At 54.2% G+C, this 57,671-nt stretch carries 55 protein-coding genes, 1 other RNA gene and 1 other annotated feature (1 of these 57 running past the window's edge); of the genes, 20 read left to right on the forward strand and 36 right to left on the reverse strand.

The annotated features are described in order from the left end of the window. The 3 genes from F3J40_RS17265 to cueR all read right to left on the reverse strand — a co-directional run. Window positions 1-2,062 (reverse strand): DUF6531 domain-containing protein (locus F3J40_RS17265; RefSeq protein ID WP_205297414.1); only part of this gene is annotated, 2,062 nt, incomplete at its 3' end. Between the two features lie 17 nt (window positions 2,063-2,079). Then, the gene (locus F3J40_RS17270) at window positions 2,080-2,520 is read right to left on the reverse strand and encodes a DcrB-related protein (protein ID WP_167016543.1); all 441 of its coding nucleotides are present in this window, start codon (window positions 2,518-2,520) and stop codon (window positions 2,080-2,082) included. A gap of 478 nt (window positions 2,521-2,998) precedes the next feature. Then, window positions 2,999-3,421 carry a Cu(I)-responsive transcriptional regulator gene (gene cueR, locus F3J40_RS17275; RefSeq protein WP_167016545.1) on the reverse strand — a complete coding sequence of 141 codons (423 nt, stop codon included), beginning with the start codon at window positions 3,419-3,421 and terminating at the stop codon, window positions 2,999-3,001. 97 nt (window positions 3,422-3,518) lie between these two features. Between cueR and copA the strand changes: the two genes are divergently transcribed. The 3 genes from copA (at window position 3,519) to ybaK (ending at window position 7,552) form a co-directional block, all read left to right on the forward strand. Continuing rightward, entirely contained in the window at window positions 3,519-6,029 is a 2,511-nt protein-coding gene (copA, locus tag F3J40_RS17280; RefSeq protein WP_167016547.1) for a copper-exporting P-type ATPase CopA, read from the forward strand. 68 nt (window positions 6,030-6,097) lie between these two features. Continuing rightward, complete coding sequence (locus F3J40_RS17285; protein WP_167016549.1) at window positions 6,098-6,901, forward strand: TraB/GumN family protein; 804 nt, start codon at window positions 6,098-6,100, stop codon at window positions 6,899-6,901. 171 nt (window positions 6,902-7,072) lie between these two features. Continuing rightward, entirely contained in the window at window positions 7,073-7,552 is a 480-nt protein-coding gene (gene ybaK, locus F3J40_RS17290; protein ID WP_017347830.1) for a Cys-tRNA(Pro)/Cys-tRNA(Cys) deacylase YbaK, read from the forward strand. Here ybaK and F3J40_RS17295 read toward each other — a convergent pair. Beyond that, entirely contained in the window at window positions 7,549-8,418 is an 870-nt protein-coding gene (locus F3J40_RS17295) for a LysR family transcriptional regulator (RefSeq protein ID WP_167016551.1), read from the reverse strand. The two genes, ybaK and F3J40_RS17295, sit on opposite strands and share 4 nt — an antisense overlap. 87 nt (window positions 8,419-8,505) lie before the next feature. Here F3J40_RS17295 and F3J40_RS17300 point away from each other — a divergent pair, with 87 nt between their 5' ends. Then, entirely contained in the window at window positions 8,506-8,943 is a 438-nt protein-coding gene (locus F3J40_RS17300) for a multidrug/biocide efflux PACE transporter (RefSeq protein ID WP_167016553.1), read from the forward strand. Here F3J40_RS17300 and ushA read toward each other — a convergent pair whose 3' ends face one another. Next, window positions 8,944-10,692 (reverse strand): bifunctional UDP-sugar hydrolase/5'-nucleotidase UshA, encoded by a 1,749-nt coding sequence (ushA, locus tag F3J40_RS17305; protein ID WP_167016878.1) that lies wholly within the window; start codon window positions 10,690-10,692, stop codon window positions 8,944-8,946. Between the two features lie 405 nt (window positions 10,693-11,097). On the opposite strand from ushA, the gene ybaL reads away from it, so the two are divergent. Next, on the forward strand, window positions 11,098-12,798 hold the full coding sequence (ybaL, locus tag F3J40_RS17310; RefSeq protein ID WP_167016555.1) for a YbaL family putative K(+) efflux transporter: 1,701 nt from the start codon (window positions 11,098-11,100) through the stop codon (window positions 12,796-12,798). A 91-nt stretch (window positions 12,799-12,889) separates the two neighbouring features. On the opposite strand, the gene F3J40_RS17315 is transcribed toward ybaL, so the two are convergent. The 4 genes from F3J40_RS17315 to F3J40_RS17330 all read right to left on the reverse strand — a co-directional run bounded on the left by F3J40_RS17315 (window position 12,890) and on the right by F3J40_RS17330 (window position 16,951). After that, on the reverse strand, window positions 12,890-14,191 hold the full coding sequence (locus F3J40_RS17315) for an inosine/guanosine kinase (protein ID WP_167016557.1): 1,302 nt from the start codon (window positions 14,189-14,191) through the stop codon (window positions 12,890-12,892). A gap of 57 nt (window positions 14,192-14,248) precedes the next feature. Then, window positions 14,249-15,208 carry a ferrochelatase gene (gene hemH, locus F3J40_RS17320; RefSeq protein WP_167016559.1) on the reverse strand — a complete coding sequence of 320 codons (960 nt, stop codon included), beginning with the start codon at window positions 15,206-15,208 and terminating at the stop codon, window positions 14,249-14,251. Between the two features lie 114 nt (window positions 15,209-15,322). After that, window positions 15,323-15,967, reverse strand: a complete 645-nt coding sequence (gene adk, locus F3J40_RS17325; protein WP_167016561.1) for an adenylate kinase — start codon at window positions 15,965-15,967, stop codon at window positions 15,323-15,325. A gap of 165 nt (window positions 15,968-16,132) precedes the next feature. Continuing rightward, window positions 16,133-16,951 (reverse strand): DUF6024 family protein, encoded by an 819-nt coding sequence (locus tag F3J40_RS17330; RefSeq protein WP_240155511.1) that lies wholly within the window; start codon window positions 16,949-16,951, stop codon window positions 16,133-16,135. 173 nt (window positions 16,952-17,124) lie between these two features. On the opposite strand from F3J40_RS17330, the gene F3J40_RS17335 reads away from it, so the two are divergent. Continuing rightward, window positions 17,125-17,997, forward strand: coding sequence for a LysR substrate-binding domain-containing protein (locus F3J40_RS17335; RefSeq protein WP_167016563.1), 873 nt, complete (start codon window positions 17,125-17,127; stop codon window positions 17,995-17,997). A 51-nt stretch (window positions 17,998-18,048) separates the two neighbouring features. On the opposite strand, the gene htpG is transcribed toward F3J40_RS17335, so the two are convergent. From htpG to apt, 5 genes are all read right to left on the reverse strand, one after another. Continuing rightward, complete coding sequence (gene htpG, locus F3J40_RS17340) at window positions 18,049-19,920, reverse strand: molecular chaperone HtpG (RefSeq protein WP_017347840.1); 1,872 nt, start codon at window positions 19,918-19,920, stop codon at window positions 18,049-18,051. A 98-nt stretch (window positions 19,921-20,018) separates the two neighbouring features. Next, window positions 20,019-20,624, reverse strand: coding sequence for a recombination mediator RecR (gene recR, locus F3J40_RS17345; RefSeq protein WP_017347841.1), 606 nt, complete (start codon window positions 20,622-20,624; stop codon window positions 20,019-20,021). Next, window positions 20,624-20,956 (reverse strand): YbaB/EbfC family nucleoid-associated protein, encoded by a 333-nt coding sequence (locus F3J40_RS17350; RefSeq protein WP_017347842.1) that lies wholly within the window; start codon window positions 20,954-20,956, stop codon window positions 20,624-20,626. The genes recR and F3J40_RS17350 overlap by 1 nt, the downstream gene beginning before the upstream one ends. Before the next feature lie 53 nt (window positions 20,957-21,009). Next, on the reverse strand, window positions 21,010-22,950 hold the full coding sequence (gene dnaX / locus F3J40_RS17355; protein ID WP_167016565.1) for a DNA polymerase III subunit gamma/tau: 1,941 nt from the start codon (window positions 22,948-22,950) through the stop codon (window positions 21,010-21,012). Then, window positions 21,604-21,665, reverse strand: a sequence feature (DnaX frameshifting element). Its footprint overlaps the gene before it by 62 nt. 140 nt (window positions 22,951-23,090) lie before the next feature. After that, window positions 23,091-23,642, reverse strand: coding sequence for an adenine phosphoribosyltransferase (apt, locus tag F3J40_RS17360; protein WP_167016567.1), 552 nt, complete (start codon window positions 23,640-23,642; stop codon window positions 23,091-23,093). Between the two features lie 212 nt (window positions 23,643-23,854). Here apt and priC point away from each other — a divergent pair, with 212 nt between their 5' ends. Both priC and rsmS read left to right on the forward strand, forming a co-directional pair. Then, entirely contained in the window at window positions 23,855-24,376 is a 522-nt protein-coding gene (gene priC / locus F3J40_RS17365; RefSeq protein ID WP_167016569.1) for a primosomal replication protein PriC, read from the forward strand. A 59-nt stretch (window positions 24,377-24,435) separates the two neighbouring features. Then, complete coding sequence (gene rsmS, locus F3J40_RS17370; RefSeq protein ID WP_017347846.1) at window positions 24,436-24,600, forward strand: pleiotropic regulatory protein RsmS; 165 nt, start codon at window positions 24,436-24,438, stop codon at window positions 24,598-24,600. On the opposite strand, the gene acrR is transcribed toward rsmS, so the two are convergent. Further along, a complete protein-coding gene (gene acrR, locus F3J40_RS17375) occupies window positions 24,588-25,226 on the reverse strand; it encodes a multidrug efflux transporter transcriptional repressor AcrR (RefSeq protein WP_167016571.1) in 639 nt (212 codons plus the stop codon). The two genes, rsmS and acrR, sit on opposite strands and share 13 nt — an antisense overlap. A 143-nt stretch (window positions 25,227-25,369) precedes the next feature. On the opposite strand from acrR, the gene F3J40_RS17380 reads away from it, so the two are divergent. From F3J40_RS17380 to ykgO, 5 genes are all read left to right on the forward strand, one after another. Beyond that, window positions 25,370-26,557 carry an efflux RND transporter periplasmic adaptor subunit gene (locus tag F3J40_RS17380; RefSeq protein WP_017347848.1) on the forward strand — a complete coding sequence of 396 codons (1,188 nt, stop codon included), beginning with the start codon at window positions 25,370-25,372 and terminating at the stop codon, window positions 26,555-26,557. A gap of 16 nt (window positions 26,558-26,573) precedes the next feature. Continuing rightward, entirely contained in the window at window positions 26,574-29,720 is a 3,147-nt protein-coding gene (locus F3J40_RS17385) for an efflux RND transporter permease subunit (protein ID WP_167016573.1), read from the forward strand. A 64-nt stretch (window positions 29,721-29,784) separates the two neighbouring features. Continuing rightward, window positions 29,785-29,967, forward strand: a complete 183-nt coding sequence (locus F3J40_RS17390; protein ID WP_167016575.1) for a hypothetical protein — start codon at window positions 29,785-29,787, stop codon at window positions 29,965-29,967. A 393-nt stretch (window positions 29,968-30,360) separates the two neighbouring features. After that, window positions 30,361-30,615: a type B 50S ribosomal protein L31 gene (locus F3J40_RS17395; protein ID WP_167016577.1), complete on the forward strand. Its 255-nt coding sequence runs from the start codon at window positions 30,361-30,363 to the stop codon at window positions 30,613-30,615. A gap of 14 nt (window positions 30,616-30,629) precedes the next feature. Beyond that, a complete protein-coding gene (gene ykgO / locus F3J40_RS17400; protein ID WP_071524402.1) occupies window positions 30,630-30,770 on the forward strand; it encodes a type B 50S ribosomal protein L36 in 141 nt (46 codons plus the stop codon). Between the two features lie 130 nt (window positions 30,771-30,900). Here ykgO and F3J40_RS17405 read toward each other — a convergent pair whose 3' ends face one another. The 3 genes from F3J40_RS17405 to F3J40_RS17415 are packed head-to-tail and all read right to left on the reverse strand — an operon-like array spanning window position 30,901 to window position 33,304. Next, complete coding sequence (locus F3J40_RS17405) at window positions 30,901-31,779, reverse strand: metal ABC transporter substrate-binding protein (protein ID WP_167016579.1); 879 nt, start codon at window positions 31,777-31,779, stop codon at window positions 30,901-30,903. Window positions 31,780-31,799: 20 nt separating this feature from the next. After that, entirely contained in the window at window positions 31,800-32,639 is an 840-nt protein-coding gene (locus F3J40_RS17410; RefSeq protein WP_017347852.1) for a metal ABC transporter permease, read from the reverse strand. Next, a complete protein-coding gene (locus F3J40_RS17415) occupies window positions 32,636-33,304 on the reverse strand; it encodes a metal ABC transporter ATP-binding protein (protein WP_017347853.1) in 669 nt (222 codons plus the stop codon). Before F3J40_RS17415 ends, F3J40_RS17410 begins: the two co-directional genes overlap by 4 nt. A 328-nt stretch (window positions 33,305-33,632) precedes the next feature. On the opposite strand from F3J40_RS17415, the gene F3J40_RS17420 reads away from it, so the two are divergent. The 3 genes from F3J40_RS17420 to hha all read left to right on the forward strand — a co-directional run bounded on the left by F3J40_RS17420 (window position 33,633) and on the right by hha (window position 34,761). Then, a complete protein-coding gene (locus tag F3J40_RS17420) occupies window positions 33,633-33,986 on the forward strand; it encodes a hypothetical protein (protein ID WP_167016581.1) in 354 nt (117 codons plus the stop codon). A gap of 145 nt (window positions 33,987-34,131) precedes the next feature. Next, window positions 34,132-34,509, forward strand: coding sequence for an Hha toxicity modulator TomB (gene tomB / locus F3J40_RS17425; protein ID WP_017347855.1), 378 nt, complete (start codon window positions 34,132-34,134; stop codon window positions 34,507-34,509). Window positions 34,510-34,542: 33 nt separating this feature from the next. After that, complete coding sequence (gene hha, locus F3J40_RS17430; RefSeq protein WP_017347856.1) at window positions 34,543-34,761, forward strand: hemolysin expression-modulating protein Hha; 219 nt, start codon at window positions 34,543-34,545, stop codon at window positions 34,759-34,761. Between the two features lie 132 nt (window positions 34,762-34,893). Here the strand turns inward: hha and F3J40_RS17435 are convergent, their stop codons facing one another. The 3 genes from F3J40_RS17435 to ffs form a co-directional block, all read right to left on the reverse strand. Beyond that, window positions 34,894-36,054 (reverse strand): NAD-dependent formate dehydrogenase, encoded by a 1,161-nt coding sequence (locus tag F3J40_RS17435; RefSeq protein WP_167016583.1) that lies wholly within the window; start codon window positions 36,052-36,054, stop codon window positions 34,894-34,896. An 87-nt stretch (window positions 36,055-36,141) separates the two neighbouring features. Next, a complete protein-coding gene (locus tag F3J40_RS17440) occupies window positions 36,142-37,104 on the reverse strand; it encodes a LysR family transcriptional regulator (protein ID WP_167016585.1) in 963 nt (320 codons plus the stop codon). A 119-nt stretch (window positions 37,105-37,223) separates the two neighbouring features. Further along, window positions 37,224-37,320, reverse strand: an RNA gene (gene ffs / locus F3J40_RS17445) — signal recognition particle sRNA small type. A gap of 161 nt (window positions 37,321-37,481) precedes the next feature. On the opposite strand from ffs, the gene F3J40_RS17450 reads away from it, so the two are divergent. Then, window positions 37,482-37,790: an MGMT family protein gene (locus F3J40_RS17450; protein ID WP_017347859.1), complete on the forward strand. Its 309-nt coding sequence runs from the start codon at window positions 37,482-37,484 to the stop codon at window positions 37,788-37,790. 37 nt (window positions 37,791-37,827) lie between these two features. Here F3J40_RS17450 and F3J40_RS17455 read toward each other — a convergent pair whose 3' ends face one another. Continuing rightward, a complete protein-coding gene (locus F3J40_RS17455) occupies window positions 37,828-38,388 on the reverse strand; it encodes a YbaY family lipoprotein (protein WP_167016587.1) in 561 nt (186 codons plus the stop codon). 202 nt (window positions 38,389-38,590) lie between these two features. On the opposite strand from F3J40_RS17455, the gene tesB reads away from it, so the two are divergent. Continuing rightward, on the forward strand, window positions 38,591-39,454 hold the full coding sequence (tesB, locus tag F3J40_RS17460; RefSeq protein ID WP_167016589.1) for an acyl-CoA thioesterase II: 864 nt from the start codon (window positions 38,591-38,593) through the stop codon (window positions 39,452-39,454). A 68-nt stretch (window positions 39,455-39,522) separates the two neighbouring features. Here tesB and amtB read toward each other — a convergent pair whose 3' ends face one another. The 5 genes from amtB to F3J40_RS17485 form a co-directional block, all read right to left on the reverse strand. Continuing rightward, the gene (amtB, locus tag F3J40_RS17465) at window positions 39,523-40,812 is read right to left on the reverse strand and encodes an ammonium transporter AmtB (RefSeq protein ID WP_017347862.1); all 1,290 of its coding nucleotides are present in this window, start codon (window positions 40,810-40,812) and stop codon (window positions 39,523-39,525) included. A 34-nt stretch (window positions 40,813-40,846) separates the two neighbouring features. Beyond that, entirely contained in the window at window positions 40,847-41,185 is a 339-nt protein-coding gene (gene glnK / locus F3J40_RS17470; protein ID WP_017347863.1) for a P-II family nitrogen regulator, read from the reverse strand. 258 nt (window positions 41,186-41,443) lie between these two features. Next, window positions 41,444-43,219 carry a SmdB family multidrug efflux ABC transporter permease/ATP-binding protein gene (locus tag F3J40_RS17475; protein ID WP_167016591.1) on the reverse strand — a complete coding sequence of 592 codons (1,776 nt, stop codon included), beginning with the start codon at window positions 43,217-43,219 and terminating at the stop codon, window positions 41,444-41,446. Continuing rightward, on the reverse strand, window positions 43,203-44,981 hold the full coding sequence (locus F3J40_RS17480) for a SmdA family multidrug ABC transporter permease/ATP-binding protein (protein ID WP_167016593.1): 1,779 nt from the start codon (window positions 44,979-44,981) through the stop codon (window positions 43,203-43,205). The genes F3J40_RS17475 and F3J40_RS17480 overlap by 17 nt, the downstream gene beginning before the upstream one ends. A gap of 23 nt (window positions 44,982-45,004) precedes the next feature. Next, window positions 45,005-45,466: an Lrp/AsnC family transcriptional regulator gene (locus F3J40_RS17485; RefSeq protein ID WP_017347866.1), complete on the reverse strand. Its 462-nt coding sequence runs from the start codon at window positions 45,464-45,466 to the stop codon at window positions 45,005-45,007. 117 nt (window positions 45,467-45,583) lie between these two features. On the opposite strand from F3J40_RS17485, the gene F3J40_RS17490 reads away from it, so the two are divergent. After that, window positions 45,584-46,618: a PLP-dependent cysteine synthase family protein gene (locus F3J40_RS17490; RefSeq protein ID WP_167016595.1), complete on the forward strand. Its 1,035-nt coding sequence runs from the start codon at window positions 45,584-45,586 to the stop codon at window positions 46,616-46,618. A 103-nt stretch (window positions 46,619-46,721) separates the two neighbouring features. Further along, complete coding sequence (queC, locus tag F3J40_RS17495) at window positions 46,722-47,417, forward strand: 7-cyano-7-deazaguanine synthase QueC (RefSeq protein WP_017347869.1); 696 nt, start codon at window positions 46,722-46,724, stop codon at window positions 47,415-47,417. Between the two features lie 36 nt (window positions 47,418-47,453). On the opposite strand, the gene F3J40_RS17500 is transcribed toward queC, so the two are convergent. From F3J40_RS17500 to bolA, 9 genes are all read right to left on the reverse strand, one after another. Continuing rightward, entirely contained in the window at window positions 47,454-47,852 is a 399-nt protein-coding gene (locus tag F3J40_RS17500; protein WP_167016597.1) for an acyl-CoA thioesterase, read from the reverse strand. 93 nt (window positions 47,853-47,945) lie between these two features. Then, window positions 47,946-48,272: a ComEA family DNA-binding protein gene (locus F3J40_RS17505; protein ID WP_167016599.1), complete on the reverse strand. Its 327-nt coding sequence runs from the start codon at window positions 48,270-48,272 to the stop codon at window positions 47,946-47,948. A 140-nt stretch (window positions 48,273-48,412) separates the two neighbouring features. Continuing rightward, a complete protein-coding gene (ppiD, locus tag F3J40_RS17510; RefSeq protein ID WP_167016601.1) occupies window positions 48,413-50,281 on the reverse strand; it encodes a peptidylprolyl isomerase in 1,869 nt (622 codons plus the stop codon). A 238-nt stretch (window positions 50,282-50,519) separates the two neighbouring features. Next, on the reverse strand, window positions 50,520-50,795 hold the full coding sequence (gene hupB / locus F3J40_RS17515) for a nucleoid-associated protein HU-beta (protein ID WP_026042626.1): 276 nt from the start codon (window positions 50,793-50,795) through the stop codon (window positions 50,520-50,522). 211 nt (window positions 50,796-51,006) lie between these two features. Then, on the reverse strand, window positions 51,007-53,361 hold the full coding sequence (lon, locus tag F3J40_RS17520; RefSeq protein ID WP_017347874.1) for an endopeptidase La: 2,355 nt from the start codon (window positions 53,359-53,361) through the stop codon (window positions 51,007-51,009). Between the two features lie 188 nt (window positions 53,362-53,549). Continuing rightward, a complete protein-coding gene (gene clpX / locus F3J40_RS17525) occupies window positions 53,550-54,821 on the reverse strand; it encodes an ATP-dependent protease ATP-binding subunit ClpX (protein WP_017347875.1) in 1,272 nt (423 codons plus the stop codon). 135 nt (window positions 54,822-54,956) lie between these two features. Then, complete coding sequence (gene clpP, locus F3J40_RS17530; RefSeq protein ID WP_017347876.1) at window positions 54,957-55,580, reverse strand: ATP-dependent Clp endopeptidase proteolytic subunit ClpP; 624 nt, start codon at window positions 55,578-55,580, stop codon at window positions 54,957-54,959. A gap of 320 nt (window positions 55,581-55,900) precedes the next feature. After that, entirely contained in the window at window positions 55,901-57,205 is a 1,305-nt protein-coding gene (gene tig / locus F3J40_RS17535) for a trigger factor (RefSeq protein ID WP_017347877.1), read from the reverse strand. Window positions 57,206-57,503: 298 nt separating this feature from the next. Then, window positions 57,504-57,671, reverse strand: partial view of a transcriptional regulator BolA gene (bolA, locus tag F3J40_RS17540; RefSeq protein ID WP_017347878.1) — the 3' portion only. It continues 147 nt past the right edge of the window; the window shows 168 of its 315 coding nt (coding positions 148-315); its start codon lies off the right edge, out of view; it ends in the stop codon at window positions 57,504-57,506.

Below are 57,671 nucleotides of genomic sequence, written 5' to 3' on the forward strand. Positions count from 1 at the left end.
GCCGGGTGCTGCCCTCCGCGTCCGTGACCGCCGTCAGCTGCCCCAGCGCGTCATAGTCGTAGCGCGTGATGCTGCCGGAGCAGTCGGTGTACTGCGTCAGCTGGCCCTGGCGGTTCCAGGTCAGCAGTGCCTCGCCGCCGAGGGCATCGGTGATGCGCGCCGGCAGGCTCTCTTCCTCGTCGTCGTAGTGGTAGTCGGTGTGGTTGCCGCGCGCGTCGGTACGGCGGGTGAGACGCCCGAGGGTGTCCCAGTGCTGCAGGTGCTGGCTGCCGTCGGGGCGCTTCACCCCGAACAGCTGGCCGCTGTTGCGCGAGTACTGGTATTCGGTGGCGTGGCCGTCCGGGTCAGTCTCTTTCAGCAGGCGGCCGTAGCGGTCCCACTCGCTGTGCCAGGCCGCGCCGGAAGGCAAACGTACAGATACCGGCTCGCCGCGCGCCCACGTCAGGGTGTAGCGGCGGCCGTCATAGTCCCACAGCTGCGCCACCTGCTCGTCGTCGTCCAGCACCCACCGGGCGTTCTGGCCGCCGTCGCGCTGGACGCTGCGGCGTCCGCCCTCAAAGTCATAGCCCAGCGTGGCCCACTCGCCGTCGCTGCCGCGGTAGCCGGTGACGCGCGGCAGGCCGTCGATGTCCTGCCAGGCGTAGTCGCTGCGCAGGCCGGAGGCGTCCTCGTGCCAGGCCATCAGCCCGTCGTCGTCCCAGCCGAAGCGGCGCACCGTCTCCCCGGCGCGGTTCTGCACGCGGATAAGCCGGTCCTGCGGGTCGTAGTCGTAGCGTACCAGCGGGAGGTCCGGCTCGCCGGGGCGCAGCAGCACCACGCGGCTCAGGCGGGTGGCCCCGCTGTCTCCGGTGTGATAGTGGCAGCGGATAAACTGTCCCGCGCCGTCCACGGCCTCGCTCAGCAGGCCGCGGGCGTCGTAGTAAAACAGGGTGGCGTTCCCGGCGATGTCGCTGATGCGCGTCAGGCGGGCCACGCCGTGCTCAGGCAGCGGCGCGTAGTGGTAGCGGGTTTCGCCGGTGTCGAAGATTTCGAGGCTGCCGTCGGCGTGCTGCATCAGCCAGCACTTCTCCGCCTCCGACCAGGTTTTGCAGCCCACCGGGGGCAGCGGAAAGGCCACGTACTCGCCGGTGGGGGTGTACCACGCCACGCCGTTCTCATAGCGCGCGATGTGGCTTTCACTCTCCAGGCTCCAGCCGTGGCCGAGCACGCCTTCGGTGGGGTTGGCGCTGTGCCAGGTGCGCTGCCAGGTCAGCGGCAGGCGCGCGGGCAGCACGAAGTCCAGCTCGTCGTCGCCGCTGAGAAACTTCTGGCCGGTAATGATATCCACCGGGCGCAGGATAATCCCGGCGGCGGCGTTGGCGGTCATCAGCACGCCGAGGCGGCAGAGCACCCGGCCAATCCTGCGCACGCCGCGCAGCTTGCTGAGCTTTTCCGCCAGCTTCATCACGGCACCGGGCGCGCGCAGGCCGCCGGAGAAGTTGAGCAGCCCGGCAAACAGCAGCGTCAGGTCCGACACCTGGCCGACCCACTCGGGCACCTCGGGCTTGATGGGCAGGGTGGTGACGGTGCCGCCGCCGATAATCACGTTGGGCGAGCCGGAGAGGATGGTGGCCCCGCAGTTGGTTTTGTCGCCGCTGCGCGCCAGCGGAAAGCCGTTGACGAAGACGTTCGAGGCGCCCTGGGCCACCTGCATGCAGGGGCCGTCCTGGCTGCAGGCGGCGCGACTGAAGGTGGCGAGGGCGGCGGGCTTGCCGTTGATAAAGACGTTGTGGGAGCCGGTGAGCAGGGTGCCGCACTGCGAGAAGCTTCTCTCCCCGACCCCGGCGAGGGCATCGCGGGCGGTGGTCGCCAGCCAGCCGCTGAGGAAGCCCACGGCCACGCTGATGCCAATTACCACCAGGCCCACGCCGAGGCAGGAGGTGGCGAGGCCGGCGGCAAACAGGGCCCCGGCGGCATACGAGCCGGCGGCGGCCAGCAGGCCGCCCACCACGGTGCCGGCTATCATGCCGGCAAGGGCGTGAGAATGTCCGATCGGGTCGCCAACGCGCGCCGCTTCTCCCATGTGAATATCCTTGTTTTTTAAGCCTGTGGTTCCTTTCCAGGCGTGTAGCTGAGCAGGACCTGCGCCAGCAAGTTTTCATCTTCTGTGGTGAGTTTACGCGTCACGGCCAGGGTAAATACCAGCACCGTATCACCCTCAACCACAAAGACTGCCTGCCGCTGCCAGACGCGCTGGCCACTGCGCAAGTAAGTGGCCAGTACCTGTTCGCCTTGTAAAACGTTGTCACCCAGCACGGCTGGTGCACGCTCTTTCTCGGCCCAGCCTTTGAGGCCATCCGCCAGGCTTGCTAACTGACGGGTGACATAAGCCGCGAGATCTTCGCCCTGATTCAGTGAATCACGGGAAATATTTAATGCGGGCGAGGTTTCATCGGTAGCGATTAGTACATTAACGGTACGATCACGGTAGCCATCTGGCAGGGTTACGCTGCCTTCAGTGAAAATACAACGGGGCGTCATGGGCTGTCCTTAATTGATGCCGGGGATGGAGAGACGAACCACGCTAAGGTGGTCGCAAAACGCGGGGAACCTTCACAAAATTAGCCCGTAGTGTCAACCCGAAGCCGGTCTGGATTTCACGGGAAAAAGGAATTGAAGCGGGTATAAAGGCCGCAGATTACGTGCGATATAACGCTGCGCCAAAAATAGCGACATGATATGTCGCAAACAGAATGCTAATGCCACTGCGCAATGCGGAAGTCGTGTTCGTGAGAGATCACGATTTCTTGCTGCTAATGCGAAGAACATCACAACCTTAACGACACCGTAAAATGTCGGCGGCTATATCCGGCAATCTGGCCCCATGAAGTAAAGCAACACCCTCGCCTGCCGATTGCAGACTTTATTTCCTGTCCCTTAGCTGAAGGCTATTTCTCGCCCGTAGTAGCATGGCAACGACCTTCCAGCCAATGTCCCCTGCCCCTACAACAAAACGTTATTACTCCTCGGACGGCTTATCCGTAACCCCATGGCAACAGCCCGCCAGGTGCTCAATGATGGGGCACGCGGCACTTTCATCGCCTGGGCAATCCGCCGCCAGCGCCAGTAATCTGGCTCGCATAGCGTGGAGATCTTCAATATGTGCGGCGATCTCTTCCGCCTTTTGCAGGGTACGGGCTTTCACCTCTGCGCTATGGCGGGCCGGGTTGTTCATCAGCTGCACCAGCTCCCCGCACTCCTCCAGCGTGAAGCCGACCTGGCGTGACTGACGCAGTAGGTTTAACTCATCCAGATGATGTTGCGTATAGCTGCGGTAGCCATTGGCGCTGCGAACAGGCGGCGTGACGACGCCCTTCTCTTCATAAAAGCGAATCGCTTTACGGGTTAAGCCGGTTTTTTTTGCCACATCGCTGATATTCATCTGCCCCTCGCTTGACCTTCCCCTTGATGGAAGGTTTAACCTTTATCTCAATGCAAATTACCGGGCAGGTCAACTGCCGTCACACAAGGAGTTAAAAATGAGCAATACCTTGACTCTGGCGTTGGAGGGTCTCTCTTGCGGCCACTGCGTCAAACGCGTTAAAGAGGCGCTGGAACAGCGCGATGATGTTGAACAAGCAGAAGTGACACAACAGGAAGCGCGCATCTCTGGCTCTGCACAGGCCAGCGATCTGATTGCTACTGTCGAACAGGCGGGTTATCACGCGGCGTTAAAGGCCGATCACCCAAAGTCTGAGCCGTTGACAGCAGCAGAGCCGCCGCCGGAGGCGCTGGCAACGGCCGAGTCCGACTCCCCGGCAAAAAACCCAGCAGCACCGGCTCAGGTGTTGCTGATTGAAGGAATGAGCTGCGCCAGCTGCGTCAGCCGGGTGGAAAAAGCCCTGCAAGGCGTGGAAGGCGTCAGTGAAGCGCGGGTCAATCTGGGGGAACGTAGTGCATTGGTGATGGGCGAGGTCACCAGCGATGCGCTGGTTGCTGCCGTGCAGGCCGCAGGCTATGGCGCAGAAGCGATCGCAGACGAGCAACAGCGACGGGAAAAACAGCAGCACAATGCACGCAGTGCCATGCGCCGCTTTAGCTGGCAGGCAATGCTGGCACTGGCATTTGGCATCCCCCTGATGATTTGGGGCATGCTGGGTGACAACATGATGCTCAGCCCACAGAACCACTCTACCTGGCTAACGTTGGGTATTGTTACTTTACTGGTGATGGGCGTGACTGGCGGCCATTTTTATCGCAGTGCGGCTCGTAGCCTGCGTAACGGCAGTGCAACCATGGACACGCTGGTGGCACTCGGGACTGCCGCCGCCTGGATTTACTCCTTCAGCGTCGTGATCTGGCCCGATTTCTTCCCCCATCAGGCACGACATCTCTATTTTGAAGCCAGCGTGATGATCATTGGCCTGATCAACCTCGGTCATGCACTGGAACAACGGGCGCGCCAACGATCTTCTCAGGCCCTGCTGCGCCTGCTGGATCTGACTCCTCAACAGGCACGTGTGATTGAAAACGACAATGAGCAGCTCCTGCCGCTGGCTGCGGTGCAGTCAGGCATGACGTTGCGCGTCACTACCGGCGATCGCGTTCCGGTGGATGGCGAAGTGAGTCAGGGCGAAGTGTGGGTTGATGAGGCGATGTTGACCGGGGAAGCCCAGCCACGGCATAAAACGCCGGGGGAAAAACTGTATGCCGGTACGTTGATCCATGACGGTAGCGCCCGGTTTATCGCCCAGGCCACCGGCAATAACACCGCGCTGGCGCGGATTATTCATCTGGTGCGTCAGGCACAAAGCAGTAAACCGGCGGTTGGCCGCCTCGCGGATCGCATTTCTGCGGTATTTGTCCCGGTCGTGGTGGCCTTAGCGCTGATCAGTGGTGCCATCTGGTACTTCTTCGGGCCACAGCCCAACACCGCTTATGCCCTGGTGGTGATGACAACGGTCTTGATCATCGCCTGCCCTTGCGCGCTGGGTCTCGCCACGCCAATGTCAATTATTGCCGGTGTTGGCCGCGCAGCGGAACTGGGCATTCTGGTGCGTGATGCCGATGCACTGCAACAGGCTTCACAGCTCGACACCCTGGTGTTCGACAAAACCGGTACGCTCACCAACGGCAAGCCGGTTGTGAGTGAGGTCATCAGCTTAACGGGCGATAACGATACGCTGCTCAGTGCCGCAGCGGCGCTGGAGTCACTCTCCGCCCACCCGCTCGCCGGAGCCATTGTGGCGGCAGCACAACACCTGCCACGCGTCGAGATCGACCAATTCCGAACCCTGCCGGGCAAAGGGGTTACCGGTCAGCTCAAGGGGCAGATGCTGCTGGTGGGCAACCCGGCCTTGATGACGGAACAACAGATTGACTGGCGGCCGCTGGAAGCAAAACTGGATCAGGCGGCTCAGCAAGGAGCGACGCCGGTGTTGGTTGCACTGGCGGGTCAGTTACTGGGTGCCATTATGATCCGTGACACGCTACGCAGCGAGAGCAAAAATGCCCTGCAGCGCCTGCACCGTTTGGGCTATCGCCTGGTGATGTTAACCGGCGATCGGGAACAAACCGCACGGGCAATTGCGGCAGAAGCCGGGATTGATGAAGTGATTGCCGGTGTGTTACCGGCTGGCAAGGCAGAGGCCATCGTGAAGTTGCAGCAGGCCGGGCATAAAGTGGCGATGATTGGCGATGGTATCAATGACGCGCCCGCACTGGCGCAGGCGGACGTTGGCATTGCCATTGGCGGCGGAAGTGACGTCGCGCTGGAAAGTGCCGGTTTTGCACTGATGCGAAACGATCTCCACAGCGTTGCCGATGCCCTCGCACTGTCGGCGGCCACTCTGCGTAATATCCGCCAAAACCTGTTTGGGGCCTTTATCTATAACAGTCTGGGGATTCCGCTGGCTGCGGGCGTACTGTTCCCGCTGACCGGTTCGCTGCTCAGCCCGATTGTTGCCGGTGCGGCCATGGCACTCTCATCAATCACCGTGGTCGGGAACGCCAATCGCCTGCTGCGCTATCAACCACCGGGACAGGAATAGCCCTTTCAGCGCTGTTTTTGCCACGCTGAAACCGCTAGCATGACGTTTTGATTAACCAAGGAACGTGCATGACTGTCAGCCTGTGGCAACGCCTGAGCGCCTTGAAAATGCGCCTGTTCCCGACTCAGTACCGCTGGCCTGCGCTGGATATGCTGCTGGGTGATCGCTGGCTGCATCTGGTCGGCAGCATTCACATGGGCACCCAAAATATGCAACCGCTGCCTCCGCAACTCCTGCGGCGGTTGCGCCAGGCGGATGCCCTGATTGTCGAAGCGGATATCACACGTGGTGGATCGCCGTTCACGCAAGATGAACAGCGCCCACCGCTGGCTGAGCGGTTCCCGGCTTCCACCCTCGCCGGGTTAGAAAAATTGCTGCTGTCCCTGCCATTTTCGCTGTCCCAGTTGGATAACCTGCCCGCGTGGCAGATAGCGCTGATGTTGCAAGCGCAGCAGGCGCAACAGCTTGGCTTACGCCCGGAATACGGGATTGATTATCAGCTCCTGCAGGCCGCACGTGACTGGCATAAACCGGTCATCGAACTGGAAGGGGCTGATGCCCAAATTACTTTGTTAAAGACGCTGCCGGATGATGGTAAAGCACTGCTGCTGGATACGCTGGAGCACTGGCATACCAATGCGCGCCTGCTACAGATGATGATGGGCTGGTGGCTTGAGCATCCGCCAAAGCAGCGGCAGCTCGCGTTGCCAACGACATTTAGCCAGACGTTGAATGATACGTTGATTACCCAACGAAATTTACAGTGGAAAGAGAGTTTAACGGCGCTCCCTGGCGGACGCTATGTGGTGGCAGTAGGGGCATTGCACCTGTACGGTGACGATAATTTGCCTGAGTTATTACGCCAGGCATAAAAAAAAGGCCAGTAGCGTTACTGGCCCGTCAAAGAGGAATTTGTTTATGATTTTGGTTATCGCCCGGCACTCCAGTGCCGAACGCGGGCTAATTTTCGCGCAAAGCTCAGATTTTCGCCACTAAAATTCATCAATCGACGTAATTAGTTTTTTTCCTCGCAAGGACCGGTTATGACTCCAGCGGTAAAGCTGCTTGAAAAACAAAAGGTAAGCTTCAAACTTCATCCCTATGAGCATGACAGCAACGAGACCAATTTTGGTGATGAAGCGGTGCGAAAGCTCAATCTCGATGCACGTCAGGTGTTTAAAACCTTGTTGGTTGCGTTAAATGGGGATGCCAAACAGTTGGCCGTCGCGGTGACACCGGTTTCCTCGCAGTTGGATCTGAAGAAAGTCGCTAAGGCTTTCGCGGCGAAAAAAGCCGATATGGCTGATCCACAGCTCGCACAGCGCGTTACCGGCTATCTGCTGGGCGGCATCAGTCCTTTGGGGCAGAAAAAGCGCCTGCCCACGGTCATTGATATACAAGCCACAGAATTCAGTACTCTGTTTATCTCCGGCGGGAAGCGCGGGCTCGATCTGGAACTGGCACCCAACGATCTGGCGCGGTTGCTGAATGCCCCGCTGGCGGACATTGCTCGCCGCGATTAATCACGCGGCTGTGCGCAGAGTTGATCGATCATCCAGCGTCCGGCCGGGCCTGGCGGGTGGCGATGCGACCACAGTACATCCACGGCGATATGCTGCGGCCAGCCACACACCGGCAGCTCAACCAGTACCTGATGCCCAAACTGGGCCACCAGCCAACGCGGCAATACGCTCCAGCCAAACCCCTGCTCTGCCATTTCCAGTAGTAACAAATAGGAAGGCGCAGACCACACCTGTCCACTTTGCGGTAACGGACGTTGCTGGCTCCAGGTATTCAGGCGCAGTTGACGCACTTCGCCCAACTGCCCTTCGCTGACTTCGGACAGCGCGCTTAAAGGGTGCTGCTGGTGCAGATAGATCGCCATTTGCGCTTCAACCTGTAAACGCGCCACCGCAATGTCCGGCGGTAAGGTGGGTTGCGTCCGCACCACCCCAAGATGCACTCTTCCCCCCTGGAGCAGATCCACCACATCCTCATCTTCAGCAATCATGCATTCGAACTCAATATCCGGGTAACGCGCAGCAAAGCGGTTGAGCATATTTTCATGATGATCGGCCTGCCAGAAATCTGAAATGGCGATGCTAAGGCGCGGCTCAACACCCTGCGCTAACTGCAATGCGAGGTCGTCTAACCGTTGGCTGGCCGCAATGATTTGCTGAACGCGCGTCAATGCACGCGCTCCTTGTGGCGTCAGTACCGGCTGACGTCCCTGACGATCGAACAGCACTATCCCAAGATCGTCTTCCAGATTGGCGATCGCCGCGCTGATCGTGGACTGGCTTTTTCCGAGGGCGCGGGCGGCAGCCGAAAACGATCCGCTGGCCACGGTCTGCACAAAGGCTTCCAGTGATTCAGGAGAGTATTTCATCAAATCCATCGCTTTTTTCGATAGGTGTTAATTTCAGCTTAGCATGACCGCGTGAGAAAATACGCCCCATTCACTAATGGAGGATATATGAGTCAGTCTCGCTCAATGAAAGAACGCTTTTTCCATGCCGTCGGATTTGAGGTGTTAGCTATTTTGACGGTTTCACCACTGGCCGCCTGGGCGATGGGCAAACCGCTGTTTCAGATGGGCGCACTTGCCATCATGCTCTCCAGCGTGGCGCTGGTCTGGAACATGATCTACAACGCGGTGTTTGATCGTCTGTTACCGCGCGATAAAGTTAAACGGGGTTTGCTGATCCGTGTGTTACATGCGTTAGGTTTCGAGGGTGGATTTATACTGATCGGCCTGCCAATTGCCGCGATGATGTTGGGTATTGGCCTGTGGCAAGCCCTGCTGCTGGAAGTAGCATTTTTCCTGTTCTTCCTGCCCTATACCATGGCGTACAACTGGATATGGGATAACCTGCGCGCACGTTGGGTCGCGCGCAGGTCGTGTGAAGCCTGATTATTCGTGTTTCTCACGCAACGGCTCGAACCACGCCAGAATCGCCTGTGGGAAGGTCAGGGCTTTCTTCTTCTCAGACTGCTGGCGTGCTTTTTCCTGTTGCTCTAGCTCTTCGGGCGTCAGTTGGCGAATTTCACCGTCTGGAGCGTAGTCAGCACGTTTCAGCGGTGAGTGATGCTGCACCCAGTCGCGTAATACGCTGATGTCCGTTACCCCCTTGTTGGAATAAGCGGGCTGCTGGTCGATACGCGGATAACCGTCACCGCCGCTGGCGTTAAAGCTGTTGGTCGCCAGCCGATAGACTTTATCGGCCTGCAACGGTTGGCCTTTGACCGTAATCTCCGTCAGCACATCCCCCGCACGCACAAAGCCCACCCCGGAGAACTGTGCATATCCCCCACTGCCAGCCGGAATTTTCGCTACCGCAGTGAGGTATTGTGCCAGTTCAGTGCCGGTCAACGTGACGGAAACCACCTGATTAGCAAACGGCTGCACCTGCAACAAATCGCGCAGCGTTAGTTTTCCAGCTGGCAGCGAACTGCGTACTCCGCCGCCGCTCATCACCGCGAGGTCGGCCTGCGTGCTGGCCGTTTGTGCCGCCAGAATCAACTGGGCCAGGTCACTGCGTCGATAGCGCACCACATCACGATCGCCATTAAACACCTCGTTACTGCTGCCCACAGCGACCTGCATTTTTTCTTCTGCCCGCTTTTTGAACGGTAGCAGCAGCTTCATCATCGCGCTGTTAGGCACGATCTCCTGCTTCCACGGCAGCCAGAGGGTCGATCCATCCTCATTTTTGATTTGATGGCGCAGGTTCACCGGCAGTAACTGGTAATTTGCCAGGCTGAGTTTGCCATCCTGGAAACGGAAATCAGCGCGCCCGACATATTTACCCCACTCACCCGCCTGCATAATCCAGATGCCGTTTTCTACATCCGGCAGACAAGGATCGCCCGGTTTATACTCTTTCACCGGCTGATTCTGTTTGTCCATGCAGATCAAGTCGTGACTGTGACCGCCCACAATTGCGCCGACACTGCCTTGTGGTAACGCCTGCGCCAGGGTGACATCATTTATTCCCTCGCTGTGCCAGCCGAGGTGAGAAAGCAGAATCACCACATCAGGCTTTTCCTGCTGACGGAGCTCAGCCAGTGCTTTCAGGGTTTCACTGACCGGGTCACGAAATTCCAGATTTTGCACATTCAGCGGGCTGGCCAGTTTTAGCGTATCCGGCGTGCTGAGACCAATCACGGCAATTTTCAGCCCCATGCGGTTAAACACAGCCCAGGGCTTAAACAGCCGCTTTCCGTCTTGTTTTTGATACACATTGGCCGCAATAAAGGGAAATCTCGCCCACTTTTGCTGCTGTTGCAGCACGCTGAGCGATTTATCAAACTCATGATTGCCCAGTGCCATGGCATCGTAACCAATCAGGTTCATGCCGCGAATATCGGGTTCAGCATGGGTGATATCTGATTCTGGCACGCCGGTATTAACGTCTCCTGCGGAGAGGATCAGCGCACCACCGCCTTTAGCTTGCGCATCATAGCGCTGCTGGTCCATTAAGGTTTTTTGTGCAGCGAGGCCATACTCGTTCTGCTCATTGGGCCAGAAGTGGCCGTGCTCATCATTGGTATGCAACAACGTAAAATTGTAACTATGGCCTGGCAGCCATGCCTGCGCCAGTCCTGGCGTCAGCGCGATGGCCAGAGCCAGAACTATGCCTTTCTTGCGAGTCAACACCACTGCCACTCTCCTTATCGCCGCTTCCGGCTGGCCTTTTTTGCTTTCTGCATTCTCTTCTTTTGTGTCGCACATTCCAGACTTTAACTCAAGGTGAAACACGCATACAGCTGTCAGGAAAACTGTGAGTAAACGAATCATTCGTAACGGCAGGATTTTACGGCCGCCACCAGATGCTCTCGTTCCAGATCGGACTTACAGCAGTATGGTTTCTGGGTTGAGTTGGCCGCGCACGCTGATGAAATGGCAATTTAATGGACATGATTGCTAAAAATGCGCCTTTTGTGCCTGATTTCACTTTATCGCCGGATTTTTTTCATTTATCACCAAAATAACTAAACTATAAATAATAAACTCGCGTACACTCGATTGTTACAAGCGGACACATTTGTACACAAGGAGACAGATATGCACCACACCACACCGTTGATTACCACTATAGTTGGGGCGCTGGTTCTGGCTTTTCTCCTTGGTATGCTGGCAAATCGCCTGCGTATTTCTCCTTTGGTCGGTTACTTGCTTGCTGGCGTGTTAGCGGGCCCTTTTACCCCCGGCTTTGTGGCCGATACCAACCTCGCCCCTGAACTGGCTGAACTTGGCGTTATTTTGCTGATGTTTGGCGTAGGTCTGCACTTTTCATTAAAAGATTTGATGTCGGTGAAAGCGATTGCCATTCCAGGCGCCGTGGCACAGATTGCTGTGGCAACGCTGCTAGGGATGGGGCTGTCGTGGGCATTAGGCTGGTCGTGGATGACCGGTCTGGTGTTTGGTCTGTGCCTTTCCACTGCCAGTACGGTCGTGCTGCTACGCGCCCTGGAAGAGAGGCAGTTGATCGACAGCCAGCGCGGTCAGATCGCGATTGGCTGGCTGATCGTGGAAGATCTGGTGATGGTGCTGACGCTGGTCCTGTTGCCCGCCATCGCTGGCATGCTGGAACAGGGCAACGCCAGCCCAGCGCTGCTGGCCTGGGATCTGCTGTTTACCATCGGTAAAGTCGCCGCGTTTATGGTACTCATGATGGTGGTGGGCAAACGCGTTGTCCCCTGGATTCTGGCCAAAAGTGCGGCGACCGGCTCACGTGAACTGTTCACCCTCGCCGTTTTGGCACTGGCATTAGGGATCGCCTTCGGGGCAGTAGAATTTTTCGACGTGTCATTTGCCCTTGGCGCGTTCTTCGCCGGGATGGTACTGAATGAGTCTGAACTGAGCCACCGTGCCGCTCACGATACCCTACCGCTGCGGGATGCCTTTGCCGTGCTGTTTTTTGTTTCGGTGGGGATGCTGTTCGATCCGATGATTTTACTGTCGCAGCCGCTGGCGGTGCTGGGCGCACTCACCATCATCGTGGTGGGGAAATCCCTGGCGGCCTGGTTGCTGGTGACGGTGCTGGGCCATTCACGGCGAACCGCATTAACCATTTCGGTCAGCCTCGCGCAGATTGGTGAGTTTGCGTTTATTCTCGCCGGGTTAGGCATTTCACTGGGTATGCTGACCGAAGAGGGCCGTAATCTGGTGCTCGCGGCCGCCATTCTGTCGATCATGATCAACCCGGTGCTGTTTACTCTGCTGGAGCGCTATCTCACCCGCACCGAAACCGTTGCCGAACAGACTCAGGAAGAGGCCAGTGAAGAGGAAAACCAGATCCCGGTGGATATCTGTAACCATGCCATTTTAGTTGGCTATGGGCGCGTTGGCAGCCTGCTGGGGCAAAAGCTACAGGAAGCCGAAGTCCCGCTGGTGGTGGTTGAGAATTCACGCACTCGCGTTCAGGCACTGCGTGAGCAAGGCATCCGAGCGGTACTGGGCAATGCTGCGCGCGCTGAAACCATGGAACTGGCGCGCTTAGAGTGCGCGCGTTGGCTGCTGCTCACTATTCCTAATGGCTATGAATCCGGTGAAATTGTCACTGCCGCCCGCGAGCAGCGTGAAGACATTGAGATTTTCGCCCGGGCACACCATGACGAAGAGGTGGATTACATTCTGGCACGCGGCGCAAATCAGGTGGTGATGGGCGAGCGTGAAATCGCCAACAGCATGCTGGGGCTGTTGCAGGTGGCTCCTGCTGTTGCTCCCCCTGAATCCCCAACGTCGGTCACCGCCGCTTCATAACCTTCCTGCCTGCGGCCGCTGTTCTCGTCGCAGGCAAGACCGGAAACTGCCAGCCATGCGCACCGTTTGGCGGCAGGGCTGGCAGTGAGACTTAACGCTCCCAGTACGCCTCTTCCAGACTATCTTCCCGTTCAGGCAGGCCTCGCATCAAACGCGGAGAGTGCTGATTGAGCACCTGATACGAGACGCGGTTGGCATATTTGCACACCTGAGAAAGCGAAGAATAAGTCAGGTAAGCCCGCGAGTGTTTACTGGAGTTCGGCACATTCTGGCGGTGGAAATTATTCGCGCTGATATCGTGTAACAACGCGGCCAGTGCGCCATCTCCCGCGCCATTGGTATTCATGATCTTCTCAGGCCCGCCCATATAAGGCGCGATGTGTGAGTAGATGGCTAATGGCTGCTCACAGTCGCTACGACGCATTGCACGGCTGAACTCATACTGATTGAATTCGGCGATAGCACCCGGCAACAGCGGGCGATTGGTGCTGCGCTTAAACGCCTCTTCGGTATAACCCGCCATGTAGAGTCCATTCGGACCGGCCGTACACAACACTAAATCTACCCACTCCAGCGCCTTTTGTGCCGCCAGCAGCGGATCGCTTTCGCCGGTCAGCGCCTCACCCTCTTCTTCGTTCATCGCCACAATAGTGACGTGATCGCGCAGGAAGTCGCGCCAGAACTGCGGATCATCATGGATGATGTGCTGGGTCCCAAGGGTTAAGACCACCGGGACATCATGGCGTTTCGCATACTCAATCGCCTGGAGCGTGGCCGCGGGCATCGGATCGCCTGGTTGTCCACGTAACAGATAGGAGGTCAGCACCAGTGCAGAGGATTCGGCAATCACCGCTTCGGGAATGCTGCTCGCACTGAGTTGGTTCATCTGCGCTGGGCTAATGGCGAATGTCCGCTCACCGTGTTCGCCAATCAAGGTGAAGCAGCGCCCAATGGCACCGTCAACGCCTTGCAGGTAGTTAAGGTCCATACGGCTGGAGGTGTTGCACAGGTAGCGATAGGCATAACCGCCAATCTGGATGTTATTACACATCACGCCGAGCAGGACGGAGCGATCGTCCGCCAGCACCGAGTAGTTGTGTAAGGTATTACCAATGGTGCCACCGGCAAACTGATGGCTAATCAGCTGATGCTGCATCAGCTCCTGATACAGCGCTTCGGCACGTGCATCGTCAATAACCAGCGAATGGCCAGCGCTGAGCTGATAACGCTGTAAAAAGCTGTCGTCTACGCGGGCTTCAATATCCACCATGATCTGGTCGATGCCGACAATAGTGCTGCCTTCACCCTGCTCCTGCTGAGTGGTTTGTATCAGCGGATCGCGTGCGCTAACGGGGAAGTAGTGTTTAGATTTACGTTTGCCGGGAAATTTCATGAAGATGCCGTACTGGAAAAACAGGCAGAGAATGATATCACACTCTCTGCCAGGGTTTTAACGACGACTGTTCACCAACTGCACCATCATTTCGATGTGCTCTGCGTCGGCATTCAGGGCAGGAATGTATTCGAATTTCTCACCACCGGCGTGCATGAAGAATTCACAGTTCTGCTCGCTGATCTCTTCCAGCGTTTCCAGGCAGTCCGCTGAGAAGCCCGGGCTCATTACCTGAACGTGCTTCACGCCTTTCTGCGGCAGATTTTGCATGGTTTCATCGGTATACGGCTGAAGCCATGGCTCACGACCAAAGCGTGACTGGAAAGTCATCTTGATTTGGTCGTCACGCAGCCCCAGAGCCTGTTGCAGCGCAGCGGTAGTGTCTTTGCAACGTTGCGCGTAGTCATCCCCTTCATCCACAAAGCGCTGCGGAATACCGTGGTAGGACAGCACCAGCAAATCGGGTTGGCCATGTTGGGCAAATGAACGCTCAACCGAGGCTTTCAGCGCGGCAATATAAGCAGGGTGATCGGCATAGTCGCGAATGAACTGGACGTCCGGCAGAGAACGATAGCCTTTGAAAATATCCGCAATCCCATCCCATACCGCAGCCACCGTCGAACAGGAGAACTGTGGGTAGAGTGGCAGCACGATCAGTCGGGTGACGCCCTGCGCCATCAGGCTATCTAGCGCGCTTTTCAGGCTCGGATTGCCGTAGCTCATGCCCAGCGCAACGGGCATATCCACGCGTTGTGCCAGCGCATCGCGTTGGCGCTTGCTGAACACCAGCAGCGGCGAGCCCTCTTCCATCCATACCGATGCATAGAGTTTGGCTACACGCGGCGATCGGAACGGCAGCACGATGCCATGCAGAATCGGCAACCAAATTGGGCGTGGCGTATCCACTACGCGCGGATCGCTCAGGAACTGCTGCAGGTAGCGTTTTACGGCGGGAGTAGTAGGTGCATCTGGCGTACCGAGGTTAACCAACAGAACGCCGGGCTTATCTTGCCTCATTCTAATTCCTTGCTGACATTGGACAGATCAGAAAACGGGGAAATTGTAGCGGAATTAGCGGGGAGGAAAAGCAATTACTGCAACAGGGGCCAGCTAACTAGCCCCTGAAGTGCATTAGCCGAGGATCTCAGCCAGTTCTGCACGCACTTCGGCCACCTGACGGGTGCCGTCGATTTTAACGTATTTGGTATTACCCGCTGCCGCTTCTTTGCTGTAATAGCCAATCAGTGGTGCCGTCAGCTCATGGTACTCGACCAGGCGCTTACGTACGGTCTCTTCCTGATCGTCTTTACGCGTAGACAGCTCTTCGCCGGTGACGTCATCTTTACCTTCCACTTTTGGTGGATTGTATTTGACGTGGTACACACGGCCAGAGTTCGCGTGAACGCGACGGCCAGTAATACGGTCAACGATCAGCTCATCCGGTACGGCGAACTCCAGCACGAAATCAACGTTGATCCCGGCTTCTTTCATCGCATCCGCCTGTGGAATCGTACGCGGGAAGCCATCCAGCAGGAAACCTTTCGCACAATCTTCCTGAGCAATACGCTCTTTAACCAGCGCAATCACCAGCTCATCAGTGACCAGTTTACCTGCATCCATGATCGCTTTTGCCTGATTACCCAGCTCGCTCCCGGCCTTAACCGCAGCACGCAGCATATCTCCGGTGGAGATTTGCGGAATACCGTAGTTTTCCATAATAAACTGGGCCTGAGTCCCCTTACCTGCGCCCGGAGCACCGAGCAGAATAATACGCATTGCGTAATTCCTCTTGCAAACACACATGATCAATCTGAGAAGGCGAAGAACATACCATTATGACCCGCACACCACAAGGAACGCGGACAGTCGCGGATGATTATCTGGCTGACACATTCTGCGTTTTGCACCCGTAAACGGTGGGTTACCTGTGGCGTTTTCAGATTACCCCGCCGCCGCCAATGTCTGGCACAATCGCTGTCTAATCGATTCAGTTGTGTCGCTAATTTTTTTACCACTGCCGCGTTTTTCGGCGCGAATAGAGAGTTTCAAGGCGTGGGGAAAAATTTGCATACCGGGCGACAGCACCAACCGGTTAAGCAGATTATCGGGCAATTCCAGCAGTGCGAAAGGCAACCCCGGCGTATGACAGGAGTGGATCACATGGGGCGTTTCAATGCGAATTGCACTCACCATCGCAATATTATAGGGCTGCCAGCGACCTCCGTTAATCTGTTCGAGAGCGTCAGTAATCGCCTCCCCGAACGCCATGCCCTGCTCAAACAAGCGCAGCTCACTACGCACCAGCGTGCTGAAATCCTGGGTGCGGAGCGCAATCAGCACCAGGCCGCCAGGCAGTGCGGCATGATGATCGAGCCGGGTAACAAACAGTTGGCTCTCGTCCACCAGCGGCATATGCAGGGTTGTCGCGAAGGTTTCACTTACATCAACCACCCCCTCTTTCTGGCAGGATTGCAGCGTGCGAATTTTGCCTTCAACAGGATCGACCTGCGCCACCAGATTGATACTCCCCGCCATAACCGGCACCTCCGGCATGGTGCTCAACGCCGTGATCGGGTAATGCGCAGCATAGCGTCGCTGATTACGCGTCTGTTCCTGTCTTAAAAACAGACGTGAGAGCAGCACGCGCGCAACATGCAAAGAGGGGGCGAAGAACAGATCAAACTGCTCAAGATGATAGCAACGGGAAAGTTCGGCACGGAGTTCATCTCGCGCCTGTGTCATTCGTTCCGTAATAGACATTGCGTGAGTTTCTCATTTTTTTACCCGTCGACGGGGTGCGAGGCAGGTGACAATCACAGGATAAGCGCGCAGTCAACCCGCCAGAATCTGCGGGCAAGGTTAGGTCAATGCGTCTGGACTTTAAAATGATATAAACTGACAATCCCTGTTAGGTTTTTGCACAGGGGATGGGTATGACCGGGCTTCCACCACTGCGGGCGTTGCACTACTTTTATCAGGCCGCCTTACACAGCAGTTTTAGCGTTGCCGCTGCAAGGTTACATGTAACCCATAGTGCAATCAGTCACCAGGTTCGCCAGCTGGAGAGCTGGATGGGCAAACCGCTGTTTGTCCGCGCCAGTGGCCGCGTTAAATTAACATCGCATGGCGAACGCCTGCTCTTGAGCTGTCAGAAAGCGTTCAACGAACTGACCGCCACCAGTGAAGGCATTCGCAACGGACTGCGTCATCAGTTAAATATCGCCTGCGCGCCGAGTTTTCTGGCGCAGTGGCTGATTCCACGGCTGGGCGGCTTTTATCAGCGCCATCCGGAAATTGATGTGCAGTTTCAAGGTATTATGGATGTGGACCAGCTACGCAGCGAGCATGCTGATGTGCTGATCATGAGCTATGAACAGCAGCCAGATGAAGATGTCGATGCTACGCTGGTCACCGCTGATTACATCGGCCCGCTCTGCGCACCGCGCTTTGCCAACGGTTTTAAACAGGCCGCCGATCTCGCTACGTTGCCCATTTTACACGCCGATACGCGCCGTCAGGCGTGGAGCGAGTGGGCTGCCCTGTACGGCGCAGAGTCGCAAGAGCACAGCGGTAAGCATTTTGACAATCTGACATTGGGGATTCAGGCCGCACTTAATGGCCTGGGTGTGATCATGGCACCACGCCTGTTAGTGCGGAAAGAGCTGGAAGACGGCTCACTGATTGCACCACTGGGCTTTGTTCGCGCCGCACGCGCCACCTGGATGATGACGAAGCAGTCACGCCGTGACGATGTGGAAATCGCGCTGTTTCGCCACTGGCTGGGGGAAGAGCTGCTACAGCAATAAATTGCGGGCATAAAAAAAGCCCCTGCCAGTGGCAGGGGCTGAGTCTACGGCTTACGCCAGCAGTTGGTTCATACGACGGATAAACTGGTTAGGATCTTCCAGCGTGCCGCGTTCAGCCAACAGCGCCTGATCCAGCAGCAGTTCAATCCACTCGCTGAATCGGGTCTCTTCTTCGGTGTCAGCCGCACGTTTCACCAGCGCGTGCTCTGGGTTCAGTTCGAAGATGTATTTCACTTCCGGTGCGGCCTGACCTGCGGCAGCAAACAGTTTCGCCATCTGGGTGCTGATTTCATCTGCATCCGTGGTGACAATCGCCGGGGTGTCTGTCAGGCGATGCGTCAGACGCACTTCCTTCACACGCTCGCCCAGCAGCGTTTTCACGCGGTCAACAAACGGCTCCAGCGCTTTACCGGCTTCTTTCTGCGCTTCGCTCTCTTCATCAGCCAGCTTATTCAGCGACTCATCCGCTTTGCTGACAGACTGGAAGCTCTTACCGTCGAATTCGGTCAGGTAGCTCATCATCCACTCATCGATGCGATCGGAGAGCAGCAGCACTTCAATGCCTTTTTTACGGAACAGCTCAAGGTGCGGGCTGCTCTTCGCGGCGGCATAGCTGTCGGCCGTGATGTAGTAGATCTTATCCTGGCCTTCCACCATGCGGCTGACATAGTCTTCCAGCGAGATAGTCTGCGCGGAACCTTCGCTCTGGCTGGTGGCGAAACGCAGCAGCTTAGCAATGGTTTCCTGGTTGGCGTTATCTTCCGCTGGGCCTTCTTTCAGCACCAGACCAAACTCTTTCCAGAAGGTCTGATATTTTTCTGCGTCGTCTTTAGCCAGTTTTTCCAGCATCTGCAGGCTACGCTTGGTCAGTGCGCCACGCAGGCTCTGGGTAACACGGTTATCCTGCAGAATTTCACGGGAGACGTTAAGTGGCAGATCGTTTGAGTCAATCAGACCGCGCACAAAGCGCAGATAGTTCGGCATGAACTGTTCCGCGTCATCCATGATGAATACGCGTTGCACATACAGTTTCAGACCGTGTTTCTGATCGCGGTTCCACATATCAAACGGCGCACGCGCGGGGATGTACAGCAGTGAAGTGTACTCCTGCTTACCTTCTACGCGGTTGTGGCTCCAGGTGACAGGATCGGTGAAATCATGGGCGATGTGTTTATAAAACTCACCGTACTCTTCATCGCTGATATCAGATTTGTTGCGCGTCCACAGAGCCTGGGCTTTGTTGATCTTTTCCCAGCTGGTGGTATCGCTCTCTTCATCTTTGCTTTCGATCTCAACCGGCAGCGCGATGTGATCGGAGTATTTGCTGATGGTGCTGCGTACACGCCACGCATCAAGGAACTCATCCTCACCTTCGCGCAGGTGCAGGGTGATTTCAGTACCGCGATCCGCTTTTTCGATATCGGCAATGGTGTATTCACCTTCACCGGCAGATTCCCAGAACACGCCTTCGTCTGCGGCAGCACCGGCTGCGCGCGTGCGCACCGAAACTTTGTCCGCCACAATAAAGGCTGAGTAGAAACCAACACCGAACTGACCAATCAGTTGGCTGTCTTTGGCCTGGTCAGAACCCATTGAATCGAGGAAGGCTTTGGTACCTGATTTTGCGATAGTCCCGAGGTTTTCGATCACCTCGTCACGGCGCATACCAATGCCGTTATCGCTCAGGGTCAGGGTGCGGTTGTCCTTATCCACAGAGACACGCACGCGCAGGTCGCCGTCGCCTTCATACAGATCCGGCTGTGACAGTGCGCGGAAACGCAGTTTGTCAGCCGCATCGGAGGCGTTGGAAATCAGTTCGCGCAGGAAAATCTCTTTGTTGGAATACAGAGAATGGATCATCAGGTGCAGAAGCTGTTTTACTTCTGACTGGAAGCCACGGGTCTCTTGTCCTTTCATGGTCATTGCTACCTCAACGGAATCAGGTTTAATGGACGTTGAGGAGGAGATGGGGGCCGAACAGCGGATTTCAAGCCGGTGTTTGTCACAACACCGGCAAGTGGTCAGAATTTAAACTTTTGGCGTCCTGCCAGCGAGTGCGACAGCGTCGTCCCGTCGACCATTTCCAGCTCGCCCCCCACCGGGACACCATGCGCAATACGGCTGGCTTCGACGCCATACTGGCCGCACAGCTCAGCGATGTAGTTAGCCGTGGCTTCACCTTCCACCGTGGGATTTGTCGCCAGAATGACTTCATGCAGGGTTTCACTTTCCAGACGCTGCTCAAGGCGGTCCAGACCGATATCCTGCGGGCCAATGCCATCGAGCGGCGAAAGATGCCCCATCAGCACAAAGTAGCGTCCGGCAAATTGCCCGGTTTGCTCAATGGCGTGGATATCCGCCGGGCTCTCAACCACGCAGATCTGACCATTTTGCTGCCTTCTTGGGTTGGCGCAGATGGTACAGATATCCTGCTCGGTAAAGGTGCGGCAATCCGCACAGTGGCCAATTTCGGACATGGCGCGGGTCAAAGCCTGCGCCAGCCGCATCCCACCGCTGCGATCGCGCTGCAGCAGCTGAAAGGCCATACGCTGCGCTGATTTCGGGCCGACGCCAGGCAAACAGCGCAGCGCCTCCATCAGGGATTCAAGCAGTGGACTGGTTTGCATCAGAATGGCATCTTGAAGCCTGGTGGCAACTGCATTCCAGCAGAAACAGCACCCATTTTCTCTTTCTGCGCTTCATCGATGCGACGCGCTGCATCGTTAAATGCCGCAGCGATCAGATCTTCCAGCATGTCCTTGTCGTCTTCCAGCAGGCTTGGATCAACTTCAACGCGACGGCAGTTGTGCGCACCATTGATGGTCACTTTTACCAGGCCCGCGCCAGATTCACCGGTCACTTCCAGTGCAGCAATCTCTTCCTGCACTTTCGCCATTTTGTCCTGCATCTGTTGGGCCTGTTTCATCAGGTTGCCCAGTCCGCCTTTACCACCAAACATAGTTTTCTCTCTTTACCGGGCTGCGTATGCTGCCAGAGGCAGTTGCAGCGTGATTAAACAGGTCGGATACTCTCTTCATCCAGATCAGCATCGAAAAAGCGCTGCAAGGTTTGAATATGGGTATCACTCATAATGGACTGACGCGCCTGCGCCAGTTTTTCTTCATAAATGGCCTGACGCCACTCCAGCGGCGTTAACACCGCCGGATTATCATCTTCAATCACCGTCAGTTCAACTGCCTGACTGGCGGCGTTACTCAATGCAGTGGCCAGAACCTGCTGCGCCGACGCTGAATTCAGGTGACGCTGGCTGGAACGCAGATGCAGCGTCACCGCGGATTCGCTCTGCTCTTTCCAGGCGTTGAGCGCCAACTGCTGTACCAGCTTCGGCAGTGGCAGCGTAGCGATTTCAGCCGCCCAGGCATCGCGCTGTTGGGCTTCTTCCGCCAGGCGCGCGGCAAGCTCGGGCGTTTTCTCATGCTCCAGCGCTGAACGCAAGGCTTTTGGCGTTGCGACGGGCTCAGCTTTCACTTCTGTGATCGTCTGCGCTTTCCAGCGGTATGCTTCTTTTTTACTGTTTTCTGCCTCAGGCGCTTTGCGCTGGGGCTGACTACGTTCGGTCACGGAAGCCAGACGCTCCAGCGCTGAACTGGCCGGCCGCGCAGAAGGCGCTGCCGGCTCACTCTTTTTTGCTTTGTTCGCTCCCTGGCGCTGCAACTGGCTCCTGGCCTGTAGCAGTTGGCTGGTGCTGTCGGACAATTTAGGCTCCGGGGGCCGGTTTTCAACCACCGGAGGTGCCACGGCTACCGGCGCTGACGCGGCCTGCGGCGGCACTGGCGTGGCATTTACCGTAGCAGATTGCACCTGTACCGGTGTCGGTGCGGGACCGGCCGGCGCGGCTATGGGTGCGGCTGGATGAAAAGCTAAGGCACGCAGCAGCGTCATTTCCACGCCCATACGCCTGTCAGGTGCCAGCGGCAGATCTTTGCGGCCCATTAACAGCGTCTGGTAATAAAGTTGTAAATCTTGTGGCGGGATCTGACGCGACAGCTCACGCAGATGCTGGGCATCATGTTCGCCCATATCATCCAGGCTGGAAGGCAGTAATTGCGCCATCGCCAGGTGATGCAGCAAGCGCAGCATTTCCACTAACAGCGCATCCCATTCGACGCCGCGTGATGCCGCCTGCGCCAGCAGGGCCATCACTTGTTCACCGCTGCCAGCCATTAATGCTTCAACTAACGCCAACGGTTGTTCATCGTCCAGCGTGCCGAGCATCTGGCTGACGCCTTCGCTGCTGATACTACCCTGCCCCATGGCAATCGCCTGATCGGTCAGGCTTAAGGCATCACGCATACTGCCATCTGCCGCACGCGCCAACAGTTGCAGCGCACGCGGTTCGCTACTGACCTGCTCTTGCTCCAGAATATAGGTCAGCTGCTGGCGAATCTGTTCAGGCTCTAACGCTTTGAGATGAAACTGTAAGCAGCGCGATAAAATGGTGACCGGCAGTTTTTGCGGATCGGTGGTGGCGAGTAAGAACTTAACGTGTGCCGGAGGCTCTTCCAGCGTCTTCAACAGCGCGTTAAAACTGTGACGCGAGAGCATATGGACTTCATCGATCAAATAGACTTTGAAGCGGCCGCGTGCGGGCGCGTACTGCACGTTGTCCAGCAGATCGCGGGTATCTTCTACTTTGGTGCGTGATGCGGCATCAATCTCAATCAGATCAACAAAACGCCCCTGTTCGATCTCTCGACAGGCACTGCACTGACCGCAAGGGGTGGCAGTGATACCCGTTTCGCAGTTCAGCCCTTTCGCCAGCAAACGGGCGATGGAGGTTTTCCCTACGCCGCGCGTACCAGAAAAGAGATAGGCGTGGTGAATGCGCCCCAGAGTCAGCCCGTTGGCCAGCGCCTTCAGCACATGTTCCTGGCCGACTACATCGGCAAAAGCCTGAGGGCGCCATTTTCGCGCAAGTACCTGATAGCTCATAGGGTTTCAGTCGCTGGAATAAAGAGTGATAAGGGGTAATACCCCGGAATATCGAGAGGTGTAGTTTAACAGCGACACCGACAGATGCCTACCGGGTTGTCACATTAGACGGCCCCGCACTGCTGCGAGGCCAATATGACTTAGTGGCCTGGGAAGTTGACCAGACTATAGCAATTGATGCCCAGCGCCTGCAGGCGAGCTTCACCGCTCAGATCAAACAGGTTAATCACGAACGCAGCATCTTCTACTTTACCGCCTGCGCGGCGAATCAGTTTTACCGTGGCTTCAATGGTGCCGCCGGTCGCCAGCAGATCATCTACCATTAATACTACGTCGCCCGGAACGATGGCATCTTTATGCAGTTCCAGCGCATCAGTGCCGTACTCCAGCTGATACTGTTCCTGGAATGTTTCACGTGGCAGTTTGCCAGGCTTACGTACCGGTACAAAGCCTACGCCCAGCCCCAGCGCCACAGGAGCACCGAACAAGAAACCACGCGCTTCTGTTCCCACGACTTTGGTGATGCCTTTGTCGCGATAGCGCTCAACCAGCAGCGCGATAGTCGCGGCATAGGCCACTGGATCTTCCAGCAGGCTGGTCACGTCACGGAACAGGATGCCCGGCTTCGGGTAATCCGGAATACTTTTGATGCTGTCTTTAATGAAATCAAGCTGCTGCGCAGTTGCGGTCATGATGTTACGCCTGGTGAATATTCTGTATCACGCAGCTTCCATAGCGCTTAAACCTGGTTTCAGGTTAGGCGACAGTTGATTCACTAAGGGAAGCCACGCACGAAGACGCCCAAATCTAAGCAAACAGGGAGATAATTGCAACCTTATCGCCCCGATAGCGCATTATCATTTATCATAGTGGTGGATTTTGACTGACCCAGGCGAGCAAAAAAATGACCATAACGTCCGCATTAACGCGACTTCAGGCCACGATTCAGGCGCTACGACGGCAAATCGAGCCGGTTGCGGGGGAAACTTGCCGGGTGGCACGCTTTGATAAACAGCTGTTTCCGGGCGATGCGCGGCAGTTAGGCCAGTGTCTGGCTATCCTTGAGCAGAACTATGCACGACTGTGCAGTAGCCAGCACGATGAGCAGCGCCTGTGGCTGGCGGAACGCGTGGCTAATCAAGTCGCCGCCTTACAGCGTGAGCTGGGCAGTCGCCACCTGCGCCCGCAACGCGAACGCGTTCACACCGATCCACAACAGGCAAAGCATGCTGAATACCTCGGCTATCAGCAGCGCTTACAACAGATGATCGATGAGCGGGAAACCCGGCTGGCCCAGGCAGAGACTCTGGCGGTGCAACAGCAACTTAAGCAAGATCTCACCGTGCTGGAACAGCGCATGGGGCGCTGCAAGGCCGCGATCAAACAGGTTTCCTGGACGCTCGCGCTGCGGGGGAAAGCGGAATAACCGCTATCCTCTCTCTTCTATACTCTGATGAACCCATGAAATACCCAACAGGAGGAGTGATGTCTCTGGAAAATGCACCTGCCGAAGTCAAACTGGCGGTTGATTTGATTATGCTACTGGAAGAGAACAACTTACCGGCTGAAACCGTGCTGGCAGCGCTGGCGATTGTCCAGCGCGACTATGAAAAGAAACGTGAACAGGCAGAAACATCTCAGGGACGCTGACTGAGCGTTGGGCTGAAGCGCAGCATATCAATAAAGGTTTCTACTAATTGTGGCGCGTCCTCGGCCAAATCAAAGGTCTCGGGCGTAAATAACCAACTTTCCATCATCCCGTTGACGTAGCCGCGCATGATAAGCGCCGCCTGACGGGTATTTAGCGTTGCAGGCAGTTGACCCGCCTCAATACAGTCACGCAAGATTTCTTCAATTTTGTCGTAACATGCCAGCAGTAAAGTCTGTTGAATATGCTGTAGCGCGGCCATTTCCCCCACAAACTCGCATTTATGGAAAATAATTTCCATTAATGCCCGCCGCTGCGGATCTTTTGCCGTTGCTTCAAAAAGATAAATCAGCATCGAGCGTAAAACAGAAAGTGGATCACCAGGGTATTTTGTCTGATACTCAAGTTCCACACTATCCAGTCCGGCATCCGTCTCTAGCCAGATGGCGTGTAATAAATCAGCTTTATTTTTGAAGTGCCAGTAAATCGCGCCCCTTGTGACACCAGCAGCGGCCGCGATCTCTGCCAGCGATGTGGCAGAAACCCCCTGATGAGAGAAGAGTTCCACGGCAGCATCGAGAATTTGCTGTCGCGTTTCAAGCGCTTGCGCTTTGGTTTTTCGTGCCATAGGTGACTTTTTTTACAATCTGGCAAGTTTACATACATTTGTGAATGTATGTACCATAGCATGACCCGTGATATAGCGCAGCAATGGGTTTATCGGTTTGTGATCCATTGATCAATTGATATCGGACACTAGAGGTTTATTATATGAATAAAAACAGAGGATTAGCGCCTCTGGCGGCCGTCCTGATGCTTTCAGGCAGCTTTGTGTTAACAGGATGTGATGGTAGCAAATCCGAGCAAGCCGCCCAGCAACAGCCACCTGAAGTGGGTGTACTGACCTTAAAAACAGCACCTCTGCAAATGACAACAGAACTGCCTGGCCGTACTTCCGCGTATCGCGTGGCTGAAGTGCGTCCGCAGGTTTCTGGCATTGTGCTGAAACGTAACTTTGTCGAAGGAAGCGACGTTAAAGCCGGGGAATCGCTGTATCAAATTGATCCTGCGACTTATCAGGCCGCTTATGACAGCGCCAAAGGCGATCTGGTCCAGGCACAGGCGAATGCACGTATCGCTGATTTGACATTAAAGCGTTATAAGCCGCTGTTGGGTACCAAGTACATCAGTCAGCAGGATTATGATACTGCCGCTGCAACGGCTGCTCAGAATGCTGCTGCGGTACAGGTAGCTCAGGCAAATGTCGAAACCGCGCGTATTAATCTCGCCTACACCAAAGTGACTTCTCCGATCAGCGGCCGTATTGGCAAGTCTTCGGTGACTGAGGGTGCTCTGGTGCAGAGTGCACAAACCACCGCGCTGGCCACCGTTCAACAGCTTGATCCTATGTATGTCGATGTGACGCAGTCCAGCGATGACTTCTTACGTCTGAAGGCAGAGCTGGAATCCGGTCAGTTGCAGCAGAACAACGGTAAAGCCAGCGTGACGCTGCTGATGCAAAACGGTTCAACCTATGCGCAGCAAGGTTCACTGGAGTTCTCGGACGTTACCGTTGATGAAACCACCGGTTCTATCACCCTGCGTGCCGTGTTCCCGAACCCAGGCCATAACCTGTTACCTGGTATGTTTGTTCGTGCCCGCTTGCAGGAAGGGGTAAACCCAACCGCCCTGCTGGTGCCACAACAGGCCGTCACTCGTACGCCTACCGGTCAGGCAACGGCGATGGTTGTAGGTGCGGATAATAAAGTTGAAGTACGTAACATCGAAGCACCGCAGGCGATTGGCGATAAGTGGCTGGTAACCAGCGGCTTAAAAGCCGGTGACCGCGTGATTACCGTGGGTATCCAACGCGCTAAACCAGGTGCACAGGTAACGCCACAAGAAGTTTCCGACGATGCACAACAGGCCCCCGCGAATTCTGAAAAATCATCGTCTTAACAGGAGCCGTTAATACATGGCTAAGTTCTTTATCGATCGCCCCATCTTTGCATGGGTCATCGCCATCATCATCATGTTGGCAGGTGCGCTATCGATTCTGAAACTTCCGATTGAGCAATACCCAGAAGTTGCTCCACCGGCGGTTCAGATCCGTGCGACCTACCCAGGTGCTGATGCGAAAACGCTGCAAGACTCGGTTACTCAGGTGATCGAACAAAATATGAATGGTATCGACGGACTGATGTATATGTCCTCGAACAGTGACTCTTCGGGGACACTGCAGCTGACGCTGACCTTCCAGTCCGGCACCAACCCGGATATCGCGCAGGTGCAGGTACAGAACAAACTGCAACTGGCGATGCCGCTGCTGCCGCAGGAAGTTCAGCAACAGGGCATTCAGGTTCAGAAATCCTCCAGCAGCTTCCTGATGGTTGCAGGCTTCGTGAGCGAAGATGGCAGCATGACGCAGAACGATATTGCGGACTATGTGGCCTCGAACATTAAAGATCCTATCAGTCGTACTCTTGGGGTGGGCGACACACAGATCTTTGGTGCGCAATACGCGATGCGAATCTGGATGGACCCGCATAAGCTGAACAACTATTCACTGACGCCGGTGGATGTGATCAGCGCGCTGGATACACAGAACGCCCAGGTGGCTGCCGGTCAGTTGGGGGGTTCTCCACCTGCGCCTGGTCAGCAGTTAAATGCTTCGATCATTGCACAGACCCGTCTCACCTCGACGGCGGAGTTTGGCAACATCCTGCTTAAAGTGAACAGCGACGGTTCGCAAGTTCGCCTGCGTGATGTGGCAAAGATTGAACTGGGTGGTGAAAACTACGAGATCATTGCACGCTATAACGGTAAACCGGCTTCCGGTATCGGTATCAAGCTGGCCACCGGTGCGAATGCGCTGGATACCGCTGCGGCGGTAAAAGCCGAGCTGGCTAAGCTGTCGCCGTTCTTCCCACACGGGATGAAAGTGGTGTATCCGTACGACACCACGCCATTTGTGAAAATTTCGATTTTCGAAGTGGTGAAAACCCTGTTTGAAGCCATCGTGCTGGTGTTCCTGGTGATGTATCTGTTCCTGCAAAACTTCCGCGCCACGCTGATCCCAACGATCGCGGTGCCAGTGGTTCTGCTGGGGACGTTCGCCATTATCAGTGCCTTTGGTTACTCGATAAACACCCTGACGATGTTCGGGATGGTGCTCGCCATCGGCCTGTTGGTGGATGATGCCATCGTGGTGGTGGAAAACGTCGAGCGTGTAATGGCAGAAGAGGGCCTACCGCCGAAGGAAGCCACGCGCCGTTCGATGGAGCAGATTCAGGGTGCGCTGGTCGGTATCGCCCTGGTGTTGTCTGCGGTATTTATCCCGATGGCCTTCTTCGGTGGCTCCACCGGGGTAATTTACCGTCAGTTCTCGATCACTATCGTTTCAGCGATGGTGCTGTCGGTGTTGGTGGCATTGATTCTGACCCCGGCACTTTGCGCCACGATCCTGAAGCCGATTGAGAAAGGCAGCCACGGCAAAACCACCGGTTTCTTCGGCTGGTTTAACCGGGTGTTCGATAAGAGCACGAACCACTACGTGGATAGCGTAGGTCACATCGTTCGCAGCACTGGCCGCTATCTGGTGATCTATCTGGTGATTGTAGTGGGTATGGCATGGTTGTTCCTTAAGCTTCCCTCTTCCTTCCTACCGGAAGAAGATCAGGGGCTGCTGTTGGCTCAGGCGCAGTTGCCTGCTGGCGCAACGCAGGAACGTACCCAAAAAGTCCTAGATCAGGTGACCAATTACTTCCTGACCAAAGAGAAAGACAACGTTAACTCTGTATTTACCGTTAACGGCTTTGGTTTTGCCGGTCGTGGACAAAACACCGGTATCGCCTTCGTCAGCCTGAAGCCTTGGGATGAGCGCAGCAGCGCAGATTCTAAGGTGCCAGCCATCGCGGGCCGTGCCATGCAGGCACTGGGTCAGATCAAAGATGCCATGGTATTCCCGTTCAACCTGCCAGCCATTATCGAACTGGGTAACGCCACCGGTTTTGACTTTGAGTTGATTGACCAGGGCAACCTCGGTCATGAGAAGTTGACCGCAGCGCGTAACCAGCTGTTTGGCATGATTGCCCAGCATGGCGATACGCTGGTTGGTGTGCGTCCGAACGGTATGGAAGATACACCGCAGTACAAGTTGATTATCGATCAGGAGAAAGCACAGGCACTGGGCGTTTCTCTGTCCGATATCAATACTACGCTGGGTGCGGCATGGGGCGGTTCATACGTTAATGACTTTGTTGACCGTGGCCGTGTGAAGAAGGTGTATGTGATGGGTGAAGCCCACTCCCGTATGCTGCCGGATGACCTGAATAAGTGGTATGTCCGTAACAGCAGCGGCGAGATGGTTTCGTTTGCGGCCTTCTCTTCTGCGCAGTGGCAATATGGTTCGCCACGTCTGGAGCGTTATAACGGCTTGCCTTCAATGGAGCTGCTCGGTCAGGCTGCACCAGGCAAGAGCTCCGGTGAGGCGATGGATCTGATGGAGCAACTGGCGGCGAAGCTGCCTGCGGGTATTGGCTTCGACTGGACCGGTATGTCTTATCAGGAACGTCTGTCAGGCAACCAGGCACCGGCGTTGTATGCGATTTCACTGATTGTCGTGTTCCTGTGTCTGGCAGCGCTGTATGAGAGCTGGTCGATTCCGTTCTCTGTCATGCTGGTGGTGCCACTGGGTGTTGTGGGTGCGCTGTTGTTCACCACCCTGCGCGGCTTGAGTAACGACGTGTACTTTGTGGTGGGGCTGTTAACCACCATAGGTCTGTCGGCGAAGAACGCCATTCTGATCGTCGAGTTCGCCAAGGATCTGATGGATAAAGAAGGGAAAGGCCTGGTGGAAGCCACGCTGGAAGCTTCACGGATGCGTTTACGTCCGATCCTGATGACCTCCCTGGCATTTATCCTCGGGGTTCTGCCACTGGCCATCAGCACCGGTGCCGGCTCCGGCGCACAGAACGCCGTAGGTACTGGCGTAATGGGCGGGATGGTGACCGCTACCGCACTGGCAATCTTCTTCGTGCCTGTGTTCTTTGTGGTGGTGCGTCGTCGTTTCAGCAAGCAGAAAGGCGAGCTGGAAAAAGGCCATCCGGTCGATCATCACTGATAGCCTGAAGTTAATCGTAAAAAGGTCGCGCAAGCGGCCTTTTTTATTGGGCTGATGTTCGTGCATGGCAGACTGGCAAGGTGCGATTGGTGTTCGTGCGTTCCAGGTTGGTACGGTGCGGTCGGTGTTTGTGCGTTTCAGTTTGGGGTGGTGCGGCTGGTGTTCGTGCGTTTCAGGTTGGCACGGTGCGGCGGGTGTTCGTGCGTTCCAGTCGCAGATGGTGGGGAGTGCCGTAAAGACGCCGTGAATCCTCCCTGGAGGCTCTGCCGCTGCATCCATGCAGCGGAAGCTTTACTCTACTCCCCACCATCCCCGCCTTCATGTGAGTGATGTGCGGGGCATCGTCCGTGCCTTTATGTCAGTGATGCGCGGCACATCGTACATGCCTTTATGTCAGTGATGTGCGGGACATCGTCCGTGCCTTCATGTCAGTGATGTGCGGGACATCGTCCGTGCCTTTATGTCAGTGATGTGCGGGGCATCGTCCGTGCCTTTATGTCAGTGATGTGCGGCACAGTTATCACATACGTCACAGAACGAGCCCCCTCTCCCGCAAACAACATCACAAAACACAGGGTTGCAATCAAACCGTAACCCCGGCATAATTGTTATATTATAACATTACATGAAGGCATTCGTGATGAAACCAAATATCCATCCCCACTACCGCCCTGTCGTCTTCCATGACACCACTGCGGATGAGTACTTCAAAGTAGGGTCCACCATCAAAACTGACCGTACCGTTGAGTTTGAAGGTCAGACCCTGCCGTATGTGGCGCTTGACGTCTCATCAAAATCCCACGTGTTCTACACCGGGAAACAACGTGAATTCGCCAAAGAAGGCAGCACCGCGCGCTTCAACAAACGCTTCGGCAGCTTCCTCGCTAGTAAATAACAGGAGAGCAGCACATGCAGGTCCTCAGTTCACTCAAAGGGGCGAAAACTCGCCATCCAGATTGCAAAGTCGTGCGTCGTAAAGGACGTATCTACGTCATTTGTAAGACTAACCCGCGCTTTAAGGCGGTTCAGGGAAGAAAGAAAAAACGTTAGGATGTGTCGTGAACATTGGCCGGGGAAATCCCCGGCCTTTTTTTTATTGCTGAGAAGCCGTTTTGAATTTTTGTTTGAACATCAGACAACAAAAAAACCTGCCCAGTAGCTGGGCAGGGATATCAGAGTATTACTTCATGCTTGCCAGCATCAGCTCAACGTTATGCTTAAAGGCAGCAACATAAGTTGGGGCTGGGCCATTAGCTTCAGACAACGCTTCTGGATACAGCTCTCCGCCCGCCTGTGCTCCTGTTTCTGAAGCAATCTGCTTCACCAGACGTGGGTCCGTCTGATTCTCCATGAAATAGGTGTTGATGTGCTCAGCTTTCAGCTGCTTAATCAGAGCGGCAACATCGCTGGCGCTGGCTTCAGCTTCCGTAGAGAAACCAACAGGTGCCTTAAACTCAACGCCATAACGCTGACCGAAATACCCAAAGGCATCGTGGCTGGTCAACACTTTGCGTTTTTCCGCCGGGATCGCTGCAAATGACTGCTTCGCCCAGCTGTCTAACTGCTGCAACTGCTGAATATAACGCTCACCGCTCTTACGGATATCTGCGGCATCTTCAGGGTCGGCTTTGATCAACGCATTCATCACGTTGGTGGCATACACCACGCCGTTTGCCATGCTATTCCACGCGTGAGGATCGGTAATGGTTTCACCATCATCGACCATTTTACGGGTGGAAATCCCCGTAGATGCCACAACCGGATGGCCCTTATAACCTGAAGCTTTCACCAGACGATCTAACCAACCTTCCAGGCCCAGACCGCTGACAAACACCACATCAGCCTGATTCAGTTCCTGGCTATCTTTTGGCGTTGGCTCAAAGGTATGCGGATCACCATTCGGTCCCACCAGGCTCTTAACATTCACATGCGAACCGCCAACTTCTTTAACGATATCGCCTAACACAGTAAAACTGGCTACGGCATTCACCGTCTTTGCCATGGTCAACGGGCTTAACAGCATGGCACCAATCGCCAGGCTCAGCGGTAACTTCTTCATACAATCCCCTTAATATTGAATTAGCGGCGGCGCAACATGCCACCGCATGGTCCTGCCAATACAGAAACAAAAAACAGCACCGCGGCACTCAGTACCACAGCGGGCCCTGCCGGTAACGACAGATACCAGGACAACGTCAGGCCAGTGAACGCGGAGACGATAGCCAGTCCCATCGCAATCACTAACATCCATGCCAGATGGCGGCTCCAGAACCGCGCACTGGTGGCAGGCAGCATCATCAGCCCGACCGACATCAACGTGCCCAGTACCTGGAATCCCGCCACCAGATTCATCACGACTAACAACAGAAAAATACCGTGCACCAGGGGCGCGCCCCATTTTCCCTGCGATCGCAAAAAGTCAGGGTCAAAGGCATCAATCACCAACGGACGGAAAATGACGGCCAGCATGAACAGTGTAAAGACGGCAATAAAGCCCACCAGTAACAAAGCACTGTTATCAACCGCCAGCAGAGAACCAAATAAAACGTTGAGCAAGTCAACGCTCGAACCACGCAGGGAAACTAACGTGACCCCTAGCGCCAGCGAGCCAAGGTAGAAACCGGACAGGCTGGCGTCCTCTTTCAGCGGGGTAAACCGACTGACAGCGCCCGAAAGTAACGCCACGGCGAGACCGGCAATCACACCACCAATGCCCATAGCCACCAGAGAGAGACCGGAAATCAGGTAGCCGATTGCCGCACCGGGTAACACAGCATGGGATAACGCATCACCCATGAGCGACATACGACGAAGAGAAAGGAACACGCCTAGCGGAGTGGCGCTCACTGCCAGCGCAATACAAGCCACCAGTGCGCGACGCATAAAGCCATATTCGATGAAAGGTTGGATCAACGTCACAGAGCAACACTCCGTAGCGGTGTCGGTTTAACCGGAGCCTGCAAAAAAGCCGCATCATCCATATTCAGCACATCGGTAAAATAGCGCGACACCAACGCACGGTCGTGCAGTACCACCAACAAGGTGGTCCCCGCTGCCTGCTGTTGCTGCAAAATAGACATCAATAACTCAATGGTCTGCGCATCAATGCCATTGAAGGGCTCATCCAACAGCCACACGCGACTGCGCTGAAGCATCATTCGGGCAAACAGCACGCGCTGCAGCTGACCACCGGACAGGGTGGACGGCTGCGCATCGGCAAAATCTGCCATCTGTACGGCTTCAAGCGCCTGCCAGATCTCACGCTTCATGGCACGGTTGATGCCACCAAACCAGCCACAGCGCGGCCAGCATCCCATGGCAGCCAGTTCGTAGGCCGTCACCGGAAAACGTGTTTCTAACTCGGTACGCTGTGGCAGCCAGCCCAAATCACGGCGGGAAAAATGCAAATCACAGCGCCCTTCTATGGGCGGCATCAATCCTGCGATGGTCTTTAATAAGGTCGATTTCCCCGTACCATTCGCCCCCACCAGCGCGGTCATGCTGCCTTCCGCCAGGCGACCATTGATCAATGGCGTCACCGCATTGCCCTGATAACCCGCTTTTAAATCACGAAACACGATCATTAATGAATGCCCCACCACATTAATAAAGACAACAATCCAGTCAGTACCAGGGCAATCAGAAGACGCTCACCGAGAGACAAAAGCAGGCCGCTGTGATTCATACTTACACCAAAAACGTTATAACATAACAAACATTCTACCCACTTCAAGGCAAAATGAAAGACCCTAAAATGTTGCAAAAGATAACCCCAAAGCCAGAGAACTCAGGGGATGCGCACACCATGGCAGGGAGACTAAAATATTTAATCGCATAGATAGACACTTCCCACTTGAAAAGTGGGTCTGGCAGGTCAATGATGAAGGTAAGCCAGACTAACGTGGAGGCTTGATGACAGTTACCTTACCCTGCGACGTTGCTGTTGATGAAAATGACAGCGAAAAATTAAAAATACTGATTCAGCGGAATATTCCCAAAATAGCCTCGGCATTAGTCGGTGATTTACAGTGGTATTCTGAAAATGCCCAGCTGAATGAAAATAGTTTTCGCGTAAAATCTGTCGAACAAGTCACGACCAACAGATTTAAAATGTTTTATGATTTCGAATGGAATTTATTTAGTCCATGCTTAGATCTAAATGAAGTAACGCGGCGTGAGGAGCAAGTCACTTTTAACGTTCATGCAGGTGCTCTGCACTTTGAAGTGGTTGATAATCAGCGTCCAGGCACAGCGGATGAATTGTAATATTTCGTAATGATCTTGAGCGTAACTAATGCTTTTGTTCTACAGTTAATTTATTCATTCATTGAGTTGTACCCAAATTGCTCCCTGGCTGTTTTCCTTATCTCGCCGAATTACGGTTACTATGTTTGCTATGGAGGGGAAAAAGATGGACGAATACTCACCAAAACGGCATGATATCGCTCAGCTGAAATTCCTGTGTGAAAGTCTGTTCGATGAGAGCATGGCAACCCTGACCGACAGTCATCATGGCTGGGTTAACGATCCCACTTCAGAGAGTAATTTGCAGTTAAATGAGCTGATTGAACATATCGCCTCATTTACTATGAACTACAAAATTAAACACACAGAAGACGAAGAACTGATTACACAAATCGATGAATATCTTGACGATACCTTTATGCTGTTTAGCAATTACGGTATTAACACGCAAGATCTACAGCGCTGGCAGCGGACGGGCCGCCGGTTATTTAATCTGTTTATCGATGAGTGCGCTTTTCCTCAGCAACCTAGTCACTCCATATAGCTTGCACTTTTTGACACTGAGAACGGTTTATTTATGAGCACACAAGCCCTTACCAAAACTGATTATTTGATGCGCCTGAGACGCTGTCGTTCAATCGACACTCTGGAACGCGTGATTGAGAAAAACAAGTATGAACTTAACGATGATGAACTGGCTGTATTTTATTCAGCTGCCGATCATCGCCTGGCAGAACTGACGATGAACAAGCTGTACGACAAAATCCCTAGTTCGGTATGGAAATTTGTTCGTTAATCACCGCCACACTAAACGCTGTTAATACATTATGTTACTCACACATCCCCTCGCCTGCCGGCACAGGATCGGCCCCAGGCGAAGAGAGCGTGATGTTGTTCGGGTGGCCACCCAGTTAATTAACGTTAACGCTTAGACTAACTTGTAAGCATTAGCACCGGCACCCGCCAGATTCCCGCCATTAACAATCAGATACTCTTCGCGGATGGCTTTGCCTTCAAGGAAGTTTTGCAAAATCTCAAGTGTGCCAGCAGCATAACGTGCCTGGGCAGACAGCGATGTGCCGGAGATGTGTGGGGTCATACCCTGATGTGGCATTCGACGCCAGCGGTGATCGACCGGCGCTGGCTGCGGGAACCAGACATCCCCACCGTAGCCTGCAAGCTGGCCTGACTCCAGTGCATCGGCGATAGCGTCTCTGTCGCAGAGCGCGCCACGCGCGGTGTTGACCAGATAAGCGCCACGTTTGAAGCGTGCCAGGAATTTAGCATCTACAAAGCCCTGGGTTGAAGGATAGAGCGGTGTTTGCAGGTTAACGACATCACAAACCGCAACCAGTGACTCCGGCGTTTCGTGATAGGTCAGATTTAATTCCTGCTCGGTTTCTGCCGGTAAGCGATGCGGATCATAGTAGTGGAGCTGTACATCAAACGGTTTCATGCGGCGCAATACCGCCAGACCGATGCGCCCAGCCCCCAGGGTGCCAAACTGCATGCCTTCAATGTCATAACTGCGCGTCACACAGTCGGCAATATTCCAGCCGCCGTTATTCGCCCACTGATGTGATGGCAAATAATTACGCACCAGCGCCAGTGCGGTCATAACGACATGTTCAGCCACACTGATAGAGTTTGAGAAGGTGACTTCCGCGACGGTAATACCCCGCTCTGATGCCGCTTTCAAATCAACATGGTCAGAACCAATCCCTGCCGTCAGGGCTAATTTAAGGTTTTTCGCTTTCGCAATGCGCTCAGCGGTTAAATACGCCGGCCAGAATGGCTGGGAAATGACCACATCCGCATCCGCCAGATGGCGTTCAAATACAGAGTCAGCGCCTTCTTTATCACTGGTGACGATCAGCTCATGCCCCTGACTTTCAAGATAAGCGCGTAATCCCAGTTCCCCGGAAACACTCCCGATTAATTCGCCTGGAGTAAAACCTAACTCGCCATGCGGCGTGGGCGTTGTCTGCCCGTTAGGATAACGCTTAATTTGTGGAACGGCATCACGGGCATAAACTGGCGGAAAACCACTAACCGGATCGGGATAAAGTACGCAAAGTATTTTAGACATTCTTGTCTCCTGCGAGCTGTCTGATTTTACATTTAAAAACCATGTTAGTAACAGTTGCGTTACACAGACAGTGTTGCGCTTTACGCCTTATCCCTCCAATTCATTGTTAATATCGCTTGATAGTTGCAGGCTATAGCGCTCAGCGGCAGCCTCTTCATCAAATTGCTGGGCAATATTCAGACGTTGGCTGATTTTCCATACGGCTTCCAGCACGGCCGGGGAATTATCCTGACGTAAACGCAAAAGATTAAGCTGCGGCGTGGAAAACGGCGTGACAGGCATGATCATCATTTCGGAATTATTGAGGAGATAGGCCGGAATAGCGCTGATTGGCATGATGCTGTAGAGATCCCCTTCCTGCACCATCTCGTATAACAAACTGATGTTATTCGTCTCCAGCACCACATTCGGCACAATGCCCGCCTGCTGAAAAACTTCATCAATAATACGCCGGTTCTGCATTTCCGAATCCAGCAGGCACAATGGCAACGCAGCCAGCGCCTGCCAGCTGAGCGTGGTACGCGGCAACAGACTGCTTTTACGCCCACAAACCAGCACAAAACGTTCGGCATAGAGCGGCTGGCTCACCAGGCTCTCCTCCATCTCCCCGGAATAGGCCAGACCAAGATGGAGCTCTTGATGCACTAAACGGCGCTGAATTTCACGCGTGCTGAGAGAGACAATTTCCAGCGTCAGTCCGGGAATGGCGCGGCGGAACTCCGCAGCAAGTCGTGAAACGGCACGCAGTGCTGAAGGGACGGTGCCGAGGGTAATGTGTCCGCCCGCTACGCTCTGCGCAAACGCGGCTTCCTGCTTCAGTCCATCCAGTGAGGAGAGTGTCTTTCTTGCCCACTCCAGTACCCGCTGCCCTTCTGGCGTAAAGCCAAGAAAACGGCGCTGACGTTGAATAATGGTCAACCCCAGTTCATCTTCCAACTGGCGAATCGCGACCGACAATGAGGGTTGAGAAACAAAGCAGCTTTCAGCGGCTTTAGCAAAGTGACGATACTTCTCCAGTGCGATCAGATACTCAAGTTGGCGAATAAACACGCAATAATCCTCAATAGCAGCCGTAAAGCCAGCCGAAATCTCAATGACAGTAGCAACATTGTAGAGGAGGAAATATCAATCAGGGGGAAATAGACATTCAGGGGAGATTTGGGTGGGAACCCTGCCAGCTACATCCCGGCACACGCGTCGCTCGCTGCGGCTGCTTCCTTCCGGACCTGACCGAGTTCACGAGTTAGCATTGCGGGAGAACCAACAGGGTCCCCATTGAGGTGCTCTCTTGCAAGAGCGGGGGCATTATCAGGGAAGGTGCTGGCAATTGCAAGGGTAAGCCGGACGAACGTTGTTTTCTTGAACAACCCAACGAAATCCAGCGCTTGGCGTGGTAAAATCAGCGGCTTCTCACAGCAGGAATCTTTATGGAACACCTCAGTTTTCAGGAACGTGTCTGGCAAATTATTGCCGCGATCCCGCCCGGTAAAGTGACCACCTACGGGGATATTGCTCGTCTGGCCGGATCGCCTCGCGCAGCGCGTCAGGTGGGCGGTGTACTCCGGCGTCTTCCTGAAGGCAGCCGCTTGCCCTGGCATCGGGTCATTAACAGCACCGGCAAGATTTCACAGCAGGGAGATGACCTGCTGCGTCAGCGCGATGCGCTAGCTGCGGAAGGGATTGAAGTCAGCGATGACGGGAAACTTTCCCTACAGCACTATCGCTGGCAGCCATAAAAAACGCCCCTGCACGGGGCGTTAAACCTTTTACCGATTATTGCAGGCTTGTCGGTGCCGGAATCGATGCTGAAGGGGTGATCATCGTAGGTGAAGTAGAAGGCACACTGGTTACAGCACCTGACTGTGTCGGTATCGCCATCTGCGGAACCGGGACTAACAACAGCTCTGCTTTGGTGCCGCCCTGGTTGATCACAGGCTTCACGCTGTCCGTCACAAATATCATGCGACCTTGAACGGTAATCGCAGCACTCAACAAAATACGCGCGTTAGGCTGGATATCTGAAGGTTTGAACGGCAGGACAAAGCTGAAAGGTGCCTGTTTGCCTCCTGTAAATGCCACCTGCTGAGACAGCACGCGAGAAGGTGCATCCGCGATTGAAGCATCAGACAGCGTCACAGTCAGTACTGCATCCGGTGGCAGGGCCACGCGCTGACGAATATAGACGCTACCACTCACGTTGGGTTGTGCAATAGTGGAAGGTTGCCCCGCTACCGTCGAGCCCAGCGTTGGGGTCGGCACTGGTTTGCTTTTGTCGGCGCAGCCAGCAATCGCCGCCACGATAATAACCCCACTCATCACTTGCCAGAGTTTCATTGATGTCGTCTCCTTATGAACCAAATGAGCATTACCAGCGAATGTTAAAATGCAGCGCTTCACTCGCTGTATGTGATTAATTCTGGCACAACAATCCCTGTTCTGCCTGTAAGCCGAATCTGAGTACGCCCTGACACGGAAGATTGACGGAAACTGGTCTGATCTGAGAGGCTTATCCCATCCCAATCAAGAGGAACTTGCCATGAGTCAGGCACTACAAAATTTACTGGCGCTAATGCAGCTGGAAAAGCTGGAAGAAGGGCTGTTTCGTGGCCAGAGTGAAGACTTAGGATTACGTCAGGTATTTGGGGGACAGGTGGTGGGACAGGCGTTGTATGCCGCCAAACAGATGGTACCGGAAGATCGTATTATCCACTCCTTCCACAGCTACTTTTTGCGCCCTGGCGATAGCCAGAAAGCAATCGTCTATGACGTTGAAACCCTGCGTGATGGTAAAAGCTTTAGCGCACGGCGCGTCAGTGCAATTCAGCACGGTCAGCCGATTTTCTATATGACAGCTTCTTTCCAGTCGCCGGAAAGCGGCTTTGAACACCAGCAGCAAATGCCTCAGGTGCCAGGGCCCGATAATCTGCCCTCGGAACAGGACGCAGCAAGGCAGATCCAACATTTGATCCCGCCTAAAGTGCGTGAAAAGTTCCTCGCAGAACGGCCGCTGGAGATAAGACCGGTACAGCTCTATAACCCACTCAAAGGCCATGTTGCTGAAGGCGCACGTCAGCTCTGGATCCGCGCCAATGGTAGCTTGCCGGAAGATCGACGTATCCATCAGTATCTGTTGGGCTACGCTTCCGACCTTAACTTCCTACCGGTGGCGCTGCAACCACACGGCAAAGGCTTCCTCGAACGGGATATGCAAGTGGCGACCATCGACCACTCCATGTGGTTCCATCGTCCCTTTAATCTCAATGAATGGCTGCTGTATAGCATCACTAGCCCTTCTGCTTCTGGTGCGCGTGGGTTTGTACGAGGCGAGTTTTATAACCAGCAGGGAGAGTTGGTGGCTTCTACGGTGCAGGAAGGCGTTATGCGCCAACGGGAAGAGTAAAAAAAATGGGGGGCGTTATCGCCCCCTCGGTTTTTATTTTAGCGCACTGCATTTCCCATCCACGGCACTTACTGGTTGTAAGCGTTCTCGCCGTGGCTGTTAACATCCAGACCTTCGCGTTCCTGATCTTCTGGTACACGCAGGCCTACAATCATATCGGCAACTTTAAAGCTGATGAATGCAACGACAGCAGACCAGACGATGGTCACACCACAGCTGAACAACTGCACCCAGACCTGATGGCTCATCGTCACACCTTCCGCGTAGCCAACGCCACCCAGTGAAGAAGAGGCAAAGATACCGGTCATTACGCAACCCATGATGCCGCAGACGCCGTGTACACCGAACACATCACAAGGGTCATCCACGCGCAGCCATTTCTTCAGGGTGGTCACACCCCAGATACCTGCCAGGCCAGCAGCCAGACCGATAATCAGCGCACCGCCTACACCCACATAACCACAAGCCGGGGTAATACCTACCAGACCCGCGATGAAGCCTGAGCTGGCGCCCAGCAGTGAAGGCTTACCACGAACAGCCCACTCGCCGAAGGTCCAGGAGAGCGTTGCACCCGCAGTGGCAACCACAGTATTCAGGAAGGCAAGGCCGGCAATTTCGTTAGCAGAAGAAGCAGAACCGGCGTTGAAGCCAAACCAACCCACATACAGAATCGCTGTACCGGTGAAGACCATTGGCAGGTTGTGAGGTTTGAAGGCTTCTTTACCAAAGCCAGCACGTTTGCCCACCAGGTAGGCACCGACCAAACCAGCAACCGCTGCGTTGATGTGAACTACAGTACCGCCAGCGAAGTCCAGTGCGCCATCCAGCGCCAGGTAACCGCCGCCCCATACCATGTGTGCAATCGGCAGGTAAGCCAGCGTCAGCCACACCGCGACGAAGATCAGCACCGCAGAGAAACGGATACGTTCTGCAATCGAACCCACAATCAGGCCGACAGTAATACAGGCGAAGGAAGCCTGGAACGCCACGTGAATATACTGGTAGAACGTCCCCATCAGGGATTTCAGTTCAATGTTCTTCAACATCGCCCACTGGAAATCACCGAAGAACGCGTTACCGGTGCTGAATGCCAGCGAGTAGCCATACAGCACCCACAGCACAATCACCAGTGAGAAGGTCACCGCAACCTGAGTCAGCAGAGACAAGACGTTTTTGCCGCGAATTAATCCGCCGTAGAACAGCGCGATCCCTGGAATAGACATAAACAGCACTAACGCAGTGCAAATCATCATAAAAGCGTTATCGGCTTTGTCTGCTACCGCAGGTGCAGCAGCCATCGCGAGCGATGGTGACAATGCAAGGCTGGTAAGGCCTAACTTAGTGAAGACTTTATTCATTTTTTTCATCCCATCACATTTTACTGAGCAGGTTTTACAGTGCGGCTTCGTCATTCTCGCCCGTACGGATACGGATGACGCGTTCCAGTTCGGCAACGAAAATCTTCCCGTCACCAATTTTTCCGGTGTAGGCAGCTTTGCTAATAACATCAACAACTTCGTCCAGTTGGTCATCAGCAATGGCGATATCAATTTTTACTTTAGGCAGGAAATTGACGCTGTATTCCGCACCACGATACAGTTCGGCATGTCCTTTCTGGCGGCCAAATCCTTTAACTTCCGTCACCGTCAGCCCCTGAATACCAATGGAGGACAAAGCTTCACGCACGTCCTCCAGCTTGAACGGTTTGATTACCACGGTAACCAGCTTCATACGATCCCCTCCAGATAGTTAAAATTGTGAGTCACACCGGACACGGTTAAACATAAGCAAACGCCGTGCCATAAATGATAAATGCGGGTATTTTCGGGCCAGGCGAGATGACTTGCGGCCTGGTTTGTGACATGAAACAGCATGAAGCGGGAGGTGGTGGTGAAAGCCCGCACAAAATGCACTGATTTGGTGCTTCAAAAGCCCAAATCAGTGCATCTATACAGAACTGTCTGATATGTGTGGACGAAAAAGGTGCAATTAGCCGGTCGAGGTTAAGGAATTGCTCGTCATCAGCACATCGCCAGCTTGTTGCAACTGATACATTTGCCAGTAGCGCCCCTGCTCGGCGAGGAGTTGATGGTGACTACCCTGCTCAACCACACGACCGCGATGTAGCACTAAAATAGAATCCGCTTCTGTCACTGTCGACAGCCGATGCGCAATCACCACCAGCGTGGTGTGCTCACGTAAACGGCGTAAGGTGTGTTGGATCGCCTGTTCAGTCTCAGAGTCAATGTTGGCGGTGGCTTCATCAAGGATCAGGATTTTTGGCAGGGAGACCAGTACCCGAGCCAGCGCCAGCAGCTGCTTCTGCCCAACAGAAAGGGTATTCCCCTGCTCACCCAGACGGGTATGCAGCCCCTGCGGTAGTGCGCGCGCCAGTTTGGCAAGCTGTACTTGCTCCAGCGCCTGCCAGACCTGGTCTTCCTCAATATCGCGCCCAAGGCGAACATTTTCCAACAACGACTCCGCGAGAACGACCGGGTCTTGTTGCACCATCGCAATACTCTGCCGCAGCGCCTGGTGTGATAAATCGCCAATCGGACGATCGTCCAGCAAAATCTCACCACTCGATGCAGGGTAGTAGCCCATCAGCAGGCTCGCGAGGGTACTTTTACCACTGCCCGTATGCCCCACCAACGCGATGAAATTACGTGAGGGTACGGTAACACTGACGTCACTGAGTACGGTACGATCGTCACGATAGGCAAAATTAAGATGACGGACTTCAATCCGACCGCTGGACAGCGGCTGAATATCGTTGCCATAGCACTGCTGCGCCGCATCTATCAGCTCAAAGACGCGCTCACCAGAGACCACCGCCTGCTGCAACATGGACTGCTGCGTGGTGAGTTCTATCAGTGGCTCGTTTAAACGCCCGAGGTAGGTAATAAACGCATACAGCACGCCAACCTCAAACACGCCGGGTGCATTAAAACTGAACAGCAGCAGCAAGCCGCAGAGGATCACCGCAGAAAACAGACTTAACAGCGGCCGCAGTAAAAAGCCGTCCAGCCGCAGCGTTTGCATGCGCGCCAGGTAGTGTGACTGACTGGCTTCACTCATACGCTCGCCAAAACGCGCCTGTTGGCGGAACTGCTGAATGACGCTCATCCCACTGATTACTTCATTGAAGCCGTTGTTGATCTCCGCGAGATAGCTGCGCACGCGGCGGGCAATGGGGGTGCTGTAACGCTGATAAATCAGCATTACGCTGAAGACCAGCGGGAAAATCGCAATGGCGACCCAGGCCATACGCCAGTCAAGCGTGAACATGGCGACGAGCATCGCCCCGACCAACGCGGCACTGCGCAGCACCGTCGCCACGACCGTCACCCACAGATCGCGAATCACTTCCGTATCATTGGTGACGCGGGCAATAACCTGCCCTACCGGCTGAGTATCGAAAGCGCTAAGCGGCTGGCGCAGTGCCGCATCCATCACTTCACAGCGTAAACGCTGAACGACGCCAATCGCCGCACGGTTAAACAGCAATGACTGGCCGTAATGTAAGCCAGCCGCCAGCAGCTGTAGCAGGATAAACCCCACGACCAGACCGGCGACCATCCCCCATGGCATTTCATGGCGCGCCAGCAGATGGTCAATGAAATAGCTGATCATTGCGGGGCCAGCCACTTCTGCGGCGGCAGCAGTCCACAGCATCAGCATCGCTAACAGCAGTGATTTTCGCCACGGATTGCCATAGGCCAGCAGGCGCTTGAGGGTGGGCCAAATTTTAGTGGGCTTCGCCATATGGCACCTCTTTCGCAGGCAGGTCATCATCCAGAGCCGCTTCTATTTGTTGGTAGCGATGCATATCACGATACCAACCCGGCTGGCTGCTCAGGCTGTGGTGATCGCCACGTTGAGCAACACTGCCTTGTTGCAGTACCAGGATTTCGCTGGCTTCAGTCAACGCAGAGAGGCGGTGGGCGCTGATAATCACGGTTCTACCCCGCCCCCACTGGCGAAGATTGCGTAAAATTTCATGTTCGGTGCGGCCATCAACGGCAGATAACGCATCATCAAGGATCAGGATTTCGGCATTCACCAGCAGCGCGCGCGCAATGGCAATACGCTGTTTCTGTCCACCTGAAAGCATCACCCCCCGTTCCCCCACTTCGGTGTCATAGCCTTGAGGCAGATGCATAATGTCTTCATCGACGCAGGCAAGCTTTGCCACATGGCGAATCTCATCGAGGCTGGCGTGGGGTTTACCCAGCGCAATATTATTGGCGATGCTATCTGAGAACAGGAACGCAGTCTGGCTGACCACGGCCAAACGACTCCGCCAGCTATCAATGCGCAGTTCTGTCAACGGCAGGTTGTGGAAACGAATTTCGCCTTCAATAAGGTCAAAATGGCGCTGAATCAGGCTTAATAGCGTACTTTTTCCGCTCCCGGTCGGGCCACATAACCCGAGCATTTGCCCCGGTTTGAGCTGGCAATTGATGTGATGCAATACCGGTGCAGTGCTGGCCGGATAGCTGAACTGACAGATCGCAATCTGTAACGTACCCGGCTGTTCAGGCAGTGTTTTGCTGCCATCAGGGACGGCAGGGGCTTCCGCCAGCAGCGCACGAATTCGGCTCCAGGCTGCACTCCCGCGCTCAACAATATTGAACATCCAGGCCAGTGCCAACATCGGCCAAATCATCAACCCGAGATACATGACAAAGCTGGTGAGCTGGCCCAGCGTCAGGGAACCGTGCCACACCATCCAGCTTCCCCCGCCAATCGCCAGTAAATTAGAAAACCCAATCGCGACATAAATCGTCGGGTCAAACCGCGCATCTACTCGCGCTACCCGCAGGTTCTTCTCTCCGGTGTCGCGCGCAATGTCCGCAAACAGCCTGGACTGATGTGCTTCGAGGCCAAAGGCTTTGATCATACGGATACTGCTCAGGCTCTCTTGGGTCTGATCATTGAGCGCAGAAAACCCGGCCTGAGCCAGTTTGAAACGGGCGTGGAGCTGGTTACCGTAGCGATGAATCGCAATGGCCATCAGGGGCATAGGCAGCAGCGCCAGCAACGTGAGTTCCCAGCTGATCTGTACGCTCATAACGATCAGCACCACACACCCCATCACCAGGGAATCGACCAGGGTGAGCACGCCTTCACCGGCGGCAAACACCACGCGATCGACATCGTTGGTGGCTCGTGCAATAAGATCGCCCGTCCGGTGACGGAGATAGAAAGCGGGATGCTGCTGGCTTAACTGGTGGTAGAACTTTTCCCGCAGCTCAACGGCCAGTTGATAAGACGCGCCAAATAACAGCACACGCCAGACATAACGCAGAAGATAAACAATCACCGCAGTGAACAGCATCACGCCAATCCACATCATTAAACGCCCAACGCCCAGCGTTTGATGTGTTACGCCATCCACAATAACCCCCACCAGATGAGGCGGCAGAAGTTGCAAAATGGCAATAATCACCAACAGCGCGACCGCGCCGAGGTAACGACGCCATTCACGCAGAAAATACCAACTTAACTGGCTGAATAATCGCACCGCGTTGTTCTCAGTATCAATGCTCAGAGGGTGACGGGCAGTGCCGTCGTATATTTAATTTCTTCCATCGCAAAGCTGGAAGTGACATCTATGAGTCCAGGCACGCTGTTCACCAGACGTTTATAAAACCGGTCATAGCATTTCATATCTGCCACCTGAATGCGGAGCAGATAGTCGTATTCACCCGCCATACGATAGAAAGCCATGACCTCTGGAAGCGTCTGAACGGCTTCGACAAAGGCCTGATACCACTCGCTGCTGTGCTGGTGAGTTTTGACAAACATAAACGCCGTCAGACCGAGTCCCAGCTTTTCACCGTCCAGCAGCGCTACGCGCCCGCGAATGATGCCATCATCTTCAAGTTTTTTCAGGCGTTTCCAGCAAGGCGTGGTGGTGAGGTTGACCGCATCTGCCAGCGACTGAAGCGAAAGCGTACAGTCTTGCTGCAACAGTGCCAGCAACGCACGGTCTGTTTTATCTAACATGTGGGACTCCGGGAGAAAATTTTTCTCTTGATAGCCGATTTTAATGGAAATTTAGCAAACCCGTTTTCCGTCGCGTGCTTTACACTATGCGTTCTGTCACTTTGAGCAACGTCCGTCATGAATACCTCCTGGGTCCGCCACGCCATTAATGAAATTAACGCCGATTTTCAACGTTCGGCGGATACACACCTGATTCGCTTTCGTCTGGCGGATTATGCGGGTATCGATTTTTACCTCAAGGATGAAAGCACGCATCCTAGTGGCAGCCTGAAACACCGCCTGGCGCGATCGCTGTTTCTTCATGGGTTAGTCAACGGATGGATCAAGCAAGATACGCCGATCATCGAAGCGTCATCTGGCAGCACGGCGGTGTCCGAAGCCTATTTTGCTCGCTTGCTGAATCTGCCCTTTATTGCCGTCATGCCCGAAACCACCGCAAAACGGAAAATTGAACAGATCCGGTTTTACGGCGGTGAGTGCCATTTTGTCCGCGATCCGGCACAGATTTACAGTGAGTCACTTCGCCTCGCCAACCAGTTAAATGGCCATTTTATGGATCAGTTCACCTATGCTGAACGGGCAACGGACTGGCGGGGGAATAACAACATCGCAGAGAGTATTTTCCGCCAGATGGCCCATGAGCCTCATCCTGTGCCCCACTCGCTGATTATGGGCGCGGGCACCGGCGGCACCTCCGCAACGCTGGGGCGCTATATTCGCTATCAGGGATATAACACCCGCCTGATGGTCGTGGATCCTGAGTTTTCGGTGTTCCATGATTTCTGGCACCAGCGTAATCCGGCACTGTGTGCCGAGCGCGGCAGCCGTATTGAAGGCATTGGCCGCCCGCGCGTCGAAGCCTCGTTTATGCCGGATGTGATCGACGAAGTGATGAAAGTCCCGGATGCCGCCAGCATTGCCGCCATGTTGCACCTGGAGAACATCCTTGGCCGTCGTCCCGGCGCTTCAACCGGCACCAATTTCTGGGGCATGATGCAGGTAGCACAGCGCATGCGCGAACAGGGTGAGCAAGGCTCTCTGGTCACCCTGCTGTGTGACAGCGGCGAACGCTATCCCGATACTTACTACGATCCGGCCTGGGTCGCGCAACATATTGGTGATATCAGCCACTGGCAGCAACAATTGATGTAACCCTGAGCCTTGACCTGCACGCCCTGCTTCCCCGCAACCGGGGGTGTTCATCCCGGTTCACAGACAGTACCATAGGCGAAAATTTTTTCTGGAGTATGCAGCAATGCAACGAGCCGTTGTGGTGTTTAGCGGTGGTCAGGATTCCACCACCTGCCTGGTACAGGCGTTACAGCAGTATGATGAAGTCCACTGCGTTACCTTCGATTACGGTCAGCGCCATCGCGAAGAGATCGACGTGGCCCGTGAACTGTCACTCAAGTTAGGCGCACGCGCGCACAAAGTGCTGGATGTTACGCTGCTCAACGAACTGGCGGTCAGTAGCCTGACGCGGGATAACATCCCCGTGCCTAATTACGATCCTGACGCCAGCGGTTTGCCGAGTACTTTTGTGCCGGGACGTAACATTCTGTTCCTGACACTCGCTGCGGTTTACGCCTATCAGGTTGAAGCTGAAGCAGTGATCACTGGCGTATGTGAAACCGATTTTTCCGGTTATCCGGATTGCCGGGACGAGTTTGTTAAAGCGCTCAACCATGCCGTTTCCTTAGGGATGGCGCGTGACGTCCGCTTTGAGACTCCGCTGATGTGGTTAGACAAAGCAGAAACCTGGGCACTGGCCGACTACTGGCAGCAACTGCCACTGATTCGCAGTGAAACACTGACCTGTTATAACGGTATCAAGGGTGATGGTTGTGGCGAATGCGCCGCCTGCCACCTGCGTGCTCGCGGTCTGGAAAACTATTTCGCCGATCAACCGGCCGTGATGGCGAGCATGAAACGTAAGAGCGGATTGCAGTAACGGCACCCACCTGTGGGTTAAATGCTCTTCATCGCCTTACGCCATGAGCTGCTCTAGCCGTTGACGCAACTCGCCTTCGAGTGCCACCGCTTTTTGCGTGCGCAGATCAATACAGACAAACGTGATCGCCGCATCAGCCACCTCGACATCACTCTCTGCCAGCGTCACGCGCTGGTGGAGAACGCCACTCTTCCCGTTGAGCTGCGCCACTGCACTACGAATCGCTAATACATCCCCCATGACCGCAGGCCGCCGGTAGTTAATATTGATGTTAACCACGATAAACGCCAACTTCGCCGATTGTAGCCAGTCAAACGCATTAACGTCTTCCAGCCACTGCCAGCGCGCCTCTTCGAGAAACTCCAGATAACGAGCGTTATTCACATGCTGGTAAACATCAAGATGATAGCCGCGTACTTTAATGGTGGTTTGCATCACAGGCTCCGGGTTGTTCAACTGGTTGGACCTCTACAGCGTAGCAGAGGTCCGTCCAGTTAAGGGCTTATTGCTGATGCTCTGCCAGCGGGATCACAGTTTCAGCCGATCTGCATTGCGTTCAACCAGCGCAATACCAATACCCGGCACCTCTTTCAACTGCTCAAGATGGCTAAACAGACCATATTGTTCACGGTAGCTGACAATCGCCTGGGCTTTCTTTAACCCAATACCGCGCATCGCCTGCGCCAGCTGTTCTGCTGTTGCCGTATTGATGCTCACAACCGTAGAGGCATCCGCCGGTTGTGGCTGAGTGGCTGCCGCTGCTGCGGGCTTTTCTACTGCCAGCGCTGCCTGATGCCAGCCTGCGCCGCTGAGTACCAGAGAGAGGTAAAATGCGAACGTGGTACGTTTAATCATGCTGTGTTTCTCCTTGTGTTAAACAGCACAGGGAGAGTGACATAGCAAAAATCAGGCAGCAAAAGGCTTTGATTAAGAATGGAAAAGGCCGCATAAGCGGCCTTTGGTTGTTGCAGTGTATTGCAGGATTTCTGCGAGCCTTACTGGGCCTGCGCAGCATCGCCATATTTGATTTTGGCTTCCTTGCGCAGATTTTGCAGCAGGGCTTCAAAGGCTAACTGGGCATTGTTGTCCGTTACACCTTTTACCATTGCATCAATCTGTGCCTGCGGCATGGTGCCCGCACTGACTTTGTCCAGTGCAATCAACACCACGTTGCCCTGCATATCTTCGCTGACACCCCATGAAGGCTTACCAGCAGCAGGTTGAGGCAGGTCGAACACGGTTTGCACAATGCTGTCTTGCGTATTGCGATCCACGGTTTTCGTCGCGCTGAGGGTTAAACCTGCCGCGCTCAGTGCATCCTGTTTACCGGCTTTCAGATCGGTCAGCAGCTTGTCTGCCTGAGTTTTCGCCTGCTGCACGGCTTTATCGTGCTTCAGCGTATCGGTGATCTGGGCTTTAACCTCATCCAGCGGTTTTACCGCTTCCGGTTTGTGCTCGCTGATGCGAACCACAAATGCACGGTCACCATCAACGGTGATGATGTCTGAGTTATTACCGGCACCGCCGTTTTGACCCAGCAGGGAACCGTCAAACAGCACTTTCTTCACCTGATCAAAGTTGAGATCCTGTGGCACGTTATCACGACCGAACCAGTTGGTCTCAACGGCTTTGACACCAGACACCTGCTCTGCACTGCTCAGGGAAGCGTTGTTGTTATTCGCTGCATCGCTGACTTTCTGCTGCAGTTTGTAGAACGCATCAATCGCTTTTTCATCTTTCACTTTCGTGGCCAGTGCGTCTTGCACTTCACTCAGTGGTTTCACCTGTTCTGGTTGCACATCATCAAGACGCACGATCAGGAAGCCTACAGAAGATTTGATCACGCCTGAAAGCTGCCCTTTCTGCGTTAAACCTGCATTTTTCAGCTCGTCTGGTGTGGTTGATGGTTCCAGCCAACCCATGTCTCCGCCTTTAGCCGACGAGATTGGGTCAATGGATTTTGCTTTCGCCAACGCGGCAAAATCACCACCACTCTTCAACTGCGCCAGCAGTGCATCTGCATCGGCTTGCGTTTTGGTCTGGATGACGCTGTAGCGGTTGCGCTGTGGTTGGGTGTAATCCGCTTTGTGGCTGTCATACCAGTTCTGAATATCAGCTTGAGTTGGCGTCGTTTGCAGTGCAGCAGCATCCAGTTTGATGTAGCTCACACGGAACTGCTCAGCCGCCATAAAACTGCTCTGATGCTGTTTGTAATACTGGGCAATTTCATCATCAGTGACGGTTTGCTTCGCGGCCAGCGCGTTGACGTCAATTGTCGCTTCACGGATGTCACGTTTCTGCGCCACCAGGTCCACCAGCTTGCTGGTTTCGCCTTTCAGCATGAAATCGGTATTGGCAATAGCGTTAACCAACTGCTGGTTGGATAACTGCTTGCGCAGAGCTTCAGCGTATTGATCGGCGGTGAAGCCCATATTGCCAATCAGGCTGTTATATTTCGCGTTGTCGAATTTGCCATTGGTCTGGAAAGCCGCCTGATTAAAGATGGCCTGTTTGACCTGGTCATCTGTGATCGAGATGTGCAAATCTTTCTGATACTGAGCCAGCAGTGCCTGATCGATCAGCTGGGACAGTGCCTGCTGGCGAACCTGCTGCATGTAACCTTCATTGGCTGCCAACTGTGAGAACTGGTCACCCAATTGCTGCTGCTGACGCGCACGTTCATTACTGAACGCCTGCTCCAGCTCAGCACGGCTAATTTCATGGCCGTTAACTTTCGCTGCGTAGTCGCTGGTTCCGCCAATCAGATAGTTACCCACGCTGGTCAGCACGAAGGAGAGAATAATCACTCCCAAAATAATCTTGAGCACGACGTGACTTGATGCCGCGCGTAAATTGTCCATCATGGTATGACAACACTCCGCTGTAGTGTGAATTTAACGCTCAGTAACCCGCCTCAGTCCAAAAAAGAGGCGACGCAGTTGTAGAATCCACAACTGCCCCAGGTGAGACAAATACTTTCGTCATTTGTCACGCCACAGGATAAAAAAAGGCACATCCGTAAGGATGTGCCCGTATGTTACATGAGAACGCACTAATCGTCCTCAATCCACTAAAGAAAAGCTCTAATGGATGTGTCTGTCATTACGCGTTGACGGCGTCTTTCAGGGCTTTGCCCGCAGTGAAACCAGGCACTTTTGCCGCAGCGATGGTGATCTCTTGACCAGTCTGTGGATTACGGCCAGTACGGGCTGCACGATCCTTGACTTTGAAAGTACCAAAACCAACCAGGGCTACATCTTCGCCTGACTTCAGTGAGTCAGTAACACCGGCAATGATGGCATCCAGTGCACGGCCAGCGGCTGCTTTAGAGATATCTGCATCTGCAGCAATTTTGTCGATCAACTGTGACTTATTCACTCTCTTCATCCCCTCGTTATTATTCCACTCGCCCCGAACATCCAGCCGGTAACGAACGCGCAGCATTTATATCAAGCCTGTGAGGCTGAAACAACGGTAATCATCTTAATCGTTGTTCCAGCAGCTCTTAAAGGTAGCGACACAAAAAAAGACTGGCAAGCGCCAATGTGCCTGCCAGCCTCGCTTTTTTTAACGGATTTGCCGTTAATCACTATTTAGCGGTCACAACCTGCATACCGTACGGCGAATTTTCCAGCGCAAAGGTCAAAACATCTTCAATGCGTTTTACCGGATGAATGGTCAAACTATCAATGACATTCTGTGGAATTTCTTCCAGATCGCGGGTGTTTTCGTCCGGGATCAGCACAGTTTTAATGCCGCCACGCAGTGCCGCCAGTAACTTCTCTTTCAAGCCGCCGATAGGCAGAACCTGGCCACGCAGGGTGATTTCACCCGTCATTGCCACATCCGAACGAACCGGGTTGCCCGTAAGGCAAGAAACCAGTGCAGTACACATCGCGATACCGGCACTTGGACCATCTTTCGGTGTTGCACCTTCTGGCACGTGCACGTGAATATCACGTTTTTCATGGAAATCAGCGTTGATTCCCAGCTTATCTGCACGAGAACGCACCACGGTCAGCGCTGCCTGAATCGATTCCTGCATCACTTCACCGAGTGAACCGGTGTAAGTCAGCTTACCTTTACCTGGTACGCTCGCCGTTTCAATCGTCAGCAGTTCACCACCCACTTCAGTCCACGCCAGGCCAGTGACCTGACCCACACGGTTTTCCGTGTCCGCACGACCATAGTCAAAGCGCTGAATACCGAGGTAGTCTTTCAGGTTCTCACCGTTAATGGTGATGTGCTTCAGGTTTTTGTCCATCAGCAGCGCTTTCACCGCTTTACGGCACAGCTTAGAGAGCTCACGTTCCAGGCTACGCACACCCGCTTCACGCGTATAGAAACGAATGATGCCAAGGATAGCGCTGTCCTCTACGGTCAGCTCTTTCTCTTTCAAGGCGTTACGCTCAATCTGCTTCGGCAGCAAGTGCTGGCGAGCAATATTGAGTTTCTCATCTTCGGTGTAGCCTGAGAGACGAATGACTTCCATACGATCCAGCAGAGGTGCCGGAATGTTCATGGAGTTAGACGTCGCAACGAACATCACGTCCGAGAGATCGTAATCAACTTCAAGATAGTGATCGTTAAAGGCAATGTTCTGTTCTGGATCAAGCACTTCTAACAGTGCCGACGCCGGATCGCCACGCATGTCCGAAGACATTTTGTCGATCTCATCCAGCAAGAACAGTGGGTTTTTCACCCCGACTTTTGCCATTTTCTGAATCAGTTTGCCTGGCATAGAGCCAATATAGGTACGACGGTGTCCACGGATTTCCGCTTCATCACGTACGCCACCCAGCGCCATACGCACGTATTTACGTCCTGTCGCTTTTGCAATTGACTGACCCAAAGAGGTCTTACCCACACCCGGTGGTCCCACCAGGCACAAGATTGGCCCTTTGATCTTGCTGACACGACTCTGCACCGCAAGATACTCAAGGATGCGATCTTTCACGCGCTCAAGGCCGTGGTGATCGGTATCCAGCGTTTCCTGTGCTTTACGCAGGTCTTTCTTCACCTTGCTGCGTGCATTCCACGGAACCTGAACCATCCAGTCAATGTAGCCACGTACTACGGTCGCTTCTGCGGACATAGGTGACATCATTTTCAGTTTTTGCAGTTCAGCTTCGGCTTTTTCACGCGCTTCGGTTGGCATTTTTGCCAGCTCGATTTTACGCTTCAGCGCTTCAAACTCGTCAGGCGCATCATCCATCTCGCCCAACTCTTTCTGAATGGCTTTCATTTGCTCATTCAGATAGTACTCGCGCTGGCTCTTCTCCATCTGCTTTTTCACCCGGTTACGGATGCGTTTTTCAACTTGCAGCAGATCGATTTCAGATTCCATCATCGCCATCAGATACTCAAGACGTTCATTGACGTCTGACATCTCCAGCACTGACTGTTTATCCGCCAGTTTCAACGGCATATGCGCTGCAACGGTGTCTGCCAGACGGGCAGCATCGTCGATATTGCTCAGGGAAGTGAGCACTTCTGGCGGAATTTTTTTATTCAGTTTGATGTAGCCTTCGAACTGATTGATTGCAGTTCGCACCAATACTTCCTGCTCACGTTCTTCAATTTCTGGTGAGTCAAGGTATTCGGCTTGGGCAACAAAATGGTCACCGTTATCTGCCAGTGTAGTGATACGGGCACGCTGAAGCCCCTCCACCAACACTTTGACCGTGCCGTCAGGCAGTTTCAGCATCTGCAATACAGAAGCAACAGTACCTACTGCGAAAAGATCATTAATGCCAGGTTCATCCGTTGAAGCCTCTTTCTGTGCTACCAGCATGATCTTTTTATCATGATCCATTGCGGCTTCGAGGCACCGAATTGATTTTTCCCGACCAACAAACAACGGAATTACCATGTGCGGATAAACCACCACGTCGCGCAGAGGCAACACGGGGATTTCAATGCGTTCAGAACGCTCAGGATTCATAGAGCTCTCTCTTAGTTTAGTGTCCGCCAGGTGGTGGGTAACGCAGAGTGCGGAAATGCGCAGTTAAACCCACAGGTATCTGAGTATATGGGGATGCTTAGCCGACATTCAATGTTGGAAGGGCGAGAAAAGTAAAAGGGGAAAGAATTTTCCCCTTTATTGTTTAAGTGTGTGGATTTATTGGTTAATTATTCGCCAGAAGCCTGAGCTTCGTGCTTACCATAAATCAACAGCGGTTCAGATTCACCGCCAATCACTGAGTCATCAATGACCACTTTTTCCACGCCGTCCATAGAAGGCAGGTCATACATGGTTTCCAGCAGTGCAGCTTCAACGATGGAGCGCAGACCACGAGCACCGGTTTTACGTGACATCGCTTTCTTCGCGATCGCCGTTAAGGCTTCTTCACGGAACTCCAACTCTACGCCTTCCAGGTTGAACAGCGCCTGATACTGCTTCGTCAGCGCATTTTTTGGCTCACGCAGGATCTGGATCAGGGCTTCTTCACTCAGTTCATTCAGCGTTGCAACCACTGGCAGACGACCGATGAATTCAGGGATCAGACCAAATTTGATCAGATCTTCTGGCTCAACCTGCGCCAGCAGCTCACCTTCACCGGCTTTCTCTGATTTGCCTTTCACCACCGCGCCAAAACCAATGCCTGAGCCGGTTTCAACACGCTGCGCGATGACTTTATCCAGACCAGCGAATGCGCCACCACAGATAAACAGAATTTTTGAGGTATCAACCTGCAAGAACTCCTGCTGTGGATGCTTACGTCCACCCTGCGGCGGAACGGCAGCTACTGTACCTTCGATCAGTTTCAGCAACGCCTGCTGTACGCCTTCACCGGAGACATCACGGGTGATGGATGGGTTGTCAGACTTACGTGAAATCTTGTCGATTTCATCGATGTAGACAATACCACGCTGCGCTTTCTGTACATCGTAGTCGCACTTCTGCAGCAGTTTCTGGATGATATTCTCTACGTCTTCACCCACATAACCCGCTTCGGTCAGGGTGGTAGCATCGGCCATGGTAAATGGCACATCTAACAGCCGCGCCAGCGTCTCAGCCAGTAAGGTTTTACCGCTACCGGTTGGGCCAATCAGCAAAATGTTACTTTTGCCCAGCTCAATGCCGTTACTGGTGTCGCCATTACGCAGACGTTTGTAGTGGTTGTACACCGCTACGGCCAGCACCTTTTTCGCTCTCTCCTGCCCGATTACGTAATCATCGAGGTGATGGCGGATTTCGTGTGGCGTCGGCAGCGCACTGCGCTCGCGGTGCGGTGCGACTTCTTTAATCTCTTCGCGGATGATGTCATTGCATAAATCAACACATTCATCGCAGATATACACTGACGGCCCGGCAATCAGCTTACGCACTTCATGCTGGCTTTTGCCGCAAAAAGAGCAGTACAGCAGCTTACCTGAACCGTCTTTGCGCTTATCTGTCATCAGTTAACCTCTTCTTGTTCTCAGGCCATACAGAGGTACGGCGATGGCCGCGTAAGCGCGACCACTAATCATTCAACACAACTGCCTGCTCCTCGCTAACTATAGTTCAGAGTGCAGCGACACAGGCAGAGGGTCTTATTTACGATGCGTTAAAATAGAGTCTACCAAGCCATACTCTACAGCTTCACTCGCAGAGAGGAAACGGTCGCGCTCGGTATCGCGCTCAATTTCTTCCAGCGTTTTGCCCGTATGTTCTGCCATCAACTCATTCATACGCTGTTTCACTTTCAGAATTTCACGCGCGTGGATTTCGATATCCGTTGCCTGACCCTGGTAGCCGCCCAGCGGTTGGTGAATCATGACACGTGAGTTTGGCAAGCAGAAACGCTTACCCTTAGTCCCTGCGGTCAGCAGGAATGCGCCCATTGAGCACGCCTGGCCCATACAGATGGTGCTGACATCAGGTTTGATGAACTTCATGGTGTCGTAGATCGACATCCCGGCAGTAATCACACCACCTGGGGAGTTGATGTACAGATAGATATCTTTTTCCGGGTTTTCTGCTTCCAGAAACAGCATCTGCGCAACAATCAGGTTGGCCATATGATCTTCAACCTGTCCGGTCAGGAAGATCACACGCTCTTTAAGCAGGCGGGAGTAAATGTCGTAAGAACGCTCACCCCGTGAGGTTTGTTCAACCACCATTGGCACCAGCGCCATGTGCGGTGCAGTAAATTCGCGATCGCCACTGTATGACATTACCGTCTCCTGGAAAAAATTCATTGGCAACATGCTGTACCGATGTTGCCTGAGCTGAAAAGCATTTTGCCCTTCTACATCAGCCATTCCATCCTCTGGATGGGTCATCAGTCAGTTTCTGTTTCAGGCATTCCTTGTATCTGGGGATGCGACCCAGTTATTTCAAGCATAACAACCTTTTTCTCAATCGCTAACCCTGAAAAAGCGCATCAGGGTGAATTTGCTGCTTAATTGAGCAAAAACAACGGTTATGCCGGTAAAAAACAAAAAAAAGCCCGCAACTGCAGCAGTCGCGGGCCGGGTACTTTCAGAACAGAAGATTAGACGTTAGCGGTCTGATTCATCAGTTCCTGGAAGTTAGTGGCTTTCTCAGTCACTTTCGCTTTTTCCAGCACCGCTTCAACAGCCTGCTCTTCCAGAGCCACGTTACGCATGTTGTTCATCAGCTCGTTGTTTTTGCTGTAGAACTCGATAACTTCCTGTGGATCTTCGTAGGCAGAAGCCATTTCTTCGATCAGGGCAGCAACGCGTGCTTCATCGGCTTTCAGCTCGTGGGTACGGATAACTTCACCCAGCAGCAGGCCAACAACAACGCGACGTTTAGCCTGCTCTTCGAACAGTTCACGTGGCAGTTCCAGCGCTTGCTTCTCGTTACCACCGAAACGCTGTGCAGCCTGACGACGCAGAACGTCGATTTCGCTGTCGATCAGCGCAGCTGGCACGTCGATTTCGTTAGCAGCAACCAGACCATCAATTGCCTGGCTCTTCACGCGGTTGCGGATTGCGCCTTTCAGCTCACGCTGCATGTTTTTACGTACTTCAGCACGCAGACCCGCAACTGAACCATCTTCAACGCCGAAACGTTTGATGAACTCTTCAGTCAGCTCTGGCAGCTCACGTGTTTCGACTTTCTTCAGGACGATTTCAAACTTCGCATCTTTCCCTTTCAGGTTTTCTGCGTGGTAATCTTCCGGGAATTTAACGTCGATAGTGAAGGTTTCGCCCGCTTTGTGGCCAACAACACCTTCTTCGAAGCCTGGGATCATACGACCCTGGCCCATCGCCAGTACGAAGTCAGACGCTTTGCCGCCTTCGAACTCTTCACCGTCTACAGAACCGGTGAAATCGATGGTAGCGCGATCTTCAGCAGTCGCTGCTGCTTCGCTCTCAGTCCAGGTCGCCTGCTGCTTACGCAGAGTTTCCAGCATGGTGTCAACGTCTTCGTCGTTAACTTCCACAACGGGTTTCTCGACTTCGATAGACTCCAGACCCTGCAGTTCAACTTCCGGGTAAACTTCAAACTCTACCGCGTAGGTGAAGTCCTGGCCTTCGGTGTACTCGCCTGGCACGTAGTTAGGTGCGCCAGCCGGGTTGATTTTCTCTTTGATGATTGCATCAACGAAGTTGCGGGTCATCAGTTCGCCCAGCACATCCTGACGAACAGAAGCGCCATAGCGCTGCTCGATGATTTTGCTCGGCACTTTACCTTTACGGAAACCGTCGATACGGACTTTCTTAGCCACTTCCACCAGTTCTTTCTTAACGGCGCTATCGATGCTGTCAGCTGCAACAGTAATCGTAATGCGACGGCCCAGACCCTGAGTGGTTTCTACTGAAACTGTCATCTTGATACCTCAAAAAATCACGTGCTCGGTCAACTTCAGACACCACACATTGTGTAATGCGCGTATCCAACAACCGGGACAGCTTCTGCGAAGAGACCGTTCCCTGTTACCAGAAGCGTCCCGAAGACATTCCGGAAAAATAGACGCCGCATTATAGCGGCATCACTGGAATGAGTCGAGGACGCAAACTCACCACTTTTTAACGACTTCGCCGCTTTTTTGCGCTATGGATCGCGTTTATTAATCAAATGGCAATAAAAAACGGCCCGGAGGCCGTCTGTTAAACTGTTCACTGACATTATGCCAGCGTGCCTGCTCCCCGACAGTTGGGGGAAGCCAGCACCGTGTCTTGTAGTCCTGCCCACTCTTTTTCTGTGTAGGTGTGGAGCGCCAATGCATGGACACTGCCTGACAACTCGGTCGTCAGCTCGCTATAAATAGCACGATGACGAGCAAGGAAACGCTG

This window comes from Candidatus Pantoea multigeneris, assembly GCF_011752615.1.
Taxonomy (GTDB): domain Bacteria; phylum Pseudomonadota; class Gammaproteobacteria; order Enterobacterales; family Enterobacteriaceae; genus Pantoea; species Pantoea multigeneris.

Bases quoted from the DNA above. Each gene is read 5' to 3' on its own strand.
- F3J40_RS17270 (WP_167016543.1), bottom strand. From the start codon at position 2,520: ATGACGCCCCGTTGTATTTTCACTGAAGGCAGCGTAACCCTGCCAGAT.
- cueR (WP_167016545.1), bottom strand. From the start codon at position 3,421: ATGAATATCAGCGATGTGGCAAAAAAAACCGGCTTAACCCGTAAAGCG.
- copA (WP_167016547.1), top strand. From the start codon at position 3,519: ATGAGCAATACCTTGACTCTGGCGTTGGAGGGTCTCTCTTGCGGCCAC.
- F3J40_RS17285 (WP_167016549.1), top strand. From the start codon at position 6,098: ATGACTGTCAGCCTGTGGCAACGCCTGAGCGCCTTGAAAATGCGCCTG.
- ybaK (WP_017347830.1), top strand. From the start codon at position 7,073: ATGACTCCAGCGGTAAAGCTGCTTGAAAAACAAAAGGTAAGCTTCAAA.
- F3J40_RS17295 (WP_167016551.1), bottom strand. From the start codon at position 8,418: ATGAAATACTCTCCTGAATCACTGGAAGCCTTTGTGCAGACCGTGGCC.
- F3J40_RS17300 (WP_167016553.1), top strand. From the start codon at position 8,506: ATGAGTCAGTCTCGCTCAATGAAAGAACGCTTTTTCCATGCCGTCGGA.
- ybaL (WP_167016555.1), top strand. From the start codon at position 11,098: ATGCACCACACCACACCGTTGATTACCACTATAGTTGGGGCGCTGGTT.
- F3J40_RS17315 (WP_167016557.1), bottom strand. From the start codon at position 14,191: ATGAAATTTCCCGGCAAACGTAAATCTAAACACTACTTCCCCGTTAGC.
- hemH (WP_167016559.1), bottom strand. From the start codon at position 15,208: ATGAGGCAAGATAAGCCCGGCGTTCTGTTGGTTAACCTCGGTACGCCA.
- adk (WP_167016561.1), bottom strand. From the start codon at position 15,967: ATGCGTATTATTCTGCTCGGTGCTCCGGGCGCAGGTAAGGGGACTCAG.
- F3J40_RS17330 (WP_240155511.1), bottom strand. From the start codon at position 16,951: ATGTCTATTACGGAACGAATGACACAGGCGCGAGATGAACTCCGTGCC.
- F3J40_RS17335 (WP_167016563.1), top strand. From the start codon at position 17,125: ATGACCGGGCTTCCACCACTGCGGGCGTTGCACTACTTTTATCAGGCC.
- htpG (WP_017347840.1), bottom strand. From the start codon at position 19,920: ATGACCATGAAAGGACAAGAGACCCGTGGCTTCCAGTCAGAAGTAAAA.
- recR (WP_017347841.1), bottom strand. From the start codon at position 20,624: ATGCAAACCAGTCCACTGCTTGAATCCCTGATGGAGGCGCTGCGCTGT.
- F3J40_RS17350 (WP_017347842.1), bottom strand. From the start codon at position 20,956: ATGTTTGGTGGTAAAGGCGGACTGGGCAACCTGATGAAACAGGCCCAA.
- dnaX (WP_167016565.1), bottom strand. From the start codon at position 22,950: ATGAGCTATCAGGTACTTGCGCGAAAATGGCGCCCTCAGGCTTTTGCC.
- apt (WP_167016567.1), bottom strand. From the start codon at position 23,642: ATGACCGCAACTGCGCAGCAGCTTGATTTCATTAAAGACAGCATCAAA.
- priC (WP_167016569.1), top strand. From the start codon at position 23,855: ATGACCATAACGTCCGCATTAACGCGACTTCAGGCCACGATTCAGGCG.
- rsmS (WP_017347846.1), top strand. From the start codon at position 24,436: ATGTCTCTGGAAAATGCACCTGCCGAAGTCAAACTGGCGGTTGATTTG.
- acrR (WP_167016571.1), bottom strand. From the start codon at position 25,226: ATGGCACGAAAAACCAAAGCGCAAGCGCTTGAAACGCGACAGCAAATT.
- F3J40_RS17380 (WP_017347848.1), top strand. From the start codon at position 25,370: ATGAATAAAAACAGAGGATTAGCGCCTCTGGCGGCCGTCCTGATGCTT.
- F3J40_RS17385 (WP_167016573.1), top strand. From the start codon at position 26,574: ATGGCTAAGTTCTTTATCGATCGCCCCATCTTTGCATGGGTCATCGCC.
- F3J40_RS17390 (WP_167016575.1), top strand. From the start codon at position 29,785: ATGGCAGACTGGCAAGGTGCGATTGGTGTTCGTGCGTTCCAGGTTGGT.
- F3J40_RS17395 (WP_167016577.1), top strand. From the start codon at position 30,361: ATGAAACCAAATATCCATCCCCACTACCGCCCTGTCGTCTTCCATGAC.
- ykgO (WP_071524402.1), top strand. From the start codon at position 30,630: ATGCAGGTCCTCAGTTCACTCAAAGGGGCGAAAACTCGCCATCCAGAT.
- F3J40_RS17405 (WP_167016579.1), bottom strand. From the start codon at position 31,779: ATGAAGAAGTTACCGCTGAGCCTGGCGATTGGTGCCATGCTGTTAAGC.
- F3J40_RS17415 (WP_017347853.1), bottom strand. From the start codon at position 33,304: ATGATCGTGTTTCGTGATTTAAAAGCGGGTTATCAGGGCAATGCGGTG.
- F3J40_RS17420 (WP_167016581.1), top strand. From the start codon at position 33,633: ATGACAGTTACCTTACCCTGCGACGTTGCTGTTGATGAAAATGACAGC.
- tomB (WP_017347855.1), top strand. From the start codon at position 34,132: ATGGACGAATACTCACCAAAACGGCATGATATCGCTCAGCTGAAATTC.
- hha (WP_017347856.1), top strand. From the start codon at position 34,543: ATGAGCACACAAGCCCTTACCAAAACTGATTATTTGATGCGCCTGAGA.
- F3J40_RS17435 (WP_167016583.1), bottom strand. From the start codon at position 36,054: ATGTCTAAAATACTTTGCGTACTTTATCCCGATCCGGTTAGTGGTTTT.
- F3J40_RS17450 (WP_017347859.1), top strand. From the start codon at position 37,482: ATGGAACACCTCAGTTTTCAGGAACGTGTCTGGCAAATTATTGCCGCG.
- F3J40_RS17455 (WP_167016587.1), bottom strand. From the start codon at position 38,388: ATGAAACTCTGGCAAGTGATGAGTGGGGTTATTATCGTGGCGGCGATT.
- tesB (WP_167016589.1), top strand. From the start codon at position 38,591: ATGAGTCAGGCACTACAAAATTTACTGGCGCTAATGCAGCTGGAAAAG.
- amtB (WP_017347862.1), bottom strand. From the start codon at position 40,812: ATGAATAAAGTCTTCACTAAGTTAGGCCTTACCAGCCTTGCATTGTCA.
- glnK (WP_017347863.1), bottom strand. From the start codon at position 41,185: ATGAAGCTGGTTACCGTGGTAATCAAACCGTTCAAGCTGGAGGACGTG.
- F3J40_RS17475 (WP_167016591.1), bottom strand. From the start codon at position 43,219: ATGGCGAAGCCCACTAAAATTTGGCCCACCCTCAAGCGCCTGCTGGCC.
- F3J40_RS17485 (WP_017347866.1), bottom strand. From the start codon at position 45,466: ATGTTAGATAAAACAGACCGTGCGTTGCTGGCACTGTTGCAGCAAGAC.
- F3J40_RS17490 (WP_167016595.1), top strand. From the start codon at position 45,584: ATGAATACCTCCTGGGTCCGCCACGCCATTAATGAAATTAACGCCGAT.
- queC (WP_017347869.1), top strand. From the start codon at position 46,722: ATGCAACGAGCCGTTGTGGTGTTTAGCGGTGGTCAGGATTCCACCACC.
- F3J40_RS17500 (WP_167016597.1), bottom strand. From the start codon at position 47,852: ATGCAAACCACCATTAAAGTACGCGGCTATCATCTTGATGTTTACCAG.
- F3J40_RS17505 (WP_167016599.1), bottom strand. From the start codon at position 48,272: ATGATTAAACGTACCACGTTCGCATTTTACCTCTCTCTGGTACTCAGC.
- ppiD (WP_167016601.1), bottom strand. From the start codon at position 50,281: ATGATGGACAATTTACGCGCGGCATCAAGTCACGTCGTGCTCAAGATT.
- lon (WP_017347874.1), bottom strand. From the start codon at position 53,361: ATGAATCCTGAGCGTTCTGAACGCATTGAAATCCCCGTGTTGCCTCTG.
- clpX (WP_017347875.1), bottom strand. From the start codon at position 54,821: ATGACAGATAAGCGCAAAGACGGTTCAGGTAAGCTGCTGTACTGCTCT.
- clpP (WP_017347876.1), bottom strand. From the start codon at position 55,580: ATGTCATACAGTGGCGATCGCGAATTTACTGCACCGCACATGGCGCTG.
- tig (WP_017347877.1), bottom strand. From the start codon at position 57,205: ATGACAGTTTCAGTAGAAACCACTCAGGGTCTGGGCCGTCGCATTACG.